This is a genomic window from Nonomuraea sp. NPDC050536, assembly GCF_044457685.1.
In the GTDB taxonomy this organism is placed as follows: domain Bacteria; phylum Actinomycetota; class Actinomycetes; order Streptosporangiales; family Streptosporangiaceae; genus Nonomuraea.
On the sequence record NZ_JBITHD010000003.1, the window covers coordinates 57,672 to 114,570 of the forward strand.

51 protein-coding genes are annotated in these 56,899 nt (G+C 70.7%); 20 read left to right on the forward strand and 31 right to left on the reverse strand.

Annotated features, from left to right (window positions below; translation table 11 throughout):
- Window positions 1-5: 5 nt before the first annotated feature.
- Both ACIBHX_RS10300 and ACIBHX_RS10305 read right to left on the reverse strand, forming a co-directional pair.
- Window positions 6-3,035 (reverse strand): SCO7613 C-terminal domain-containing membrane protein, encoded by a 3,030-nt coding sequence (locus ACIBHX_RS10300; protein ID WP_397066154.1) that lies wholly within the window; start codon window positions 3,033-3,035, stop codon window positions 6-8.
- 160 nt (window positions 3,036-3,195) lie between these two features.
- A complete protein-coding gene (locus ACIBHX_RS10305) occupies window positions 3,196-4,176 on the reverse strand; it encodes a winged helix-turn-helix domain-containing protein (protein WP_397066156.1) in 981 nt (326 codons plus the stop codon).
- Between the two features lie 57 nt (window positions 4,177-4,233).
- Between ACIBHX_RS10305 and ACIBHX_RS10310 the strand changes: the two genes are divergently transcribed.
- The 5 genes from ACIBHX_RS10310 to ACIBHX_RS10330 all read left to right on the forward strand — a co-directional run bounded on the left by ACIBHX_RS10310 (window position 4,234) and on the right by ACIBHX_RS10330 (window position 9,444).
- Entirely contained in the window at window positions 4,234-5,433 is a 1,200-nt protein-coding gene (locus ACIBHX_RS10310; RefSeq protein ID WP_397066158.1) for an MFS transporter, read from the forward strand.
- Between the two features lie 49 nt (window positions 5,434-5,482).
- Window positions 5,483-7,000, forward strand: a complete 1,518-nt coding sequence (locus tag ACIBHX_RS10315) for an FAD-dependent monooxygenase (protein WP_397066160.1) — start codon at window positions 5,483-5,485, stop codon at window positions 6,998-7,000.
- Entirely contained in the window at window positions 6,970-7,566 is a 597-nt protein-coding gene (locus tag ACIBHX_RS10320; RefSeq protein WP_397066162.1) for a TetR/AcrR family transcriptional regulator, read from the forward strand. The genes ACIBHX_RS10315 and ACIBHX_RS10320 overlap by 31 nt, the downstream gene beginning before the upstream one ends.
- Before the next feature lie 105 nt (window positions 7,567-7,671).
- On the forward strand, window positions 7,672-8,958 hold the full coding sequence (locus ACIBHX_RS10325) for a glucose-1-phosphate adenylyltransferase (protein WP_397066163.1): 1,287 nt from the start codon (window positions 7,672-7,674) through the stop codon (window positions 8,956-8,958).
- A 135-nt stretch (window positions 8,959-9,093) separates the two neighbouring features.
- Window positions 9,094-9,444 carry an isoamylase early set domain-containing protein gene (locus ACIBHX_RS10330; protein ID WP_397066165.1) on the forward strand — a complete coding sequence of 117 codons (351 nt, stop codon included), beginning with the start codon at window positions 9,094-9,096 and terminating at the stop codon, window positions 9,442-9,444.
- Between the two features lie 67 nt (window positions 9,445-9,511).
- Here the strand turns inward: ACIBHX_RS10330 and ACIBHX_RS10335 are convergent, their stop codons facing one another.
- A complete protein-coding gene (locus tag ACIBHX_RS10335) occupies window positions 9,512-10,222 on the reverse strand; it encodes an SDR family NAD(P)-dependent oxidoreductase (RefSeq protein WP_397066167.1) in 711 nt (236 codons plus the stop codon).
- A 70-nt stretch (window positions 10,223-10,292) separates the two neighbouring features.
- Here ACIBHX_RS10335 and ACIBHX_RS10340 point away from each other — a divergent pair, with 70 nt between their 5' ends.
- The 3 genes from ACIBHX_RS10340 to dapD are packed head-to-tail and all read left to right on the forward strand — an operon-like array spanning window position 10,293 to window position 12,520.
- The gene (locus ACIBHX_RS10340; protein WP_397066169.1) at window positions 10,293-11,144 is read left to right on the forward strand and encodes a LysR family transcriptional regulator; all 852 of its coding nucleotides are present in this window, start codon (window positions 10,293-10,295) and stop codon (window positions 11,142-11,144) included.
- Window positions 11,135-11,554, forward strand: coding sequence for a pyridoxamine 5'-phosphate oxidase family protein (locus ACIBHX_RS10345; RefSeq protein ID WP_397066170.1), 420 nt, complete (start codon window positions 11,135-11,137; stop codon window positions 11,552-11,554). The genes ACIBHX_RS10340 and ACIBHX_RS10345 overlap by 10 nt, the downstream gene beginning before the upstream one ends.
- 18 nt (window positions 11,555-11,572) lie before the next feature.
- Window positions 11,573-12,520 carry a 2,3,4,5-tetrahydropyridine-2,6-dicarboxylate N-succinyltransferase gene (gene dapD, locus ACIBHX_RS10350; RefSeq protein WP_397066172.1) on the forward strand — a complete coding sequence of 316 codons (948 nt, stop codon included), beginning with the start codon at window positions 11,573-11,575 and terminating at the stop codon, window positions 12,518-12,520.
- A gap of 101 nt (window positions 12,521-12,621) precedes the next feature.
- Here dapD and ACIBHX_RS10355 read toward each other — a convergent pair whose 3' ends face one another.
- Both ACIBHX_RS10355 and ACIBHX_RS10360 read right to left on the reverse strand, forming a co-directional pair.
- The gene (locus tag ACIBHX_RS10355) at window positions 12,622-12,879 is read right to left on the reverse strand and encodes a hypothetical protein (RefSeq protein WP_397066174.1); all 258 of its coding nucleotides are present in this window, start codon (window positions 12,877-12,879) and stop codon (window positions 12,622-12,624) included.
- Window positions 12,846-13,166, reverse strand: coding sequence for a hypothetical protein (locus tag ACIBHX_RS10360; protein WP_397066176.1), 321 nt, complete (start codon window positions 13,164-13,166; stop codon window positions 12,846-12,848). Before ACIBHX_RS10360 ends, ACIBHX_RS10355 begins: the two co-directional genes overlap by 34 nt.
- 70 nt (window positions 13,167-13,236) lie before the next feature.
- On the opposite strand from ACIBHX_RS10360, the gene ACIBHX_RS10365 reads away from it, so the two are divergent.
- The 9 genes from ACIBHX_RS10365 to ACIBHX_RS10405 all read left to right on the forward strand — a co-directional run bounded on the left by ACIBHX_RS10365 (window position 13,237) and on the right by ACIBHX_RS10405 (window position 21,596).
- The gene (locus ACIBHX_RS10365; protein WP_397066178.1) at window positions 13,237-14,091 is read left to right on the forward strand and encodes an NAD(P)H-binding protein; all 855 of its coding nucleotides are present in this window, start codon (window positions 13,237-13,239) and stop codon (window positions 14,089-14,091) included.
- A 139-nt stretch (window positions 14,092-14,230) separates the two neighbouring features.
- A complete protein-coding gene (locus tag ACIBHX_RS10370; RefSeq protein WP_397067044.1) occupies window positions 14,231-14,560 on the forward strand; it encodes a YciI family protein in 330 nt (109 codons plus the stop codon).
- Window positions 14,553-15,791 (forward strand): RNA polymerase sigma factor, encoded by a 1,239-nt coding sequence (locus ACIBHX_RS10375; protein ID WP_397066180.1) that lies wholly within the window; start codon window positions 14,553-14,555, stop codon window positions 15,789-15,791. The genes ACIBHX_RS10370 and ACIBHX_RS10375 overlap by 8 nt, the downstream gene beginning before the upstream one ends.
- 64 nt (window positions 15,792-15,855) lie before the next feature.
- Entirely contained in the window at window positions 15,856-16,488 is a 633-nt protein-coding gene (locus ACIBHX_RS10380) for a DUF998 domain-containing protein (protein ID WP_397066181.1), read from the forward strand.
- A gap of 77 nt (window positions 16,489-16,565) precedes the next feature.
- On the forward strand, window positions 16,566-16,757 hold the full coding sequence (locus tag ACIBHX_RS10385; RefSeq protein WP_397066183.1) for a hypothetical protein: 192 nt from the start codon (window positions 16,566-16,568) through the stop codon (window positions 16,755-16,757).
- A 164-nt stretch (window positions 16,758-16,921) separates the two neighbouring features.
- Entirely contained in the window at window positions 16,922-17,704 is a 783-nt protein-coding gene (locus ACIBHX_RS10390; RefSeq protein ID WP_397066185.1) for a class I SAM-dependent methyltransferase, read from the forward strand.
- 404 nt (window positions 17,705-18,108) lie between these two features.
- A complete protein-coding gene (locus ACIBHX_RS10395) occupies window positions 18,109-18,684 on the forward strand; it encodes an ArsR/SmtB family transcription factor (protein ID WP_397066187.1) in 576 nt (191 codons plus the stop codon).
- Window positions 18,681-19,934, forward strand: coding sequence for an MFS transporter (locus ACIBHX_RS10400; protein WP_397066189.1), 1,254 nt, complete (start codon window positions 18,681-18,683; stop codon window positions 19,932-19,934). Before ACIBHX_RS10395 ends, ACIBHX_RS10400 begins: the two co-directional genes overlap by 4 nt.
- Before the next feature lie 843 nt (window positions 19,935-20,777).
- Window positions 20,778-21,596 (forward strand): SDR family oxidoreductase, encoded by an 819-nt coding sequence (locus tag ACIBHX_RS10405; RefSeq protein WP_397066191.1) that lies wholly within the window; start codon window positions 20,778-20,780, stop codon window positions 21,594-21,596.
- A gap of 453 nt (window positions 21,597-22,049) precedes the next feature.
- Here the strand turns inward: ACIBHX_RS10405 and pyk are convergent, their stop codons facing one another.
- The 7 genes from pyk to ACIBHX_RS10440 all read right to left on the reverse strand — a co-directional run bounded on the left by pyk (window position 22,050) and on the right by ACIBHX_RS10440 (window position 29,415).
- The gene (gene pyk / locus ACIBHX_RS10410; protein WP_397066193.1) at window positions 22,050-23,480 is read right to left on the reverse strand and encodes a pyruvate kinase; all 1,431 of its coding nucleotides are present in this window, start codon (window positions 23,478-23,480) and stop codon (window positions 22,050-22,052) included.
- Between the two features lie 35 nt (window positions 23,481-23,515).
- On the reverse strand, window positions 23,516-23,866 hold the full coding sequence (locus tag ACIBHX_RS10415; protein ID WP_397066195.1) for a DUF2784 domain-containing protein: 351 nt from the start codon (window positions 23,864-23,866) through the stop codon (window positions 23,516-23,518).
- Window positions 23,863-25,488: a S8 family serine peptidase gene (locus ACIBHX_RS10420; protein WP_397066196.1), complete on the reverse strand. Its 1,626-nt coding sequence runs from the start codon at window positions 25,486-25,488 to the stop codon at window positions 23,863-23,865. The genes ACIBHX_RS10415 and ACIBHX_RS10420 overlap by 4 nt, the downstream gene beginning before the upstream one ends.
- 72 nt (window positions 25,489-25,560) lie before the next feature.
- Window positions 25,561-27,030 (reverse strand): MDR family MFS transporter, encoded by a 1,470-nt coding sequence (locus ACIBHX_RS10425; RefSeq protein ID WP_397066197.1) that lies wholly within the window; start codon window positions 27,028-27,030, stop codon window positions 25,561-25,563.
- Between the two features lie 76 nt (window positions 27,031-27,106).
- Entirely contained in the window at window positions 27,107-27,700 is a 594-nt protein-coding gene (locus tag ACIBHX_RS10430; protein ID WP_397066198.1) for a TetR/AcrR family transcriptional regulator, read from the reverse strand.
- Between the two features lie 74 nt (window positions 27,701-27,774).
- Entirely contained in the window at window positions 27,775-28,836 is a 1,062-nt protein-coding gene (locus tag ACIBHX_RS10435) for an aldo/keto reductase (RefSeq protein WP_397066200.1), read from the reverse strand.
- Window positions 28,837-28,908: 72 nt separating this feature from the next.
- Window positions 28,909-29,415 (reverse strand): glycerophosphodiester phosphodiesterase family protein, encoded by a 507-nt coding sequence (locus ACIBHX_RS10440; RefSeq protein ID WP_397066202.1) that lies wholly within the window; start codon window positions 29,413-29,415, stop codon window positions 28,909-28,911.
- A 51-nt stretch (window positions 29,416-29,466) separates the two neighbouring features.
- Between ACIBHX_RS10440 and ACIBHX_RS10445 the strand changes: the two genes are divergently transcribed.
- A complete protein-coding gene (locus ACIBHX_RS10445) occupies window positions 29,467-30,306 on the forward strand; it encodes a helix-turn-helix transcriptional regulator (protein WP_397066204.1) in 840 nt (279 codons plus the stop codon).
- A gap of 126 nt (window positions 30,307-30,432) precedes the next feature.
- On the opposite strand, the gene ACIBHX_RS10450 is transcribed toward ACIBHX_RS10445, so the two are convergent.
- From ACIBHX_RS10450 to ACIBHX_RS10460, 3 genes are all read right to left on the reverse strand, one after another.
- Complete coding sequence (locus tag ACIBHX_RS10450) at window positions 30,433-31,905, reverse strand: glutamate synthase subunit beta (RefSeq protein WP_397066205.1); 1,473 nt, start codon at window positions 31,903-31,905, stop codon at window positions 30,433-30,435.
- A 44-nt stretch (window positions 31,906-31,949) separates the two neighbouring features.
- A complete protein-coding gene (gene gltB, locus ACIBHX_RS10455) occupies window positions 31,950-36,467 on the reverse strand; it encodes a glutamate synthase large subunit (protein ID WP_397066206.1) in 4,518 nt (1,505 codons plus the stop codon).
- A 476-nt stretch (window positions 36,468-36,943) separates the two neighbouring features.
- The gene (locus ACIBHX_RS10460; RefSeq protein ID WP_397066208.1) at window positions 36,944-38,449 is read right to left on the reverse strand and encodes a bis-aminopropyl spermidine synthase family protein; all 1,506 of its coding nucleotides are present in this window, start codon (window positions 38,447-38,449) and stop codon (window positions 36,944-36,946) included.
- Window positions 38,450-38,819: 370 nt separating this feature from the next.
- Here ACIBHX_RS10460 and ACIBHX_RS10465 point away from each other — a divergent pair, with 370 nt between their 5' ends.
- Entirely contained in the window at window positions 38,820-39,188 is a 369-nt protein-coding gene (locus ACIBHX_RS10465; RefSeq protein ID WP_397066210.1) for a hypothetical protein, read from the forward strand.
- 327 nt (window positions 39,189-39,515) lie between these two features.
- On the opposite strand, the gene ACIBHX_RS10470 is transcribed toward ACIBHX_RS10465, so the two are convergent.
- From ACIBHX_RS10470 to ACIBHX_RS10505, 8 genes are all read right to left on the reverse strand, one after another.
- Complete coding sequence (locus ACIBHX_RS10470; protein WP_397066212.1) at window positions 39,516-40,112, reverse strand: hypothetical protein; 597 nt, start codon at window positions 40,110-40,112, stop codon at window positions 39,516-39,518.
- Between the two features lie 82 nt (window positions 40,113-40,194).
- The gene (locus tag ACIBHX_RS10475) at window positions 40,195-40,995 is read right to left on the reverse strand and encodes a hypothetical protein (protein ID WP_397066214.1); all 801 of its coding nucleotides are present in this window, start codon (window positions 40,993-40,995) and stop codon (window positions 40,195-40,197) included.
- The gene (locus ACIBHX_RS10480; protein ID WP_397066216.1) at window positions 40,992-41,696 is read right to left on the reverse strand and encodes a VIT1/CCC1 transporter family protein; all 705 of its coding nucleotides are present in this window, start codon (window positions 41,694-41,696) and stop codon (window positions 40,992-40,994) included. The genes ACIBHX_RS10475 and ACIBHX_RS10480 overlap by 4 nt, the downstream gene beginning before the upstream one ends.
- On the reverse strand, window positions 41,693-42,748 hold the full coding sequence (lgt, locus tag ACIBHX_RS10485; RefSeq protein WP_397066218.1) for a prolipoprotein diacylglyceryl transferase: 1,056 nt from the start codon (window positions 42,746-42,748) through the stop codon (window positions 41,693-41,695). Before lgt ends, ACIBHX_RS10480 begins: the two co-directional genes overlap by 4 nt.
- 26 nt (window positions 42,749-42,774) lie before the next feature.
- Window positions 42,775-43,524 carry a DsbA family protein gene (locus tag ACIBHX_RS10490; RefSeq protein WP_397066220.1) on the reverse strand — a complete coding sequence of 250 codons (750 nt, stop codon included), beginning with the start codon at window positions 43,522-43,524 and terminating at the stop codon, window positions 42,775-42,777.
- Entirely contained in the window at window positions 43,524-44,003 is a 480-nt protein-coding gene (locus ACIBHX_RS10495) for a MauE/DoxX family redox-associated membrane protein (RefSeq protein ID WP_397066221.1), read from the reverse strand. The genes ACIBHX_RS10490 and ACIBHX_RS10495 overlap by 1 nt, the downstream gene beginning before the upstream one ends.
- A gap of 145 nt (window positions 44,004-44,148) precedes the next feature.
- On the reverse strand, window positions 44,149-48,114 hold the full coding sequence (locus ACIBHX_RS10500; RefSeq protein ID WP_397066223.1) for an endo-alpha-N-acetylgalactosaminidase family protein: 3,966 nt from the start codon (window positions 48,112-48,114) through the stop codon (window positions 44,149-44,151).
- 147 nt (window positions 48,115-48,261) lie between these two features.
- A complete protein-coding gene (locus ACIBHX_RS10505; RefSeq protein ID WP_397066225.1) occupies window positions 48,262-49,116 on the reverse strand; it encodes a helix-turn-helix domain-containing protein in 855 nt (284 codons plus the stop codon).
- Window positions 49,117-49,191: 75 nt separating this feature from the next.
- On the opposite strand from ACIBHX_RS10505, the gene ACIBHX_RS10510 reads away from it, so the two are divergent.
- Window positions 49,192-50,916, forward strand: coding sequence for a beta-galactosidase family protein (locus ACIBHX_RS10510; RefSeq protein WP_397066226.1), 1,725 nt, complete (start codon window positions 49,192-49,194; stop codon window positions 50,914-50,916).
- On the opposite strand, the gene trpA is transcribed toward ACIBHX_RS10510, so the two are convergent.
- The 8 genes from trpA to hisI all read right to left on the reverse strand — a co-directional run bounded on the left by trpA (window position 50,913) and on the right by hisI (window position 56,838).
- A complete protein-coding gene (trpA, locus tag ACIBHX_RS10515) occupies window positions 50,913-51,713 on the reverse strand; it encodes a tryptophan synthase subunit alpha (protein ID WP_397066228.1) in 801 nt (266 codons plus the stop codon). The genes ACIBHX_RS10510 and trpA overlap by 4 nt on opposite strands.
- 1 nt (window position 51,714) lies before the next feature.
- Window positions 51,715-52,938: a tryptophan synthase subunit beta gene (trpB, locus tag ACIBHX_RS10520; protein ID WP_397067046.1), complete on the reverse strand. Its 1,224-nt coding sequence runs from the start codon at window positions 52,936-52,938 to the stop codon at window positions 51,715-51,717.
- Window positions 52,939-52,950: 12 nt separating this feature from the next.
- Window positions 52,951-53,790 carry an indole-3-glycerol phosphate synthase TrpC gene (gene trpC / locus ACIBHX_RS10525; RefSeq protein ID WP_397066230.1) on the reverse strand — a complete coding sequence of 280 codons (840 nt, stop codon included), beginning with the start codon at window positions 53,788-53,790 and terminating at the stop codon, window positions 52,951-52,953.
- Window positions 53,791-53,911: 121 nt separating this feature from the next.
- Window positions 53,912-54,361 (reverse strand): DUF2752 domain-containing protein, encoded by a 450-nt coding sequence (locus ACIBHX_RS10530; RefSeq protein WP_214317913.1) that lies wholly within the window; start codon window positions 54,359-54,361, stop codon window positions 53,912-53,914.
- A gap of 14 nt (window positions 54,362-54,375) precedes the next feature.
- Complete coding sequence (locus ACIBHX_RS10535; RefSeq protein ID WP_397066232.1) at window positions 54,376-54,975, reverse strand: CD225/dispanin family protein; 600 nt, start codon at window positions 54,973-54,975, stop codon at window positions 54,376-54,378.
- Between the two features lie 126 nt (window positions 54,976-55,101).
- Window positions 55,102-55,776: a DUF4190 domain-containing protein gene (locus ACIBHX_RS10540; RefSeq protein ID WP_397066234.1), complete on the reverse strand. Its 675-nt coding sequence runs from the start codon at window positions 55,774-55,776 to the stop codon at window positions 55,102-55,104.
- 118 nt (window positions 55,777-55,894) lie between these two features.
- Window positions 55,895-56,500: a Trp biosynthesis-associated membrane protein gene (locus ACIBHX_RS10545; protein ID WP_397066236.1), complete on the reverse strand. Its 606-nt coding sequence runs from the start codon at window positions 56,498-56,500 to the stop codon at window positions 55,895-55,897.
- Entirely contained in the window at window positions 56,497-56,838 is a 342-nt protein-coding gene (hisI, locus tag ACIBHX_RS10550) for a phosphoribosyl-AMP cyclohydrolase (RefSeq protein WP_397066238.1), read from the reverse strand. Before hisI ends, ACIBHX_RS10545 begins: the two co-directional genes overlap by 4 nt.
- Between the last annotated feature and the right edge of the window lie 61 nt (window positions 56,839-56,899).

Here is a 56,899-nt window from a genome sequence, read left to right on the forward strand (position 1 = left end):
ATAGTTCAGCGGAGTTTGGTGACGGCGTTTCTGAGGCGGAGCATGTCGCGCTTGCGGGACTCGTAGGTGGCGCCGATCACCAGGAGGAGCAGGCCGCCCACGGCGATGGGGATCCACCGGGGCATGGCGCTGACCAGTTCGGCGATCGGGGGCGCCAGTTCGCGGACCGCCACCACGGCCAGTGTCAGCCCGCCGAGCACCACCGGCGCCTGCAGCCGGGCGCGAGCCCCGGCGACCGTGACTCCAAGCGCCACCGCCCCCAGCAGCACCGAACGCCACGACGTCGGCTCCGCCAGCAGGCTGGGGCCGAAGCTGAAGAGCAGCCCCGTGCCGTACGCCCGCCAGGACGACACCTCCTCCCCTCTCGTCCGCCACCACCCGATCCCGAGCAGCGCCACAGAGAACGGCACCGTGTAGGCCTCGATCACCTCCACGTGCTCGGCCCACAACCGCACCCACGACGCGACCAGCAGGAACCCGATCCCCAGGTAGCCGATCCGCCGCTGCTTCTTCCACGCGCCCGCCGCCACCGCGATCACCCCTGCCGTCGCGCTGACCAGGCTCGCCGCGCGCAGCCCCGACGCCTGCGCCACGGCCGCCACCTCACCAGCCGCCAGCATCGCGGCCAGCGTCACCCCCAGCGCCCGCCCCCTGCCGAACGCCGATGTCGCACCCGCGATCAGGGCCAGCGCGGGCAACACGGCCAAGGTAGCCCAGCGCTCCGACAATCCGGCCCCCACAGCGAGCACCCCGAGCCAGCCACCCACGACCCCGGCGACCATCCGCACCCCAGGCCCATCCAAACCCACACCGATCGGCCCCCGACGCTCCTGCCCTCGGACCTCCGCCCCCGAACCCATCGGCCCTGGAACGACCGCTCCCCGACCATCAACTCCCTCACCGACCAAACCCTCGCCCACCGGAGACTCACCGACCGGAGCCTCGCCCACCGGAGACTGACCCACCGGAGCCTGACCGGACGGAGTCTGATCGGTCGAGGGCCGGCTGGACGCCACTCCGGCTGCCGCTGCGGCCCCGACGACGAGCAGGACCAAGATCACCGGGTACGGCAGGCCGATCGCCGCAGGGACCACCGCCACCAGCAACCCCAAAGCCCCCACCAAGACAGCGACCCGCGGCAGAGCCACGAGCACCAGAGCAGCGACCCCCAACGCCACCAGCACCAACGGCCGCTGCACCGCAAGGACCCGCGCACCCCGCCACGGCTGGAACGCGGGCTCCACAGCGGTCAACGCCCGGGCGACGACATCGACCACCGGCAACACGGCAGCCCCCGCGAGCCACGCGGACAAAACCCGGCCAAACGATCCGGCACCCCAAGCAGCCGAGCCACCCGCCCGCGAAGCGCCAACCGGGGTCCGAAGGCGCAGGCCGTACGCCCCGATCAAGGCAAGCGCCCCGGCGACGGCGAGCCCGACCGAACAGGAGTCCAGCACCCGCAGCCCGAACCCCCCGAGCACCGCCCAAACCAGCCCGCCACCGCTCAGAGCGGCCCCGGCGAGCGCAGCAGGCCGCCGGTACAGAACACCCCACGTCACCAGGAACACGGCCAACGTCGCGTAGGTAGCCCACGGGAAGGCCAGCGCCCACGCGACCCCCACCACGGCAACCGCCCCCGCCGCCCAAGCGGCGTCCGTGTGCCGAGTGGCAGCCACGCTGAGCAGTACGGCCAGCAGGACGATGACCGCGACCACCCCGCCGTACCCAAGCCCGAACGCGGAGGGCCCCACGACCAGCGCCAGCGACCCGAAGCCCAGCACCCCCGCCAGCCCCCACCGCCGATACGGCCGCGCCAACCCGGCGAACACCCCGCAGACCACCGCGAACACCATGAGCACCACCGAGCCGGGTCGCAGCGCAGCGAGCCCCACAGGAACCCAGGGCGCCCTGTCCCACACCCCCGCGAGATTGGTGAAAGGCCCATAAACGGCAATCACCACAGGCCCCGCGTACGGCAGCGCCCCCAGGAACGCCACCCCCGCCCCGGAGGCCATCCAGGCGTTCCGCAACCGCTCGGCCAGCAGCAACCCGCCGACCCCCACGACCAGGGCGGCGATCGGGTACGGCAGGTCCTGCCAGACGTACGGCAGAGCTGGACGAACCGGCGATCCCACCGCGAACGTCAGCGCCACCACCGCCACCCCAACCGGCACCACCCGAGCCGCGTTCGGCACCCGGAGAGCGACGAAGACCCCCAACCCGGCGAGCACTCCCAGCAGCCCGGACATGGCGAGAACCGTGTCTCCCACCACCGAGTCGACAACCCCCACGAACAGCGCGGCAGCCGACGACAGAGCCAGACAGCAGGTGGCGGTGATCCGCAGCTCCCGCCGCTTCACCCACACCCAGACCGCCACGTCGAGCGCCACGGTCCCGGTGAAGGCGGCCATGATCTGCAGTGCCGTGTCGTTGAACGCCAGCGGCAACGGCACCTGCGCCAGCACGATCGCGACAGGCGGCGGCACCCGCAGCGGCAGCACTCTGCCCTGTCCCGCCGCGGCCAGCGCGACGACCGCTATCACTCCGGCGGCGTACAGATCCCCGGCCACGCCGCCGAACAGCCCGACCCGCTGCGCGGCATAGCCGTCCAGCGCTATCAGCGCCAGCCCCAGCACCGCGACTGTCTCAGCGGTCGCCGTCAGGTTGCGCCTGAGCAGGAGTGCGGGTACGGCGAGCGCGACCGCGGTGATCCCGCCCAGGATCGCCGCCCGGCCGCCGATGCCCAGGTGCCCCCAGCTCACCACCGTGAACACGATCGCCGCCACGGTCAGCAGCAGGCCACCGAGCACGAGCAGCACGTTCTGCACGACCCAGCGCGACACCTCCGTGGCGGCCCCCGCGGACACTGCGGGGCTCGGCACGGGAGCGCCTGTCCGCACGAGCTGGGCGGCCCGCTCCGCTCGAAGCAACCCCAGCAGCTGTGTACGGCGTGCCTCCAGGCTCGCCAGCTGGCTCCGAACCCCGGCGAGCGCCTGATCCACCTGCCAGAGCTCCGCCGCCAGGGGCCCGGTCAACGGCAACCCGCACCTGGGGCAGGCGGCAACCGGCCCACCCAGCCCGAGCCCACACTCGGGACACACGGGCCCAGCCGGAAATGTCGCGCTATCGAAGTGCATAGGGAGAAGAATGCCGCCTCGGCGATCGCCTCGCCTGTGTTCACCTACTCAGCCATACCTAGGCCCGACGACTCATCCCCGATGGATCGGCCTCGGTGAGGGCGTCGCCCAGCGGAGTGCGGCGGTAGAGGACCCATCGGCCGGCACGGGCGCGCCGCACCAGCCCCGCATCCCGCAGCACCGCCAGATGATCCCCCACCCCGCCCACGCTGAGCCCCAGCGTGGCGGCCAGGTGGCTGGGACCCGCGGGGGCCGACAGTTCGCGCAGCAGCGCCGCCCTGGTTCGCCCGAGCAACCGGTCCAGGGCGCCGCCGTCGCGCCGTTCCGGAGCGGCCGACCACAACCTGCCGCTGCCTCTGGCCGGGTAGACGAGTGCGTAGGAAGGCGGATCCAGCGACAGCCACTGCGCACCGTAGGCGATGGGCGTCAGGCACAGCCCCGTGCCCGCCAACCGGATCGGCGGCCCCTCCATGTCGCGGAGCTCGATCCAGCCCTGGTCATCCCAGCGCAGGTCGGGACCTATGTCCTGGAGCGCGTGCGACCAGCCGTAGGCGGCCAGCTGTCCGGCCCGGTGGATCACGTCGGCCTCCAGGACCACACGGGCGGCCGGCCAGTCCGGCCCGATCAGCTCGTCCCAGATCACTCGCAGCGCCCGCGCCACCCTGGCGCCCACCTCGGGCCCCGGCAGCGCCTCCGCGGCGCCGTAGCGGTCGAGCTGCTCGCGCGCGAGCTCGTCCGGCGTGGCCCGCACGGCGGCCAGTTCGTCGTCGATCGCGGTGTCCATGCCCGACTGCGGCGGCGCGAGAAAGTCCGGCACGCCCCGGCAGCCGCGTACGGCCCGCGCCACCTCCCGGAGTGAAGGGTCGGCCCGCAGCAGCCCCAGGTACCGCTCGCGCACCCGCCCGGCCCACGGCGCCACTCCGTAGGCCGATGTCCCGCGCTCCAGCGCCAGGAGCGCCCCCACCGTGTTGGCCACGGGCGACATGACGAACCTGCTGGCAGCGAAGTCACCCGGGCTCACGATGATCCTGACGGCCACGGTTCGCCTCCTGACGAAAAGCTACCCCGCCGCGCCGGATTCGCCGACCCTGCCATCATGACCATCACCTATCGGGACGTGTTCAGAGTGACGGAGTTCCGCGCCGTCTTCGCCGATCACGCGCTCGGGGTCGCGGCGAACACGATGCAGATGCTCGGCTTGTCGGCCCTCGTCTACGCGCATACGGGATCACCGCTGTTATCGGCCATCGCCTATCTCGCGGGTTTCCTCCCCCACGCGGTCGGCGGGCTCAGCCTGCTCTCGTTCGCCGACCGGCTGCCGCCACGCGCGCTGCTCATCGGCTGGCACCTGGCCGGTGTCGCGGTGGCCTGCGCCATCGCGCCCGGCCGGCTGCCCGTCTGGGCGGCACTGGCGCTGGTCGTGGCCGTCGGCGTCACGACCCCTGTCGCCGAGGCGGCCAAGCTCGCCCTCCTCGTCGACGTGCTCGCCGAGCCCGCCTACGTGCTGGCCCGCTCCACCCTGAACGCCGCGGTCGGCGTCACGCAGATCGTCGGCTTCGCGGTGGGCGGCTCGCTGCTCGCCCTCATCTCGCCGTCGGGCGCGCTCTGGTGCACGGCCCTGTTGTACGCCGCCGGGGCGCTGGTGCTCCGCTTCAGGCTGGCAGCCCGCCCCGCCCGTGCGGCCGGTCGCGCCTCGGTGGCCACCACCTGGCGAGGCACCCGCGAGTTGGTCGCCATCCCCGCCGTCAGGGTGCTGCTGCTCGCGCAGTGGCTGCCCAGCGGGCTCATCGTGGGCGCCGAGGCGCTCTTCGTCTCCTACGCGGGCTCGTCGGCAGGCGCGCTGCTGATGGCCGCGGCGGCCGGGATGCTGGCGGGCGACATCGTCGTCGGCCGTGTCCTCACGCCGCGTGGCCGGGCAGTGGCCATGGTGCCGCTGATGGTGCTGCTGGCGGCGCCGTACCTGATCTTCGCGTTGACGCCCGCGGTGGCACTCGCGTCCGCGCTCGCCTGCGTGGCCTCCTTCGGGTACGGTCACCATCTCGCCCTGCAGGAGCGCTACCTGGCGGCCGTGCCTGAGGAGGCGCGCGGACAGGCGTTCGGCTTGGCCAACAGCGGCATGATGACCACCCAGGGCCTGGCCGCCGCCGCCCTGGGCACGATCGCCCAGCTGTCCACCCCGGGCGGCGCCATCGCGCTGGGAGGAGCCCTGGCCCTGGCGACCAGCCTTGTCCTGGCCCCCTTCCTGTGGCGGCTGCGGGTGCGCCGGACGCATCCTGGACTTCCTGCCGCGTCCTGAGAGGGGGTCCCGCGGTCTATTTAGTAATCGGTACGGTACCGTTTATTAAATGACGGACACCGTACTCATCGCGGGCGCCGGTCCCACCGGCCTTGCCCTGGCCATCCACCTGGCACTGCACGACATCCCCGTGCGCCTCATCGACGCCGCCCCTACCCCCGCCACCACCTCGCGCGCCCTGGGCCTGCAGCCGCGCGGCGCCGAGGTGCTCGAGCGGATCGGCGCCCTCGGCGACCTGCGGGAACGCTCGCAGACGTCGCTCACCATGTCCTACAACGAGGGGTCGAAGACCGTACTGCGCTTCCAGGTCGGCGACGCCGTGGCCGACCAGCCCAAACAGACGCTGCTGATCTCGCAGGCCGAGATCGAGGGCACCCTCCGCGAACGGCTGGCCGGCCTGGGCGGAGACGTCGAGTGGGACACCCGGCTGGTCACCGCCGAGCAGGACGGCACCGGCGTCACCGCCACCGTCCGCTCGGCCGACGGAGCCGAGCGCGAACTGCGGGCCGGCTGGCTGATCGGCTGCGACGGCGCCCACAGCATGGTCCGCAAGCTGGCCGGCATCGCCTTCCCCGGGCGCAGCCTCATCGAGCGCCTGCTGATGGTCGACGTGCGGGCGGCCTGGCCCTTCGACAGGAACGGCAGCACGACCTGGATGGAGGCCGGCCACATGCTGTCGGTGACCGCGCTGCCCGGCGACACCTGGCGGGTGTTCACCGAGCCGCCGCCCGGCCTGCCGGAGCACCTGACGGAGGACGAGATCACCGACCGGGTGCTGAAGGAGTTCTCCCACCGCAGCGGCGTCGGCCTCGACACGGTCACCGAGGTGCGGTGGGCCTCGGAGTTCCGCATCCACCGGCGGCTCGCGGAGGCGTACCGCCGCGGCCGGATGCTGCTGGCGGGAGACGCCGCGCACATCCAGAGCCCCACCGGCGGCCAGGGCCAGAACACCGGGCTCGGCGACGCGGAGAACCTGGCGTGGAAGCTGGTGCTGGTCGTCCGCGGCCGCGCCGACCAGCGCCTGCTCGACACCTACGAGGGCGAGCGCCGCCCGCTGGCCCGCAACGTGCTACGGGCCACCAGCACGGCCGTGGACATCATGCTCCCCCACACCGCGTGGAAGCGGCTGCTCCGCGACAGGGTGGTGCTGCCGGTCTTCCGCCTGCCCGCGGTGCAGCGCAGGCTGTGGCTGGCCGCCTCGCAGCTGGGCATCAGCTACCGCGGCGGCCCGCTGGCTCCCGCCTCGCATCGCTGGTCACCGGGTCCGCGGCCGGGCGACCGCATGCCCGACATCAGGTGCACCGAGCTCGACGGCGAACCGGTCACCCTGCACGCCGCGCTGTCCGGCCGCTGGGCGGTGGTCGCGGGAGATCGCCGGCAGGCCGTACGGCATGCCGAGGCGGCGGCCGCCCAGCTGGGCGCCGATCTGGTCGTCCCGCTGGTGCGCGCGCAGGGGACGTCGGACGAGGTGGTGCTGGTCCGGCCCGACGGTCACGTCGGTTGGCGCGGCGGCCCGGCACCGGACAGACTGACCGCATGGCTGAACCAGGTGCTGTGGCCGGCGTAGAGCGCGGCCGTCCCCGCGACCCCGGCAACGACGCCGCCATCCTGGACGCCGCGCTCGACCTGTTCATCGAGCGCGGTGCCCGGGGCACCAGCATCGAGGCGGTCGCCCAGCGCGCGGGCGTGGCCAAGCTCACCGTCTACCGGCGCTGGCGGTCCAAGGAGGACCTGCTGATGGCCGCGCTCGAGCACGCCCGCAACCCCGACCTGGACACCGAGGCCGCGGAGCGGAGCGTCGAGGACGCGGTCGCCTTCATCGCCGGACTGCTGAGCAGGCCGCGCTTCCGCGCGCTGATGGCGCGGGTGATCGGCGCCTCGGTCGACCATCCGCAGCTGGTGACCGCCTACACCGAGCGCTACCTGCGCCCCCGGCTCGAAACCCTGCCGGAGATCGCGGAGCGGGCCGTCGACAGCGGCCACCTCCCGCCCGGCACCGACCCGGCCGTGCTCCAGGACGTCCTGTCGAGCTCGATCGCGTTCGTGCTGCTGAGCGCCGAGGCGGAGGTGACCGCCGGGCAGATCGAGCACCGGCTGCGGAGCCTGCTGCACCACATCGGATACCGCGCCTGAGAAAACAGCTGGCCGCGCGGCGCGGAACCAGTTTTGCCCATCAATGGCCGGGACCAAGAATTTTCTTGCGATGGGCCTGTGAAAAGCCGGGATAATGTCGGCACCATGACCTCGCTCAGAGTCCTGGCAGTTGTGCTGGCCGGAGGAGTGGGCAGACGGCTGATGCCGCTCACGCTGGCCAGAGCCAAGCCGGAGGTACCTTTCGGCGGAATGTACAGATTGATTGACTTTGTCCTTTCCAATCTGACCAACGCCGGATATTTCAAGATCGCTGTGCTGACGCAGTACAAGAGCCGCAGCCTTGACAGGTACATCTCCCGCAGCTGGCAGCTGTCCCCGTTCCTGGGCCACCACATCACCCCGGTCGCCGCCCAGCAGCAGCTGGGACCGCAGTGGTTCTCCGGCTCGGCCGACGCGCTGTTCCAGAACCTGCACCTGCTCCAGGAGGAGATGCCGGAGCACGTGCTGGTGTTCGGCGCCGACCACGTCTACCGCATGGACCCGCGGCAGATGCTGGCCCAGCACGCCGAGTCGGGCGCGGACGTGACCGTCGCGGCCATCCGGCAGCCCCTGGCGCTGGCACACCAGTTCGGCGTCATCGAGATCGCCGGCTGCAGCAGACGGATCGCCAACTTCGCCGAGAAGCCGCAGAACGCGGTCGGGCTGACCGATTCGCCGGACGAGATCTACGCCTCGATGGGCAACTACGTCTTCAGGACCGAGGCCTTGATCGACGCGGTCTGCTCGGACGCGCTCGACGTCACCAGCACGCACGACATCGGCGGCAACATCATCCCGATGCTCGCCAGATCAGGCAGGGCGGACGTCTACGATTTCGCGCGCAACGTGGTGCCCGGCGGGCGGGAGCGCGAGCGCGGCTACTGGCGGGACGTGGGCACGCTGGACGCCTACTACGACGCGCACATGGACCTCCTCCATCCCGATCCGTCCTTCACCCTGCACAACGACGGCTGGCCGATCCGCACGTGGCACGACGTCGTGGCGCCGACCGCGTTCCTGCGCGGCATCGAGGACCGGGCGGGCAGGGCCGTCGACGCGCTGGTCTCCCCCGGGGTCACCGTCGGGGGCGGCGCCACGATCGAACGGTCGGTGCTGTCGCCCCGGGTGACCCTGCAGGCGCGGGCCCGGGTCGAGGACTGCGTGCTGATGGAGAACGTGCACGTGGGCAGGGACGCCATGGTCAGGCGCGCCATCGTCGACAAGGACGCCGTCATCCCCGACGGCGCCCGCATCGGATTCGACCTCGACGAGGACCGCGCCAGATACACCGTCACCGAGAACGGGATCGTCGTCATCGGCGGCGACGAGGGCAGTTTTCCCGACAACGGAATCGAAAGCATCGTCAACGTTCCGGCGACGTCGCCCGGCTGATTCCATGCGGGAGTTCAGACACCGGAAACGTCTTTCAAGGCGTTTCTAAAGATTCGGAGATCGACCATTCGAGGGCGAGCACCCGGGTATGACTGAGCGCGGCGAGGCCCATTTAGCACCATTCGGGGGAGAGTAATGATCACGCATGGAAAATCCACCAAAAAGGGGCATGTCGAGATTCTCTTCTCGCTGCCCGCTCATGTCGGCCCGGTCTCCGTCGTCGGCGACTTCAACGGCTGGGACCCCTACGCCCACCCGATGAGGCTCGACTCCGACGGACAGTACAGCGTCGCGGTCGCGGTCCCGAAGGGCCAGGCCTACGCCTTCCGCTACCTCGGCGACGGCGGTAACTGGTTCGACGAGGAGGCGGCCGGGGAGTTCGACGATCGCGGCGCGATCCTGCGTACCCCTACCCCTCAGCGGCGCGCGGCCATGGCCAAGGCCGCGTCCGCCAAGCCCGCGCGCGCCAAGGCGCGGCTCGGCTAGGCCGGCCGCTCGAGCCGCCGTTTCCCTGACGGGGCGGCGGCTCGAGCATGTTCCTGGGCGCCCGGATCTACCAGGGGACCCGCCCGTTCTCGTCGAAGAAGCCGCCGGTGGGCCCGTCGGGCCCGGCCATATCTGACCCACTGGCCAGGTCGACGACGACCCTGGCGCCGTCCTCCGCCGTGCGGCCGAGGTCGAACCCCAGCCCCTGGGTGAAGTCGGTGTCGCAGGGGCCCGGTGTGGCGGCGTTGACCTGGATCCCCTCGCCCGCCAGCTCCCTGGCGTACTGGACGGTCAGGGCGTTCAGCGCCGCCTTCGACGCCGGGTAGGCGGCCTGGGGCGGCAGGCCGTACATGTAGTGATCGGGATCGGTCTGGTAGGTCAGCGATCCGACGCCGCTGGAGACGTTCACGATGCGCGCGGCCGGGGAGCGGCGCAGCAGCGGGAGCATCGCGTTGGTGACCGCGACCACGCCGAGGACGTTGGTCTCGAACACCTCCCGAACCGACTCCACGGGCGTCGCGCCCGGGGGGCGGCCCGGCGTGTACCCGGAGATCCCGGCGTTGTTCACCAGGACGTCCAGGCGGCCGAACCGCTCCTCGATCCAGCCGGCCGCGGCCGTGATCGTCTCCTGATCGGTCACGTCCAGGCGTACCGAGAGCTCCCCCGACGGGGTGCGCATCCCGGAGATCACCGTCATCCCGCGTGCGGAAAGTCCTGCCGCGACCGCTTTGCCGACGCCCCTGCTTGCCCCGGTGACCAGGGCGATCCTCTCGCTCACCCGTCCATTCCAGCAGGGCCGCCCGAAGCGGGGCCAACACCGGCTGGGTCACGCGCAATACCCTGCGGGTATGGAGACGCGCGAGCTTTCGTACTTCCTCGCCGTGGCCGAGGAGCTGCACTTCGGCAGGGCGGCCCGACGGCTGGGTATCGCGCAGCCGCCGCTGTCGCGGGCGATACAGAAGCTGGAGCGGCGTCTCGGTGTGCGGCTGTTCGAGCGGGCCGGCGGCAGGGTCACGCTCACCGCGCCCGGCCGGGTGCTGGCCAGGGAGGCCGTCACGGCGCTCGAGGCGGTCGCGGCGGCCGAGCGGCGCACCCGCAGGGCGGGCGCCGCCACGCCCGGGCTGGTGGTGGCGATGAAGCCGGGCGGTGACGGCGGGCTGCTGCCCGCGATCCTGGCCGCCTACGCCGGGCTGCCGGAGGCGGTGGAGGTGGAGGTCGTGCTGTGCGCGATGGGCGAGCGGGCCCGGCTGCTGCGGGACGGTACGGCCGACGTGGCGTTCCTGCACACGCCGTACGAGGACCTGACCGGGTTCGACAGCGAGCCGCTGGTCCAGGAGGGCGGCGTCGCCGTCCTGCCGCTCGGCCACCGGCTCGCGGGCCGCGACCACGTGCTCCTGGCCGACCTGCGCGGCGAGCCCCTCGCGCGCTGGTCGGATGAGTCGGGCGGCGGGCCGATGGTGCGGGACGCGGCTCAGCTGATGCAGCTGATCGCGCTCGGCAGGGCCGTGGCCGTGGTCCCCGAGTCGGTGCGCGGGCAGCTGCGCGACGACCTGACCTGCGTGCCCGTGCTCGACGCCGCGCCCACCACGGTGGTGCTCGCCTGGCCCGAGCACGCCCGCTCCGCCGCGCTGGCCGCCTTCGTCCGCGCCGCCTCGGGTGTCTCCCAGGCCGCACAGGGAATAGCCCCGGTATGCCACTGACCAGGACAGAGCGGCAGCGGTTCCTCGCCGAGCCGCACATGGCCGCCATGGCCATCGACGCCGAACCAGGACGCGCCCCGTTGACGGTCCCCATCTGGTACACCTACGAGCCGGGCGGCGACGTGGAGTTCCTGACCGGCGGCACCTCGCGCAAGGCCACGCTGCTGGCCAAGGCGGGACGCCTGTCACTGCTGGTCCAGCGTGACACGCCCACCTACAGGTACGTCTCGGTGGAGGGCCCCGTGATCAGCTCGGAGCCGACGACCGAGGAGTTCATGACGCGCCTGGCCGCCCGCTACATGCCGCCCGAGGCGGTGCCCGGTTACGTGGAGAACTCCGACCTGGCCGCGCTCGTGACCTACCGCATGCGGCCCGAGCGGTGGCTCTCGGCGGACCTCGGTGCCATCTGACCCGGTATTTTGTGGCACGTGACTGCAAACGTGACCGGCGCCCACGGTCTGGGCCTCGCCACCATCGCCGCTGACGGCACCGTCCTCGACACCTGGTTCCCGAGCCCCGAGCTGGGCGACCCGCCCGCCGCGGGCACCACCCGCCTGGCCGACCCCGGAGAGTTCGCCGCGCTGGCCGGGCCCGACCCGGTCAGGGACGTGGAGGTGGTGGCGGTCCAGACCGGCATGGCCAAGCTGTCGGAGCCGCCGGTGGACGCCCACGACGCCTACCTGCGGCTGCATCTGCTGTCCGCCCGCCTGGTCAGGCCGCACGGGGTGAACCTGGACGGCCTGTTCGGCCTGCTGGCGAACGTGGTGTGGACCAGCCTCGGCCCGTGCGCCGTCGAGGGCTTCGAGCGGACGCGGGTGCGGCTGCGCGCCAGGGGCCCGGTGACCGTGTACGGGGTGGACAAGTTCCCGCGCATGGTCGACTACGTGCTGCCCTCCGGCGTGCGCATCGCCGACGCCGACCGGGTACGCCTGGGCGCCCACCTGGCCCCCGGCACGACCGTCATGCACGAGGGCTTCGTCAACTTCAACGCCGGCACGCTGGGCGCCTCCATGGTCGAGGGCCGCATCTCGGCCGGCGTGGTGGTCGGCGACGGCTCGGACGTGGGCGGCGGCGCCTCGATCATGGGCACGCTGTCGGGCGGCGGCAAGGAGGTCATCTCGATCGGCGAGCGCTGCCTGCTGGGCGCCAACTCCGGCGTCGGCATCTCGCTGGGCGACGACTGCGTGGTCGAGGCCGGTCTCTACGTCACGGCCGGCACCAAGATCGCCCTGCCTGACGGGCGGGTCGTCAAGGGCAAGGACCTGTCGGGCTCCAGCGGCCTGCTCCTGCGCCGCAACTCCCAGACCGGCGCCGTCGAGGCCACGCCTCGCCAGGGCGCCACAGTGGAGCTCAACGCGGCGCTCCACGCCAACTGACGCGTCGCTTTCCAGTACGGCGCGCACCGGAATCTCCCGGGGCGCGCCCACAACCCGAGCCCAGGTGACCGGATCCCGTGCGCCGTGACGGCGGGCCGCTGTCACCGACTCGCCGCGAGCGCCGGTCGCGGGCCCTCAGCCGAAGTGCGGGCGGCGGCCGGTGGGGCGGCTCGCCGTACATCCGGCTGGGGCGCGTCCTTGCTGCACTTGAGCGGGTCGTCGATCCGGGCGAGCGTCATCGCCGCACCGAACTTGCTCGTGGACTCCGGCAGGTGGTCGGGCGTCCTGATGCCGACGACCATGGGCATCCTCGACGGCGTGATGGTCATGATCTGCCTGCCATGTTCGTCGGGCTCCATGACCACGACCTGCTCCAGCCCGGCGTGTCCGCCATGGGCTCGCAGAACTCGTTGACCGTGACGCGCGCGGGAATGCCGGCATCGGCCAGTGTCCGCTGCAGCACGACGGGATCGAGCGACTCCTCCTTGGTCACCTTGACGGTGACCGTGCCGTCGGCGTTGGTGTCGACCGAGAACGCGGCCGGCCGCGCGTCCCCGGTGGCCGCCGGCACGGCCCGAAGGCACGCGTCGCGGCTCCCCGCGTAGAACTCCTCGAACTCCAGCTGCTCCACACCCCCTACACGCACGGGCCGCACCGCCCGCTTACCTACGAGATGATATGGTTTTCGTATTATATGGATTCCGTAGGAGATAACCATGATCCTCGTAACCGGAGCCACCGGACTCGTCGGACGTCCCCTGATCGAGCGGCTGGTCGAAGCGGGCGCCAAGGTCCGTGCCGTCACCCGCGACCCCTCGGCCGCCGACCTCCCCGCGGGCGTGGAGGTCGTCCCCGGCGACCCCAGACAGCCGGAGAGCATCGCGCTCGACGGCGTCACCAGCGTCCTGCTCAACCCCCGCGCCGTCGGCACCGCCGCGCCCGAGCTGCTGCGCCGGGCCAGGGAGCACGGCGCACGCCGGGTGGTCGCCATGGCGGCGCTCAACGTCGACTTCCCACTCGAACGGCAGCCGTCGCGGCTGCGCGGCGACTTCAACAAGGAGGTCGAGCAGGCGGCCGTGGAGTCGGGCCTGGAGTGGGTGAGCCTGCGCTCGGGCTGCTACGCCTTCAACACGCTGGGCTCATGGGGCGCGCAGATCCGCGCCGGCGACGTGGTTCGCGGCGCCTACCCGGAGGCGCGCTGGGCTCCCCTCCACGAGCTCGACCTCGCGGCGGTCGCCGCCCAGGCCCTCCTCACGGATGCGCTCCTGTCCCGCAAACCTGTGCTCACCGGCCCCGAAGCCCTCACAGCCCCGCAGATGGTCGCCCACATCGCCGAGGCGACCGGCCGCCCCCTCCGCTACGAGCAGGTCACCCACGACGAGGCCGTCGACCACCTGGAGTCCGCGGGCATCCCCCGCCCCGCGGCGGCCGGCTTCCTCGCCCTGGAAGCGGACTCCTACGGCCAGCGGGACCTGGTGACAGCCGAAGTGGAAGGCGCCCTCGGCCGTCCCGCCCTGCCCTTCTCCCACTGGGCAGCCCTGCACGCGCCGGCCTTCACCAGCCAGCCCTAACCCCCGCCGAGGCTCGGATGTGGCCTGGGAGAGAATTCCTGGGGAGGCCGTGTCCATCTGGCCGGGGTCCGTTCGTGGTGATGGTGTACGGCGGGCCTGCCGTACACCATCACCACGAGAGGAACGAGCCGTGAAGTACATGCTGCTGATCAACGCGGGCACCGATCAGGACGACCAGTGCACCGTCGAGGACTGGATGGCCTACGACAAGGCCGTCAAGGACGAGGGCATCATGGTGGCCGGCGAGTCCCTGGCCGACCTGGTGACCGCCACGACCGTCCGCGTCGCCAGGGACGGCACGCCGACCGTGACCGACGGGCCGTACGCCGAGACCCGTGAGGTCCTGGGCGGCTTCTATGTGATCGACGTGCCCGACCTGGACGTGGCGCTCGACTGGGCCGCCCGCTGCCCGGGCGCGCGTGGCGGCGGTTCCGTGGTGGTGCGCCCCGTCGCCGACTTCGATGCGTGACGTTGAGGCGGTCTTCCGCGAGGAGCGCGGCAGGCTGCTGGCCGCGCTGGTGCGCCGGTTCGGCGATCTCGACCTGGCAGAGGAGGTGACCTCCGACGCCATCGAGGCGGCGCTGAAGCACTGGCCGGTCGACGGCGTGCCGCCCAAGCCGGGCGCCTGGCTGATGACGACGGCGCGGCGCAAGGCGGTCGACCGGCTCCGGCGCGACCAGGCCTACGCCGCGCGGCTGGCGATCCTGCAGGTGGAGGCGGAGCGGGCCGCGCACGTGCCGCCCGCCGACGCGCACGACGACCTGCCGGACGAGCGGCTGCAGCTGTTCTTCACCTGTGCGCACCCGGCGCTGCCCGCCGAGGACCGCGGGGCGCTGACGCTGCGCTGCCTGGCCGGGCTGACCACGCCGGAGGTGGCACGGGCCTACCTGGTGCCGGTCCAGACGATGGCCAAGAGGATCGTCCGGGCGAAGAAGAAGATCCGCGAGGCGCGCATCCCGTTCCGCGTGCCCGGCGCGGACGAGCTGCCTGAGCGGCTGTCCGGCGTGCTCCAGGTGATCTACTCGATCTTCACCGAGGGGTACGCGGCCAGCTCGGGCCCCGACCTGCAGCGGCTCGACCTCGCCGAGGAGGCGATCCGGCTGGCCCGGATCCTGCGCCGGCTGCTGCCCGCCGAGCGGGAGGTCGCCGGGCTGCTCGCGCTGATGCTGCTGGTCCACGCCCGCCGCGACGCCCGTACCGGGCCTGACGGCGAGCTGGTACTGCTGGACGAGCAGGATCGCGGCCGCTGGGACCGCGCCATGATCGAGGAGGGCGAGGGGCTGGTCGTCGCCGCGTTGACGGGCGGCGCTCCCGGCCGGTACGGCGTGCAGGCCGCGATCGCCGCGCTCCACGACGAGGCGGCATCCGTCGAGACGACCGACTGGCCGCAGGTCGTGGACCTCTACGACGTGCTGCTCGCGCTCGACCCGTCCCCGGTCGTGGCCCTCAACCGGGCGGCGGCCGTCGCCATGCGCGACGGGCCCGAGGCGGGCCTGTCTCTGCTCGACGAGCTGGCCGGCGAGCCGCGGCTGCGCGACTACCACCCCTACCTGCTCGCCCGCGCCGACCTGCTGCACCGGCTCGGCCGCCTCCCCGAGGCCGCCGTGGCCTACCGCGCGGCGCTCGAGGCGGCAGGCAGCGAGCCCGAGCGCGCCCACCTCCGCCGCCGACTGGCCATCGTCGAAGAACCTCGCGGGTGACTGTCCATCTGGCCACGTCCCATTCGTCGCAATGCAGTACGGCATCGCACGAAAGGACCCACCGATGACCTCCACCCACACCAGGCCCGTCCCCACAGTCGCGAAGCTGCTGAATTGCGGGGTACTCGCCGGGTTTCTCTTCCCCGTCGCGTCGTTCGCGCAGGCGTTCACGCGGACCGGATTCGATCTGCGACGGCACGCGCTGAGCTCCCTCGACCTGGGCGACCTCGGCTGGCTGCAGGTCGCCAACTTCGCTCTCACCGGCGTGCTGGCCTGCGCCTTCGCGATCGGCGTACGGCGGGCCTCCCTGCCCGGTCTGGCGGGCAAGGTGGGACCGATCCTGATCGGCGTGTACGGCGTGGCCATGGTCGGCGGCGGGGTGTTCACCCCCGATCCGGCGCTCGGCTGGCCGGCCGGAGCGCCGGCCGGGCTCCCGGAGCACGCCAGCACCCACGCCGTCCTGCACACGATCGTCGGAGCCTCGGCGTTCCTGTCGCTGATCGTGGCCGGGCTGGTGTTCGCCCGGGCCTTGCCGAGCCGTGTCTGGACGGTCCACAGCCTGGCGAGCAGCCTGGCCACCTTCGTGATCACCGTGCCGCCGTGGAGTCAGGACAGCGCCAGCCTGCGCTTCGCCGCCGGCGCGATCCTCATCTCGAGCTGGCTGGCCACCCTCGCCTGGCGCCTCAGGACCCGCTGAGGCCTGCCCGCGGAGAAGAGATTCGACATGCGATGTGACGAGACACTCGCCTGGGTGAAGGCCGAGCGGCTGAGCCGGTGACGGCGGCGCTCGACCACGTGCTGGCCAGCAGGTTCTACGGCGCCAGGAAGCGCCTGCGCGACACCCGGCTGATCGCCACGGACGTCGACTGGTCGGCGGGCCAGGGCCCAAAGGAGGTCCGCAGCCCCGCCACCGACCTTCTCCTGCTCGCCACCGGCCGCCCACGCCCCGTGCTGTCCGCCGGGTAGCCGGCTTTGGACGCGCTAGCCGTCTCGCGTCGTCACCCGCACTGACTGTAACCGGGCTGTGGATCTGACCCGATCGCGCAGGGTCTCATCGCCTCCTTCAGGGGTCTCGGGGCGGGTCACCGTACCGTGGCAGATCATCGACGAGACGAACCGGGGAGCACACCGTGACGGAACAGGCCGAGCGGCTCACCAGCATCGCCCGCGGCTGGGACGAGGCCGCGGACGGGTACGAGGCGTACTACGTGCCGCGCTTCGCCCCGTGGGTGGAGGTGGCGGTCCGGGCGATCGCGGGGGCGTTGCCCGACGGGCCGGTGCTGGTGCCGTGTTGCGGGACGTTCCCCGAGCTCGACGTGCTGGTCGAGTACGCCGGAGACCGCGAGATCGTGGGGATCGACCTGTCCTCGGGGATGGTCCGCCTCGCCGGGCAACGCGCCGCCCGGCATCCGCGGGTGAACGTGATCCAGGGTGACGCCTCGACGCTCGATCCCGCCTGGACGGGCAGATGCGCGGCCGTGGTCTCGGTGTTCGGTCTCCAGCAACTGCCCGAGCCGGAGCACGCGATCGCGTCGTGGGCGGCCGCCCTGCGCCCCGGCGGGCGGCTGTCGGTCGTCTACTGGCCGGGCACGACCGAACACGACGGCCCCTTCGCCCGCCTCGCCGCGCTCCTCGACCCCCACGACGACTCCTGGGAATCCCGCCTCATCCCCGCCCTCACAGCCCAGGGCGCCCTGCTCGACAGGGACGACCACCCGTCGTTCCCCATGACCCACCCGGACGCCGCTACCTTCTTCGACGCCCACACCCGGTCGGGCCCCTTACGCCCCTTCGCCACATCCCGCGGCGAGGACTTCATCACCCACCTCCGCACAACCTTCCTCCACCACTCCCCCACCGGCGCATGGCACCACCACCCCCGAGCCCGCCACCTCCTCGCCCACAAACCATGATCCCCTGGCAAGGACACGGCCCTCGCTTTGCCGGTGCGCGGATCAGCTTCGGGCCGGCATCACTGGGGCCGAGCCCCCACTCGTCCTGGCAGGGGCGCCGTCGCCTCCGGCCCGGGCTGTGTTTCTTGAGGGTTCGCGCGTACGGCGCGCAAAAGTGTTTCCTGAAGGCCCCACCCGAAATCCACCTGAACCGCGACCGCCCGACACCCGCCAGGAGACGGCAACCGTGGCCACGCATCGGGGACGATATGCGCCGGGGAGGGAAGCCCGCCCTCGAACCCACCTGAACCGCGACCTCCCCGGCCCTCGAAACTTGGCCCTTACAAGTGCGGGTGTGTAGCTCCCCGTAGTTCTCCCGGCTCGACACGGTTGAGAAGAAGTCTTTGCATTGATATCTTCTCATCATGCCTGAATCGCGACCGCGCGTCCTGTCCGACGTAGACGCGCTCAAGGCCCTCGCTCACCCACTGCGGCAACAGTTACTGACCTGGCTCCAACGCCATGGCCCGGCCACCTCTGCCGACCTGGCCGCCACGTTCAGCGAGGACCGCGGCGCGACCAGCTATCACCTGCGGTATCTGGCCCGGTTCGGGTTCATCGAAGAGGACGCGGAACGCTCGTCCGGGCGCCGCAAGTATTGGCGGGCCATCCCGCAGGACGTACGGCTGCCGCGACGCCCAGTGGACCCCGAGATCGCCCTTGCCGCGCAGGAGATCGGCCGACAGTGGATGGAGCGCGCTGATCGCGACCTGACCGCGTACCTCTCCAACAGAGAGGGGTTCGGCGAGTTCGCCACAGCCGCCATGCACTCCTTCGGCGGCACCATGCTCACCCCTGAGGAACTGGCTCAGTTCGGCGAAGAGTACATCGCCTTCCTCTCCAGCTGGCACCGAGAACCCGACCAGGCGTCCCCCGGCAGCAGACACGTCTCCGTGGTCTTCCACGCCTTCCCCACCCCCGAGCGAGACGACGCGTCATGACTGCCTCGACTACACAGGGAACCGCCCCACGACCCTCGTTATGGCGTAATCGCGAGTTCGTCACCCTGTGGAGTAGTCAGGTCTTCGCGACCTTGGGCGCCCAGATCAGCGGGACAGCGATGCCGCTGCTGGTGCTGGCGACCACCGGGTCGCCCTCCGACGCCGGAATCGTCGGCGCCGCCGCAACGCTGCCTCTCCTCATCGCCCACCTGCCGGCCGGGCCGTTGGTGGACCGGTGGAACCGCCGCAAGATCCTTCTCATCAGCGAACTCGTCGCAGGCCTGGCGCTCTCCACCCTCCCGATCGCCATGTGGCTGGACATACTCACGGTTGCGCACCTCGCCGTGGTCGCCTTCGTACAGGGAATGTGTTTCGTCTTCTTCGGACTGGCCGAGCGCGCCGCTCTCCCCACGATCGTTCCGGCCGCGCTCCTGGCCACCGCAATAGCCCACAACGAGGCCAGGAGCCGCGCCGCGGCTCTGACCGGTCCTCCTCTGGGCGGCTTGCTCTTCGGCATCGGCCGCGCTGTGCCGTTCCTGGCCGACGCGCTCACCTATGCCATCGCCTCGATCGGACTGCTGTTCATCCGAAGCGACCTGCAGAACCAGACGAAGCCACCAGCTGAACCACTATGGCGGGCGACGACGACAGGCTTGCGCTGGATCTGGCGCCACCCCCTCGTCCGCGCCGCCATCTTGCTCATCGCGGTCAGCAACCTGGTCTTCGAGGCCCTCATCTTGATCCTTGTGGTCCTTGCCCAACGGCACGGCGCCACATCCACCGCCGTCGGCATGATGCTCGGCATCTACAGCGGTGGCGGTCTGCTCGGAGCACTCGCGGCGAGCAGGTTTCACCGCCGCTTCTCCCCCAAGACCGTCATCATCGGGATCAACTGGATCTGGGCTGCGCTCCTGCCCCTGTTCACACTCACGTCCAACCCCATGTTGATCGGCTTCATCGGTGCCGCCTGTGCGTTCATCGGCCCGTTGTGGAACGTCGTCATCGTCACCTACGCCACCGCCCTCGTTCCCAACGAACTGCTGGGGCGCGTCACCAGCGCGGCCATGACTCTGTCCTGGGGGGTCATGCCCTTGGCCTCGCTCGGCGCGGGCTACCTCATCACCACCGCCGGACCAACCGGCTCCGTATTCGTGCTGACCGCAGTGATGCTCGTGACCGCCCTCATCGCCACTGCCAGCCCGGCCGTTCGGCAAGCCCCGCCACTCCCCGTCCACGACGCGTCAGTCTGACACCCGACCGCCGATGTCCGCGCCGCGGCGATGAGCAGTATCTCCAGGAGATGCCGTACGGCGAAGCTGATGACGACCCGTGGGATCCGACCACCAGACCTCACGTGGCTCGACGTCGACGACAACCACAGGCGAGTTTCAGCCAGTCCTCGGTGGTCATCTGGTAACGGTGGACCGGATTCCACCACCCGTTCTCGGGTTCGTAGCGGTAGACAGCCTCGCCCAGGAAGAGTTCACGAGGCACCGTCTCCAGTGCTTCTCTCCAGGCCGGAGAGCCGATCGCCTTGACCAGGCTGTGTCGTAGCTCCGCTGCAAGGTTCACGTGAACCGCCCTTCCAACAGCGTCTCGGCTCGGCAAGATCATCAGCTATCGCATCGGAATCGGGCTGCCCGTTTGGAATGCACTTGAGTCGTCGCTCTGGTCCTCCAGCTTCGCCAACTGAGAGTGAACGATTGCCACCGGTCCGTCAAGGGCTGATGGTCAGGGGGTGGATTCAGAGGAGCCTTTCCGAAACAGCCCTGCGATGCGGGTCAATGCCATGGGTGACGGCCACGGCATGGTTTGCACGGCGCTGGACAGGTACACAAGGACGACACAGCGCTGTTCGTCTCCCAGTTCGCCGTCCCGCAGGCCCAGCATGCGTGGGCGGGCGACATCCTGACCGTGGTGGACGTCACACCGGTCAGGGTTCGGGCTGACGGTGACCAGGGAAAGACAGCGCGTCTGACTAGGCGACCCTGACGGTCCCTCCTGGAGCCTGCCCGCCTAGTAAGTCCGCGTATTGAAGCGTCGTGCCCTTGGTGCGACCGCTCAGAGCGACTGATCAACTATCGTGACCGGCCATGAGATTCCTCATCGTCGGGGGCAGTGGTTTTCTCGGCAGCGAACTCGCTCGGCAGTGTTCGGTGGTCAAGCATGAGGTGACTGCGACCTACCTGACCCGATCAGGGGAGACCGCAAATGTTGAGTGGTTGCCGCTCGATGTGCGCCGACGAGAGGACGTCGACGCACTGATCGGCGCATTTCGGCCAGAGGTGGTCATCAACGCTGCGTACCGGCAGACAGATTGGGCGACCACCGCGATTGGAGCCGTGAACGTAGCTCTCGCTGCCTCCGGAGCAGGCGGCCGCCTGGTCCATGTGTCCAGCGACGCGGTCTTCTCTGGTGCCGCGATTCTCTATGACGAGACGTGCGTCCCTGACCCGATCACCCCGTATGGTGCGGCCAAAGCCGCTGCCGAGACAGCAGTGAACGCGATCGCGCCAACCGCGGTGATAGCCCGTACATCCCTGATCATCGGTGACGGTGATTCTCCGCACGAGGCGCTGGTGCATTCACTGGCCACCGGCAGGGTGAGAGGAACGCTCTTCACCGACGACGTGCGATGTCCCGTGCATGTCGCCGATCTCGCCGCGGCGCTCCTCGAGCTTGCCGTATCCGGGTATCACGGCATCCACCATGCCGCTGGAGCCGATGCGGTAAGCCGATACGAACTGGGGCTGCTCATCGCCCGGCGTGATGGACTCGACGCGGACCATTTGCCTTCAGGCCGGCGAGCAGACACCAACGTGCCCGGCCCGATAGATGTGCGCTTGGAGTGCGGCATGACTCAGCGGCGGCTTCGGACCAGGCTGCGTGGTGCGCGGCAGTTTCTGGGGTGAGGTTCACTGATGATCGCGACCTGCTCCTGATGAAGATCGCCCACGTGCAGGTTGCCTACTGTTGTTCCGATCGGGCTCGAGTTTGAGATAGGCGGATGGAGCCCAGGTGGGTCGATCCGGAAGGCTTGCCGCCAAGCGTCCCGATGCGTGGCCACGTTCCCGCCTCCGGGCGGGTGTCAGGAGGATGGTGCTCCAGGTGGGCTTCGGGTGGGCCTTCAAGTAAGCACCGTCCGAGCTTCAGCTCGGCCCTTTGCGGGGGTGCGGGGGCAGCGCCCCCGCCTCCCAAAAGACAGCCCGAGCCGGAGGCGAGGACGGCGCGGGTGCAGGGGCGCGCCCCTGCCAGGGGGCGTGGGGGGCTTGGCCCCCCACTGAGGCCGGCCCGAAGCTGATCCGCGCAGCGGCAAAAGCGAGGACCGTGCCCCAACCAGGCCGACCTGAAGCTGGCTCAGGTTGTTAGGCTCCGTGGGAGACGGCGGAGCCGATGGTGTGGACGCGGAGGGCGTTGGTGGAGCCGGGCGTGCCGGGAGGCGAGCCGGCCACGATGACGACCTTGTCGCCCTTCTCCAGGCGGCCGAGCGACAGCAGCGACGCCTCCACCTGCCTGACCATGTCGTCCGTGTGGTGTACGAAGGGCACCTGGAAGGTCTCCACGCCCCAGGTGAGCGAGAGCTGACCGCGCACGTGCGGGGCCGAGGTGAAGGCCAGCAGGGGGATCGGCGAGCGGTAGCGGGCCAGGCGGCGGGCCGTCTCGCCGGACATGGTGAACGCGCACAGCGCCTTGGCGCCGACGATGGCGCCGACCTCGGCGGCCGCGCGGGCGATGGCGCCACCGGTGGTCTCGGGCATGCGCTCCAGCGTGTGGGTGGCGTGCAGCGAGGTGGCCTCGGCGGCGCAGGCGATGCGGTCCATGGTGGAGACGGACTCGATCGGGTAGGTGCCGACCGACGTCTCACCCGAGAGCATGACGGCGTCGGCACCGTCCATGACCGCGTAGGCCACGTCGGAGGCCTCGGCGCGGGTGGGGCGGGGGGCGTTCATCATCGAGTCGAGCATCTGGGTGGCGACGATGACCGGGCGGGCCTTCTCGCGGCACAGCGAGATGATGCGCCTCTGCACGATCGGCACCTGCTCCAGCGGGAGCTCGACGCCGAGGTCGCCGCGGGCGACCATGATGCCGTCGAAGGCCTCCACGATGTCGGGGAGCCGGTCGACGGCCTGCGGCTTCTCGATCTTGGCGAGCAGCGGCAGCCGTACGGCCTCCTGCTCCATGATGTTGCGGACCACGTCGGCGTCGGAGGGGCGGCGCACGAACGACAGTGCGATCATGTCGCAGCCGGTGCGCAGCGCCCAGCGCAGGTCGGCCTCGTCCTTGTCGGTGAGGGCGGGGGCCGAGACGTTGACGCCGGGCAGGTTGAGGCCCTTGTTGTCGGAGATCATGCCGCCGATGACGACCCGGGTGATGACCCGGTCGCCGTCGACGCGGGTGGCCTCGAGCACGAGGCGGCCGTCGTCGACGAGGATCGTGTCGCCTGGCCGGACGTCGTTGGGCAGGCCCTTGTAGGTGGTGGACACCTGCTCGCGGTCGCCGGGCACGTCCTCGGTGGTGATGGCGAACACGTCGCCGAAGCCGAGCCGGACGGGCCCCTCCTCGAAACGGCCCACCCGGATCTTGGGGCCTTGCAGGTCGGCGAGGATGCCTACGCCGCGGCCGAGGTCGGCCGCAACCTCCCGTACCCGGTCGTACACCTCTTTGTGGATGTCATGGTCGCCATGACTGAGGTTGAAGCGGGCGACGTCCATCCCGGCGGCGATCAGATCGCGCAGTTTTTCCGGTGATGACGTGGCGGGTCCGAGAGTGCAGACGATTTTAGCGCGACGAGTCACGACTCCTACCTTAATTGGTACAGACCACTTGGCTGTCAACGACGGCGTGAAAGGTAGCCCACGTAGGAGAACACCACGAGAACGGTCACCCCTAGGCGGACCAAGTTCGTGTACTTCTCCGGGTAGATCACGCCCTCGATGTAGTAGTCGATGAAGCCGGAGGCGGGCAGCCCCTGCATCCCGGCGTGACGGCGTCCCCAGTCCTCGACGACCGTCAGAGGACACTCGATGCCGGTGGCCACAGACAGCAAAGCCCACCCAACAACCGCTATATGGGCATAAATGGTACGCCGCCACCGCCATGCGATGAACCCGCCCACGGCCACGTAGGCCAGGAACAGGAAGTGCACCACCATCGCGGCCTCGGCGACGAGGCGATACATCATGGTTTGACGGTAACCGCTCCAAGCGCCGACACGATGCCGTGCCCGTAGAAACCGTTCCTGGCCTTCCCGCCCTCGCAGACGTGGGCCTCGGAGCCGTAGGAGAACTTGCGAGGCGACGGGCAGGCGTGCTTGGTGGCGCTCTCGTACAGCAGCTTCTCGACCTTGTCCGGCCCGATCTTGCCGAAGCGGCTGACGATCAGCGCCGCGACCCCGGTGGCGTGCGGCGCCGCCATGGAGGTGCCCTCCATGTACTGGTAGTACGAGCAGGCTCCCTTGACGCAGCTGCGCACGACCTCGTCGGTCTTCGGCTTGCCCGCCCGGTCGAGCTTGCCCTGGGCCCGCAGCGCCCCCTCGGGCGCGGCGGCCAGGATGGTGCGCGCCGGCGAGAGGCCGTTGCCGTCGAGTTCGTCGCCGCCGGGTGCCGACACGTCGGTCTGCTCGAGGCCGTAGTCGCTGTAGAGCGCCTTGCGCCCCGACGGTCCCAGCGACGACACCGAGATCACGCCCTTGGACTCGGCCGGGACGTTGAGGCAGGAGTTGTCGATCTTCCTGGTCTTCTCGTCGCCGCGCGGGTAGCCGGGGCTTGAGCTGTCCACCTTGGGGTGGCCGAGGTCGCTCGAGCCGTTGCCGAGCGCCGAGATGACCGTGACGCCCTTCTTGCGGGCGTAGTCGATGGCCCGCTGCATCCCGGTGATGATCGCCCGCTGCTCCAGCTGCTGCTTCTTGCTGTCCGCGGGGTTGTCGCGGCAGTTGAACAGCCACGGGTCGACGTAGTAGCTCATGTTCACCACGTCGACGCCTATGTCGCCGGCGTAGGTGAGCGCGTCCAGGCTGGCCTTGAGGAAGAAGAACCCGGAGTCCTGCCCCGCCCGGATGTTGACGAGCTGGACGTCCGGCGCGACGCCGGCGATGCCGATGCCGTTGATCGGGGAGGCGATCGTGCTGGCCACGTGGGTGCCGTGGCCGTCGTCGTCCTCGTCGACCGGGTCCTTGCAGCTGACGACCTCGCACGGGCCGTCGAGCCGATCGCCGTTGGAGTCCTTCGGCTTGTCGGTGACGAAGTTGCGGCTCAGCTCGCGGTTGAAGTTGGGCGCGATGTCCGGGTGGTTGCCGTCGATGCCGGTGTCGATGACGCCGACCAGCACCTTCCTGCTGCCGGGCTGCTTGGCGTGCGCCCGGTCGGCCCCGATCATCCGCATGTCCCACTGCCGCGGCGCCAGCGGCTCCCCCTTCGGCGAGGTCAGCGCGGACGCGTCAGGAAATCCCGTACGGCGGGCCGCCCCACCCGCGTCATCGAGCGCCGAGGCGTAGCCGATCTGCCGATCGGCAGACACCCCCACCACGGACGAGTCCGCCCCCACCCGGTTCACGAAGGCGTCTCCCGACCCCTGGGCGAGCACGTACCCGAGCTTGGCCTCCGTGCTCTCCGCAGTCCCCCCGGCCCGTCTGATGGCCTCCAGCGCCTGGGCCTGCTGCCCGTCGGCGTAGAAGACCAGGAACTGCGACGAAGGTCCGGAACGCGGGGAGGGCGCCCCCGAGGCGGAGCTGCAGGCGGTCATCGCGCCCACCAGGGCCAGCGCCGTCAACCCGCGGGCAACCCGCCGCATGCTTCCCCAATCCACCGTCGCGATGATGCGAGAACCTGCATCATCGCGACAGTTCCCCGGTGAAGCAACTTTGTCACGAAATATCCGTCACACGGAAGCGCCGACCTCCTGCGGCGCCGGCTCGGCGGCGCCCAGCCGTACGTCGGGCAGGAAGGCCAGCAGCACCGCCCCCAGCACCAGCAGCGGCGTGAGGACCGTGAACACCCCGGTCACCGCGTCGGCGAAGGCCAGCTGCAGCCCGTGCCTGGCGGCCTGGGACAGGTGGCCGAGCGCGGCGGGCGTGATGGAGCCCACGTTGCCCAGCCTGCTGCTGAAGACGGCCCCGAGGATGGACACGCCGACGGCCCCGCCGATCCCCCGGGCGAAGGTGATAGCAGAGGTGGCCGTGCCTCTGTCACGCGGCGGCGCGGTGGACTGGACGCCGAGCAGCAGGTTCTGCATGACCATGCCGAGCCCGGCGCCGAAGATCAGCATGTAGACGCCGCAGGTGAACGCGCCGGTCGTGGCCGACATGGTGGTGAACAGGAACGCCGACAGCGCGGTCAGCAGCACACCTGCCACCACGAACCACTTGTAGCGCCCGGCCTTGGCCACGAACTGCCCGCTGATCATCGAGGTGAGCACCATGCCCGCCATCATCGGGATGGTCAGCAGCCCCGAGTTCGACACACTCACGCCGACGACCAGCTGCAGGAACGTCGCCAGGAACGTGGCCGCGCCGAGCATCCCGGTGGCCAGCAGCACGATCGCGGCCGCGCCGAGGCTGAGCGTCCGGTCGGCGAACAGCCGCAGCGGCACGATCGGCTCGGCCACGCTCCGCTCCACCAGGACGAACAGCCCGAGCAGCACGGCGGCGCCGAGCCCGAGCCCGATGGTGACGGGCGAGGACCAGGCGTAGGTGACGCCGCCCCAGGCGGCCAGCAGCGTCAGGCAGGTCAGCACGCCGGAGATGAGCGCGAACCCGAGCCAGTCGATCCGGTGGGGAGAGGTACGGCGCGGCAGTTTGAGCACCGCGAAGGCCACGGCCAGCGCGACGACCCCGAGCGGCAGGTTGATGTAGAAGATCCACCGCCACGAGATGTGCTCGGTGAGCAGTCCCCCGACCAGCGGCCCGCTGATCGAGGCGACGCCCATGACGCCGCCGAACAGGCCCTGGAACCTGGCCCGCTGGGCGGGCGTGGCGATGTCCGCCATGATCGTCATGGTCAGCACCATGAGGCCGCCCGCCCCTATGCCCTGGAAGGCGCGGAAGGCGATGAGCTGGACCATCGACGTGGCGATGCCGCACAGGGCGGACCCGGCCAGGAAGAGCACGATGGCCGACAGGTAGAGGCGGCGCCGGCCGTACATGTCGCTGAGCTTGCCGTACAGCGGGGTGGAGATGCCCGACGTCAGCGCGAACGCGGTGATCAGCCAGGACAGGCTGTCAACGCCGTGCAGCTCGCCGGCGATGGTGGGCAGGGCGGTGGCCACGACGGTCTGGTCGAGTGCGGCCAGGAACATGGTGAGCATGAGCGAGCCCATGCTCACCCAGAGGTCTCGACGTGCGGATAGCATGCGAAGACTCCTCGCTTCTTTTCGCAGAGGGCAGGAGGAACCGCGGCGATCGGGGGTGCCACCCCGGTCGCCGCCCTTACGCGGAGAGTCCGCCTTCGAGCAGGTCGAAGGCGCGGTCGAGGAGCTCGTCGATCGAGCCTTCCGTGGTGCCCGCGAGAAACTCGAGCACCGCCGAGAACGTCGCGCCGAACGTGCCGATCATCACCAGCCGGGCCCGCAGCCTGTCGCCGTCGCCGAGCCGTCGCTCGATGACGTCGACCACGCGCTCCATGACCTTCTGCTGGTTGGTCACCGCGGTCCTGGAGGCGAGCTCGGGGTGACGGCGCAGCAGTTCCTGGAACTGCTCCATGCCCGCGAAGACCGGCATGAAGATCTCGGCGCGTGCCTTGGCGATGATCCGCAGCGACCGCAGGACCGGCTCGTCGAGGGGCCGTTGCTCCAGCGCCTCGATCATCTCGTCCGGCGAGACGGGTGACTGCATGACGAGCGCGTCGTCCTTGGAGGCGAAGTAGTTGAAGAAGGTACGCGGCGAGATGTCGGCCGCCGCGCTGATCGCCTCCACGGTCGCGGCCTCGAGCCCCTGGTCGAGCGCGATCCGCACCGCCGCCATCCGGATGGCGTGGCGCTTTGCGGCCCTGCGGCGCTCACGCCGCTCCTTCGGACTCTCCATACCCTGCACACTACGCACAAATTGCAGTGCCTGCAAGACTTGCAGGCACTGCAATTTCTATCCGTACAGCGAGCTCAGCCGCGCGCCAGCGTGGTGCTGCCGAAGACGACCCCCCGGGTCATCGGCCGCTGCAGGAACTCGTGCGGGAAGCCGAGGTCCACCTCGCTGGCCTTGTTCAGGGTCTCCAGCTGACTGTCGGTGAACGTGACGTCCAGGGCGCCGAGGTTGCTCTCCAGCTGCCCCAGGGTCCTGGCGCCGATGATGGGGGCGGTGACGGCCGGGTTGGTCAGCGTCCAGGCCAGGGCGACCTGGGCCGGGGCGACGCCGATCTCGGCGGCCACGTCCTTGACCACGTCGGCGATGTCCAGGGCGCGCTCGTGCAGGGAGCCGTTGGCCGCGGCCACGTTCTTGCGGCTGCCCTCGGGGTTGGCCTCGGAGCTGTGGTCCAGGTCGGCGCGGGTGTACTTGCCGGTGAGCACGCCGCTGGCCAGCGGCGACCACGGGATGACGCCCAGGCCCAGCTCGGCCGCCATCGGGATCAGGTCGCGCTCCACGGTCCGCTCGACCAGGCTGTACTCGATCTGCAGCGCGATCAGCGGGGACCAGCCGCGCAGGTCGGCGATGGTCTGCATGCGCGCCACCTGCCAGGCGGGGGCGTCGGAGATGCCCACGTAGAGCACCTTGCCCGCGCGCACCAGGTCGTCCATGGCCCGCATGATCTCCTCCACCGGGGTGGTGAAGTCCCAGGCGTGCAGGTACAGCACGTCGATGTAGTCGGTGTTCAGGTTGCGCAGGCTGGCCTCCACCGACTGCACCATGCTCTTGCGGTGGTTGCCGCCGGCGTTCGGGTCGTCGGGGCGGCGGTTCATCGTGTACTTGGTCGCGATCACCAGGCGCTCACGGCGGCCCTCGGCGAACTCGCCGATGAACCTCTCCGAGGTGCCGTTGGTGTACATGCTGGCGGTGTCGATGAAGTTGCCGCCGCGCTCGAGGTAGGTGTCGAAGATGCGGCGCGACTCCTCCTTGTCCGAACCCCAGCCCCAATCCGTGCCGAAGGTCATCGTCCCCAGGGACATCGGCGAAACACGCAGGCCCGAGCGGCCCAGCAGGCGGTACTTGTCAAGTGCGTTCGTCATGCCCCCTAGGGTGCCCGCGCGCCACACCCCGGGGAAGGGAAGGTTCTTCCTGGGACTGACCGTCCTACCCAGTCAGGGTCTGCCGCAGATCACGGCGCGGGCCAGGCCGGGATCGTCGGCGAAGACGGCGTCGATGCCGGCCTCGGCCAGGCGCCGCAGCCAGCCCGCCACGTCGCCCGTCGCCCGGGCGAAGGCGGGGCCTGCCGGGTCGCCGAGGCGGTGGTCCAGCGGCAGGTGGGCGTTCTCGTTGCGCAGCGTCCAGACGTGGACCTGCAGCCCGGCCGCGTGCGCGTCCTCGACCAGCGAGGTGGGCGCGCCGGTCCGGCCGTCGGCGCCGAGCGGGATGACCCGGTGCAGGTCGACGCCGATGCCGTCGGCGTATCCGGCCACCTCGCGCAGCCCGCCGGGGGTGACGAGGTCGTCCCAGGTCCGGTCGATTCCCGCCACGGCCCAGTCGTACGGCGCGCCGAGCGGGGGTTCGATGAAGTCGGCGCCGAGCGCGATCGCGGTCTCGTAGGACAGCAGCGTGTGCTCGGGCCGCAGCGCGGAGGCGCCTCGATGCGCGATCACCAGGGGCACGGGAACACCCTATCCCCCGTGACCTTCGTGGCAGGCCGTAGGATCGAAACGATGAGCACTGTGGACCAGGCCCACGAGTTGGCCGCCTTCCTGCGGACCCGTCGCGAGCGTCTGGACCCCGACGACCTGGACCTGCCCGCGCGGCGGGGCCAGCGCCGCACGCCCGGGCTGCGCCGGGAGGAGGTGGCGGAGCTGGCCGGCGTCAGCGTCGACTACATCGTCCGGTTGGAGCAGGGCCGCGGGCTGCGCCCGTCGGTGAGCGTGCTGGAGTCCCTGGCCACGGCACTGCGGCTGACCCAGGACGAGCGGGCCTACCTCTTCGACCTGGCAGAGCAGCGCACAGTACGGGCGCCCTCGCCGGTGGACGAGGCGGGGCCCATCGCCCGGCTCATGCACGACCTGTCACCGCTGCCCGCCATGCTGGTCAACCACCGCTTCGACATCCTGGCGTGGAACCCGGAGATGGCGGGGCTCGTCGTGGACTTCGGGGCGCTGCCCGCCGAGCAGCGCAACATGATGTGGCTGTGCCTGCTCCACCCGGATCTGCAGGACTTCTACCTGGACCGGGAGCGGATCATCCGCGAGGGCATCGCCGACCTGCGCGCCGCCTGGGCGGCGCATCCCGACGACCCGTCGCTGACGGAGCTGATCGACGAGATCACCTCCAGCAGCGAGGAGTTCGCCCGGCTGTGGGCCGAGCGCGACGTCCGCGTCAACGGCCGCGGGCAGAAGCGCCTCCAGCACGCCGTGGTGGGGCCGCTGACCGTCGACTTCGAGGTGCTGGCGCCGCTGCAGGCGCCCGACCAGCGCCTCGTCATCTACCGGGCCGCCGACGCCGCCTCCCAGGTCGCCCTCGACGCCATCGTCAAAGGTGTGGCGGCACGGGTTTGACATGCCAGGGCCCACGGGTCGCGGGCGCTTGTCACGGCGCCCGGCCCCGTGGGCCTGGAGTGCCATCCCTCGACGGGGCCGAACCCCGGTCGGCGGGTGGCGGTGGTGTGGCTCGCCGTACAGAAGCTAGACGAGCGGACGAGCAGTGGGCAGGATCGGGTACGGCAGGGCCGTGTCACCCGTGAGGTAACGGTCGACGCTGGAGGCCGCCGCCCGGCCCTCGGCGATGGCCCACACGATCAGCGACTGACCGCGGCCCATGTCCCCGGCGACGAACACGCCGTCCACCGTGGTCATGTACGACCTGTCGCGCGCCACGTTGCTGCGGGCGTCGTAGAAGCCCTCGCCGGTCGACAGGTCCTCGAGCAGCGGGCCGTGCTCGGGCCCGAGGAAGCCCATCGACAGCGTGACCAGGTCGGCCGGGATCTCCCGCTCGCTGCCCGGGATCGGCTTGAACCCGGTCTGCGGGCCCTCGACGTCGACCAGCCGCAGCGCCCTGACGTTCCCGGCCTCGTCGCCGACGAACTCGGTGGTGGACACCGCGTACACCCGGTCGCCGTCGCCGCCGGCGAGCTCCTCGTGGGCGCTCTCCATCTTGAACAGCGTCGGGTACGTCGGCCACGGCTGCGCGCCCGACCGGCTCTCTGGCGGCTGCGGCATGATCTCCAGCTGCGTGACCGAGGCCGCGCCCTGCCGGATGGCCGTGCCGATGCAGTCGGCGCCGGTGTCGCCGCCGCCGATGACCACCACGTGCTTGCCCTTGGCCGAGATCGGCGACTCGGCGTGGTCGCCCTCCTGCACCCGGTTGGACGGCGGCAGGTACTCCATCGCCTGGTGGACGCCCTTCAGCGCGCGGCCGGCCACCGGCAGGTCACGCCAGTTCGTAGCCCCGCCGGCCAGCACCACCGCGTCGTACTGGGCGCGCAGCTCGGCCGCGGTGATGTCGACGCCGACGTTCACCCCGGTGCGGAACTCGGTGCCCTCGGCCCGCATCTGGGCCAGGCGGCGGTCGATGTGCCGCTTCTCCATCTTGAACTCGGGGATCCCGTAGCGCAGCAGCCCGCCGATCCGGTCGGCCCGCTCGTAGACCACCACGTCATGGCCGGCCCGCGTCAGCTGCTGCGCCGCCGCCAGCCCGGCGGGGCCGGAGCCCACGACCGCGACCTTCTTGCCGGTCCTGACCGCCGGAGGCTGCGGCGTGACCCAGCCCTCGGCGAAGGCCCGGTCGACGATCTCCACCTCGACCCGCTTGATCGCCACCGGGTCGGAGTTGATGCCGAGCACGCACGCCGCCTCGCACGGCGCGGGGCACAGTCTCCCGGTGAACTCCGGGAAGTTGTTGGTGGCGTGCAGCCGCTCGATCGCCTCCCGCCAGTTGTCGCGGTAGACCAGGTCGTTCCACTCGGGGATGAGGTTGCCCAGCGGGCAGCCGTTGTGGCAGAACGGGATGCCGCAGTCCATGCACCGCGCGGCCTGCTTGGTCAGCTTCGGCGCGGGGAAGGCCTCGTAGACCTCCCGCCAGTCCTGGATGCGGACGTCCACGGGGCGGCGCGCCGGCAGCTCCCGGTCGTGCGTGAGAAAACCCTTCGGGTCGGCCATCGGTTACGCCCCCTCTTCGATCTTGGTGTACGGCATGCGGGCGCTCATCCCTTGACCGCCGCGGCCATGACCGCCTCGTCCACGTCCCTGCCCTCGATGCGGGCGGCCTCGGCGGCCTCCATGACCCTCTTGTAGTCGGTCGGCATGATCTTGCCGAACCTGGGCAGCGCCGACTGCCAGTCGGCGAGCAGCTCCTTGGCCACCGGGGAGCCGGTCTCGGCGAAGTGCTTCTCCACGACCTCGAGCAGGAACTCGGTGTCCTGCTCGGAGAGCTCCTCGATGGCGACCATCTCCCTGTTGACCCGCTCGGGCTCGAGGTCGAGCAGGTAGGCGATGCCACCCGACATGCCCGCGGCGAAGTTGCGCCCGGTCGGGCCGAGCACAACGGCACGGCCGCCGGTCATGTACTCGCACCCGTGGTCACCGACGCCCTCCACGACCGCGGTGGCGCCGGAGTTGCGCACGCAGAACCGCTCGCCGACCACGCCGCGGATGAACACCTCGCCGGACGTGGCGCCGTAGAGGGCGACATTTCCGGAAATGATGTGACCGTCGAGCGGGGCCTCCGGATGCGGCTGGAGCGTGATGCGCCCGCCGGACAGGCCCTTGCCCAGGTAGTCGTTGGCGTCGCCGGTCAGGCGGAGGGTAACCCCCTTGGGCAGGAAGGCGCCGAAGGAGTTGCCCGCCGAGCCGGTGAAGCTGATGTCGATGGTGTTCTCCGGCAGGCCCACCCCGCCGTACCGCTTGGTCACCTCGTAGCCGAGCATGGTGCCGACCGTGCGGTTGACGTTGCGGATGGGCAGGTCGAGCCGGACCGGGGTGCGCTCGCGCAGCGCGCCCTCGGCGAGCTGGATGAGCGTGTTGTCCAGCGCGTGCTGCAGCCCGTGGTCCTGCACGGCGGTGCGGCGCAGCGGGGTGCCCGCGGGGAGCTCCGGCTGGTGCAGGATCGGCGACAGGTCGAGCCCGCCGGCCTTCCAGTGGTCCTCCGCGGCGCTGGTGTCGAGCAGCTCGACGTGGCCGATCGCCTCGTCCAGCGAGCGGAAGCCCAGCTCGGCCAGGTACTCGCGGATCTCCTGCGCGATGAACTCGAAGAAGTTCACCACGAACTCCGGCTTGCCGCTGAAGCGCTTGCGCAGCTCGGGGTTCTGCGTGGCCACGCCCACCGGGCAGGTGTCCAGGTGGCAGACCCGCATCATCACGCAGCCGCTGACCACGAGGGGCGCGGTGGCGAAGCCGAACTCCTCGGCGCCGAGCAGCGCTGCGATGACGACGTCACGGCCGGTCTTGAGCTGGCCGTCGACCTGGACCACGATCCTGTCGCGCAGGCCGTTGAGCAGCAGCGTCTGCTGGGTCTCGGCCAGGCCGAGCTCCCAGGGCGCGCCGGCGTGCTTGAGGCTGGTCAGCGGGGAGGCGCCGGTGCCGCCGTCGTGGCCGGAGATCAGCACCACGTCCGCGTGCGCCTTGGACACGCCCGCGGCGACCGTGCCGACGCCGACCTCCGCGACCAGCTTGACGTGCACCCGGGAGGCCGGGTTCGCGTTCTTGAGGTCGTGGATGAGCTGGGCCAGGTCCTCGATGGAGTAGATGTCGTGGTGCGGCGGCGGCGAGATGAGGCCGACGCCGGGCGTGGAGTGCCGGGTCTTGGCGATCCACGGGTACACCTTGTGGCCGGGCAGCTGGCCGCCCTCACCGGGCTTGGCACCCTGGGCCATCTTGATCTGCAGGTCCGCGGCGTTGACCAGGTACTCGGACGTCACGCCGAAGCGGCCGGAGGCCACCTGCTTGATCGCGGACCTGCGGGACTCGTCGTACAGGCGCTCGGGGTCCTCGCCGCCCTCGCCGGTGTTGGACTTGCCGCCCAGCCGGTTCATCGCGATGGCCAGCGTCTCGTGGGCCTCCATGGAGATGGAGCCGTAGGACATGGCGCCGGTGGAGAACCGCTTGACGATCTCGGAGACGGGCTCGACCTCGTCGATCGGCACAGGGGCCCTGTTTTCGGACTTAATCCGGAAAAGTCCCCTGAGCGTCATGAGCCGCTCGGCCTGGGAGTCGACGAGGTTCGTGTACTCCTTGAAGATCTCGTAGCGGCGCGTCCTGGTGGCGTGCTGCAGCTTGAAGACCGTCTCGGGGTTGAACAGGTGCGGCTCGCCCTCACGCCGCCACTGGTACTCGCCGCCCACCCGGAGCCCGCGGTGCGCGTTCTCCACGCGCGGGTAGGCCTCGCGGTGCCTGCGCGCCGTCTCCTCGGCCAGCACGTCGAAGCCGATGCCGCCCAGGCGGGAGGTCGTCCCGGTGAAGCAGGCGTCGATGACGTCCTGGCTGAGGCCGAGCGCCTCGAAGATCTGGGCGCCGGTGTAGGAGGCCACCGTGGACACGCCCATCTTGGACATGACCTTGATGACGCCCTTGCCGTACGCCTTGATCAGGTTCCGCACGCCCTTGGCCCCGAAGCCCATGTCCTCGGCCGTCTCGATCGCGAGGTACGGGTTGACCGCCCCGGCGCCGTAGCCGATGAGCAGCGCCATGTGGTGGCACTCGCGGGCCTCGCCGGTCTCGATGACCAGGCCGATCTTGGTGCGGGTCTTCTCCTGGATCAGGTGGTGGTGCACGGCACCGGTGAGCAGCAGCGACGGGATCGGCGCGAGCGCGTCGTTGGAGCCGCGGTCCGACAGCACGATGATGCGCGCGCCGTCGGCGATCGCGGACGACACCTCGGAGCAGATCTCCTCCAGCCGGTGCAGCAGCGCCTCGCCGCCACCCGCCACCTCGTACAGGCCGTGGACCACGTGCGGGTGGAAGCCGGGCAGGTCGCCCTCGTCGTTGATGTGGATGATCTTCGCGAGCTCGTCGTTGTCGATCACCGGGTAAGGCAGCACCAGCTGCCTGCAGCTGGTCGGTCCCGGGTCGAGCAGGTTGCCCTCGGGCCCGAGCACGCTGGCCAGGCTGGTGACCAGCTCCTCGCGGATGGCGTCCAGCGGCGGGTTGGTGACCTGCGCGAACAGCTGCGAGAAGTAGTCGAACAGCAGGCGCGGCTTCTCGCTCAGCACCGCGACGGGCGTGTCGGTGCCCATCGAGCCGATCGGCTCCTGCCCCGTCTTGGCCATCGGCGACAGGATGATCCGCAGCTCTTCCTCGGTGTAGCCGAACGTCTGCTGCCGCTTGACCAGCGCCTCGTGCGTGGGGATCTCCCGCTGGCGCGCGGGCAGCTCCTCGAAGCGGACCAGCCCCGCGTGCAGCCAGTCCTCGTACGGCAGGGCCGCGGCGAGCTCCGCCTTGATCTCGTCATCCTCGATGATCTTGCCGCGGGCGGTGTCGATGAGGAACATCCTGCCGGGCTGCAGGCGGCCCTTCCTGACCACCTGCTCGGCCGGGATGTCCAGCACGCCCGCCTCGGAGGCGAGCACCACCAGGCCGTCCTCGGTCACCCAGAACCGGCCAGGACGCAGGCCGTTCCTGTCGAGTACGGCTCCCGCCAGCGTGCCGTCGGTGAACGTGATCGAGGCCGGGCCGTCCCAGGCCTCCATCATCGAGGAGTGGAACTCGTAGAACGCGCGGCGCTGCGGATCCATCTCGGTGTGGTTCTCCCACGCCTCCGGGATCATCATCAGGACGGCGTGGGGCAGGCTTCGCCCGCCCATGTGCAGGAGCTCGAGCACCTCGTCGAAGGAGGCGGTGTCGCTCCCATCCGGGTCACAGATGGGGAAAAGTCTGTCGAGTCTATTTGTGCGCGTCTCCGACACGACATCGCCCGGGATGTGGGCCGATTCGAGCATCGCCTCGCGGGCGCGCATCCAGTTGCGGTTGCCCTTGACCGTGTTGATCTCGCCGTTGTGCGCGACGTACCGGTACGGGTGGGCCAGCGGCCAGCTCGGGAACGTGTTGGTCGAGAAGCGCGAGTGCACCAGCGCGATCGCGGTCTCGTAGCGCCCGTCGGACAGGTCGGGGAAGAACGGCTCGACCTGCTCGGGGGTCAGCATGCCCTTGTACACGATCGTGCGCGCGCTCAGGCTCGGGAAGTAGACGTCGACCTCGTGCTCGGCCCGCTTGCGCAGGCAGAACGCCAGCCGGTCCAGCTCCAGCCCCGCCTCGCCGTCCGGGCCCGCCACGAACAGCTGCATGAAGTGCGGCATGACGGCCCGGGCACTCGGACCCGGCAGCGTACGGTCGACCGGCACGTCCCGCCAGCCGAGCACGGTCAGCCCTTCCTCGGCCGCGACCTCCTCGATCATGCGCACGCCGATCTCGCGGGCCTCGGGGTCGCTCGCCAGGAACGCGATCCCGGTGGCGTACCGGCCCGCCTCGGGAAGCTCGAAGCCTACGACTTCGCGGTAGAAAGCGTCCGGGATCTGAGTCAGGATCCCGGCTCCGTCGCCGGTGTCCGGCTCGCTACCCTTGGCCCCCCGGTGATCCAGATTGAGCAGCGCCGTCAGCGCCTTCTCCACGATCCCGTGCCCGCGGCGACCCGCGACGTCGGCGACCATGGCGACCCCGCAGGCATCATGCTCGTTGGCGGGGTGGTAGAGGCCCTGCGGCTCGGGGAATCCGAGATGGGCAGCAGGCATTGAATCCCTCCCGTCGTCATCGTCTGTCTGAACTGCATACAGGCGGGGACGACGTTGGCCCTGCTGCGTGTTGTGGGTAGAGGTTACCCCACCCTGCCGGAATGGTGCCCAGCACGTCCACATTGCGAACATTGCCAACAATCCCGACATACGAAATCAACCATCCCAAACCCCGAACACATTCCCACCCCACCCCACCCACCCCACCCACCCCACCCACCCACCTCCTCGCGCCGGGTCGGCGAGACGTGGGACGGCGGTCGTCGGCGCGCTGTACGGCGCTCAGCCGAACACGCACTCTGGCCACGTCACACCCAGGAGGCACACCGCGCCTGGAGGCCACATGCACCTCCCGCGCCGCGTGGACGAGACGAGCGGGGCGGCGGCCGGGTGGAGGCTCAGCGATGGAGTCACGCCAGGTGGGGAACCGTGGGCGAGGTGGGAGACGCGAGAGGGTGGCGGGCCGTACTGGGGAATTAGGGGAGGGAGGCGTCGATGGCGGCGGGGAGGGTTGTGAGACGGTGGAGGGGAGCCTCGAGGGGGGTGAGGTCGTCCGCCCAGGGGGCCGCGTGGCGGATGAGGGCGCGGGCCTCGTTCTTGGTGAGTGCGCCCGCGGACTCGGCGATGAGCGCCTCCCGCCAGGCGTTGGCCATCTTGCCGTGCCCGCGCGACAGGATGCGGTGGGCGATGCGCCCCGCGGGGTCGTCCGGGGTACTCCGGGTGACGTCCACGACCGCGCCCCGAACGTCGATCTCGCAGAGCGGAGCCAGCGCCTCGAGGGGCCCGCGCGAATGGAGAGGTTCCGGAAGGTAGAGACGGACATGGGCGCTCTGCGCCGCGAGCACCAGCCGCGGCAGGGCGGCCTCCAGCCCGGCGGGTACGGCTATCGCCACAGCACCCTGCTTGCCGAGGTACGGCTTGGCCAGCCAGGTCCCCAGCTTGACCCGCGGCTGCGGCAGGGCCTTGGGCCACTCGCCCACGAGGAGGTCGGGCTCGAGGTCGCCCAGCTCGATCGCCTGGTGCCCGGTTTCGGCCTCGACCGACTGCGGGCCCTGGGTGTAGATCGCGGTGCCGACGGACTCCAGGCGGGCCGCCACCGCGGGGCCCGTCTTGGTGGTGGGACGCAGGATGTACAGGTCCGCGGCCGACCCGATGGCCTCCGCCCCGAAATATCGGTTGAAGTCGGGATATATGGCTTCGTAGGAGAGATTGAGGGACGACAGGGCGTTCTGCACCTTGAGCGCCAGCGCCGGCGTGCGCTCGCTGGCCCCGTACGCCAGCAGCACCCGCCCGTCCGCCTTCAGCCCCTCCAGCCCGCGCGCCACGAACAGCCCGATGCCCTCAGGCGTGTACGGCGGGTCGGTGATCGCCAGATCGTGCTCCCGCACGGATCCCGGCAGCCCCAGCCGCAGATCCGCCCACCGGGTCCGTACCCCGAGGTCCTGCTCGTCCAGGTAGGCCAGGATCCGGTCGTCGATGTCCACGACCGTCACCTCGACCTCCGGATGCACCATCCGTACGGCGAGCGACGTCAGATCGTGGTCCCCCACGCACAGCAACCGTGACCCCGGCAGCCAGAACCGGGCCCCCAGCAGCAACGCCCGCCGCAGCACGGTGTCCGGCGTGGCCGCCACGTGATCCAGCGTGTGCCGCCCGCGCGGCGCCTTGGCGATCAGCGCCTCCAGCCGCTCCAGCACCGTCCGGTAGTGCGGCACCAGATGCCCCACCGGATCCTCCGGCCCGGGCGCCATCGCAAGCAGGTCCTGGTATTCAGGGGTGTGCGCGAGCGGGATCCGGAACCGCTCGCCGTTCCGCTCGAGCTCGACGGCGCGCAGCAGCTCCTCGATGGTCCGCCGGGACGTGGCGGTCTCGCGGACCAGGTCGCCCAGCGTCCACCACCGCCCATCGCACAGCAGCGTCAGCACATGCCGCAACCGCCGCCCATCCACCCCCGCAGCCCCGACGAGCTCCCGCAACTCCACCCCCCGAGCCTATCGACCCCACCCACCCCTCGATCCCTTACGGCACTTCACACCAAAGCACACAGATGCGGGCATTTGCTAAATCGCCTTAGCGGAAATTGCTAAACTCACTATGCTAAATTCATGAGCGATGACCCATCCGCTTTCCTAGAGGTGCTCGGCCGCGCCAAGAAGATCATTCGAGAGGCTGGGTTCTTCCCAGACACTCACCCGACGGCGAACGGCTTCACCATCCGCGCGCGAAGGCTGACCGATGGCAAGATACTCCCGCCATCTGGCATCGTTCTCGCGCTTGACCGTGGTGGCGATCCACAGGAATGGGAGAGGTCCTCACCGCACTGGCCGAGCTGCTGTCGAGGGAGGGACGCTCGTGACCGTCACCTATACCGTCACCTACGAGCGGGGACGCTGGAAGGGACGTACGCCCGGTGTGCTGGGCTCGGTGGGGGCCTCCACGCTGCGAGGGTTGCACGCCGAGGCCCGCGACTCCGCTGCCTTCATCTGGGAAGGCGAGGAAGTCGACATCACCTTCGTCTACGACCTGCCGGAAGACATGGCACCATCGCTGGCGACCTATTGGCGGGAGGTAGAGCTGGCCGCCGAGCATGACCGCCTCCGGCTGGAGGCCGCCCGGTCGCTGGCACGCGAGCTGACGTCGGCGGGGCTCAGCGAGCGGGATGCCGCAGCGATCATGGGGATCACCGGACCACGCGTCCACCAGCTGAAGGTCGGCACCTGACGGCGACAGCAGTGGGCTTCGCGCGGATTCCGGAGAGCGATCCCGTCTCGCAAGGCGGATGAGAGTCCAGGCGTGGGATTCGTGCGGATCCCGGAGGGCGATCCCGTCTTGTGGGTGGGCGCTAGGCGGGTGGTGGTCCCGGTGGGGTTGGGGCGGGTGCGAAGGAGTCCAGCGCTCGCTTTGGTGAGGGGCTTTGCGCACCGGAGGCGCGGCCCCTTCCAGAAAGACTGCCCGAGCTGGAGGCGAGGACGGCGCGGGTGTGGGGGGCGTCCCTGCCAAGGGGTTCCCTCATCAAGCGAGGCCGAAGTCGATCCGCGGAGCTTGCTTCTAGGTGGCGGCTATGACGCGGGGTTGGATGGCGTGGCCGAGGGAGTCGAGGGCGATGAGGGGTGGGAGGAGGTCGGGGGTGGGGTCGCCGGCGCGGGAGGGGCCCACGCCCACCCAGGTGACCGTGACGTAGTGGCCCAGGGCTCGGGCCTGGGCGCGGCTGTGGGAGGCGTCGAAGGGGGTGGCCTGCCGTACGAAGCCGGAGCGGCCCAGGGCGGCGACGAGCGCGTCGGCGGCGTGGCCGTCCGGGAGGTTGAAGATGACGAACTCGCCCGCCACCTGGTCCGAGGCGAAGGTGGCGCGCAGGGCCTGGGTGCAGCCGGGGGCGTCGATGCCCCAGAGGGCGTCGGAGCAGTCCGTGAGCTGTTCGGAGGTGAGCTTGCGGAGGCCGCCCACCGCGGGGGCGGCGAAGAACTCGCCGAGGGACAAGGGGGCGGCGTCGCGCTGGCGGGAGTCGATGACCGCGTACATGGCCGAGGTGGGCTCACCGCTGTAGGAGGCCGGGCGGGGATCCGCGCGGTGGGTCAGGAACCAGGCGGTCACGCCGCACACCGCGACCACGGCGGCGGCCAGCGGGATCACTACGCGACGCGACATCTCGGCCCCCCGAGCGCGACAGAAAGGCAGCGGAGGACACGACAGGGGATCACGACCTGCGGCCCACGATCCGCCCGGGGCGTCATGAGGTGGGGCCCGCGATGGCGACGGCGCGGCGGTAGATGGCCTTCTCCGCGCCGCGGAGCGTGAGGGTGAGGGAGACGAAGTCGTCCTTGGGGGTGGTCTCCGCGCCGTCGGCGCGGCCGATCCAGACGAGGCCGACGTAGTGCCCCAGCGCGTAGGCGCCGCCCTCGCTGTAGCCGCCGGCGGGGAAAGGGGCCTCCGGCAGCGGGCGGGCCCAGCCGCCGCGGTAGAGCGTCTTGAGCGACTCGACGAGGTCGCCCGCGGCCTTGACGTCCTGCAGGTTCAGCAGCGTGTACTGGGCGACGTAGCGCCCGTCGGCGCTGGTGTAGGCGCCGCGCGCGGCCTGCGTGCAGCCGCCGAGCTCGTCGAGCAGGTCGGGGCCCCACACGGCGGCCTTGCAGTCGGTGTCGAGCTTGGTGGCGGCCAGCTTCAGCGTGAGCTTCTTGTCGCCGGTGAGCGTCTTCTGGGCGAAGACCTCCTTCTCCGTCAGCGGCTTGGCGTCCTTGGCCCGGTCGCCGAGGGGCTCGAGGCCCTTGGGTGAGGCCCACCCGTGGAAGACCTCCGGAAGCGTCGTGTCGGCGTCGAGCATGGCCGAGGTGGCCTGCCGTTCGGGGGCGTAGCCGCTGCCGAGCGAGGAGATCACGAGCGTCAGCCCGACGGCCGCGACCAGGACCCCGGCGATCGAGGCGATGATCACCAGGAGCTTCTGCTGCTTGGGCTGCAAACCCATGTCGGTCAGGACCGGCAGTTGCCAGTCGGAGGCCGGCGGCCTGCGCCGCTTGCGCGTCTTGGTCGTCACAGGCCTGATGCCCCGATCAGTTTGCCGAGCCCGAACGTCAGCCCGGCGGCCACCACGCCGACGACGAGCTGGCGCAGCCCCGAGTACCACCAGCTGCGCGCGGTCACGGTGGACACCAGCGCGCCGGCCCCGAACAGCGACACGCACGACAGCACGGCCGACAGCCACAGGCTGGTCACGCCGAGCAAGTACGGCAGGAGCGGCAGGAGGGCGCCGACGCTGAACGACAGGAAGGACGAGACGGCGGCCAGCCGGGGCGAGGGCAGGTCGTGCGGGTCGACGCCGAGCTCGTTCTGGGCGTGGACCTCCAGCGCCAGGTCGGGGTTCTCGGAGATCTGCCTGGCCACCTCGGCGGCCAGCTCCGGCGTGACGCCGCGGGCGACGAACGTCTGCGCCAGCTCGGCCTGCTCGGCGACCGGGTTGCGCTCGAGCTCGCGCTTCTCGATGGCGATCTCGGCCAGGGCGAGCTCGCGCTGGCTGGCGACCGAGACGTATTCGCCGCCGGCCATGGAGAACGCGCCCGCGGCCAGCCCGGCGATGCCGGCCAGCGAGATGACCTTGGTGTCGTCGGTGCCACCGGCGACTCCGGCGATGAGCGCGAAGTTCGACACCAGACCGTCCATCGCGCCGAACACCGACGGCCGCAGCCAACCGCCGGTCACGTCGCGGTGCTGGTGGTGGATCTCCGCGCGCTGGCTCATCGCGAGTTCTTCTCTTCCGCCTCGGGGACGGCCGCCGCCTCGGACTCATCGGCTTCCGCCGCGTCCTCGGCTTCCTTCGGATCGGAAGCGGACGCTTCAGGTGCGGTTTCAGCCACCGTATCCGATTTATCCGAATTATCCGATGCCTCAGGAAGGTCCGAGGCGTCCGCCTGATCCGACGGATGAGCGGGATCCACCGATTCCCCCGCCGAAGCGGGCACGATGATCTCCTCCGTCTGTTTGTTCCGCGTCAGGAAGATGTAGACCAGCGCCCCGATGAACAGCACGATCGACGTCCACTGGTTGAGCCGCAACCCGAGGAACGTCACCGCGTGGTCCACCCCGCCGACGGGGTCGATCCGCAGCCCCTCGATCCAGAACCGCCCCAGCGTGTATCCGGCCACGTAGAGCGCGAACAGCCGCCCGTGCCGCAGCGTGAACTGCTTGCCCGCCCACAGCAGGAACAGCCCGAGCAGCACGTCCCAGATCGACTCGTACAGGAATGTCGGGTGGTAGGTGGCCACGGTCTCGTACCCGGGCAGCCGGTGCTGGGGATCGATCTCCAGCGCCCACGGCAGCGTGCTCGGCCCGCCGTACAGCTCCTGGTTGAACCAGTTGCCCCAGCGCCCGATGGCCTGCGCGAAGGCGATGCCGGGCGCGACGGTGTCGGCCACCGCGGAGATCGAGATCCCGCGCCGCCGGCACGCCCACCAGACGCCGACGCCGCCGAGGGCGATCGCGCCCCAGATGCCGAGGCCGCCCTCCCAGATGAACAGCGCCTGGTACGGCTGCTTGATCGCGCGCGGGCCGAAGTAGGTCTGCCAGTCGGTGATGACGTGGTAGAGCCGGCCGCCGATCAGGCCGAAGATCACCGCGGGCACGGCGATGTCGACGATCGTGCCCTTCTGGCCGCCGCGGGCCTGCCAGCGGCGCTCGCTCAGCCAGACGGCGAAGACGACGCCGAGCACGATGCACAGGGCGTAGGCCCGGATCGGGATGAATCCGAGATACCAGACCCCCTGGGAAGGGCTGGGAATGAAGGCAAGGGGCATGTCAGGTGAGGGTAGCGGACGCGGGGCTACTTGGCGGCCTTCGTGACCGCATCGCGTAGCTGAGTGGGCTTGGAGACCACGCCGAGGTCCATGTCCTTGCCGTTCAGCTTGACCGTCGGGGTGCCCTGGATCTTCTGGGCCTTGATGGTCTTGTCGCTGAAGGCGGTCTGCGCGGCGGCCTTCTGCTGCTGGGTGACGCAGGTGTCGAAGCCTGGCGCGGTCACCCCGGCGTCCTTGCCCCAGCCGACCAGCTGGTCGATCTTGAAGCCCTCGGTGCCCTCGGTGGGCTGGTTCTTGTAGAGCAGGTCGTGGTAGGCCAGCCACTGCTTGCCGTCGGCCACGCACCGGGCGGCCGAGGCGGCACGCACGGAGTTGCCCTTCATCGGGTCGTCACCGAAGATCGTGATCGGGTGGTAGACGACCTTGGCCTTGCCCTCGGCGGCCAGGTTCCTGAAGGTGGAGCCGCTGATCTCCTCCAGTTGCTTGCACACCGGGCACTGGAAGTCCTCGTAGATGTCCACCACGGGCGCCACGACGCCCTCCTTGGCCATCGCGACGGACCCGTCCGCCTGCACGGTCGTCGGCGCCGTGTCGCCGGCCGCCTCGGAGGCGGACTGGCTGGCGGTGTACCACCAGCCCAGGCCGACCGCCGCGACCGCGACGACGCCCACGCTCACGTAGGTCAGAACCTTCCTGCGCTGCTCCCGCGCACGGTCGGCGGCCTGCTGCTCCCTGATCTTCTCGCGCGCCGACTTCTCGCGGTCGCCCTTGCCCATCAGTAGCTCTCCCCCTCTTCCACCTGATATGTACGGCCGGTCAGCCCCAGCGCCGAGTCGAGCGCGAACCGCCCGGACGGGAACCTGGCGGCCCAGAGGCCGCACAGCATCAGCCCGAAGTCCCGCAGGATCTCCAGCAGGTACTGCGGCTCCTGCCCGCCGGGCAGCTGTCCCCCACCCCCGAAGCAGCCGCAGTCGATGCGCAGCCCGTGTGCCCACGCCCAGGCTATGCCGAAGACGAAGGCGAACATGAGCAACGCGCCGACGACCGCGGCGACCCTGGTCAGCAGGCCGATGACCAGCAGCACCCCGACGACGATCTCCAGGATCGGCAGGCCGTAGCCCACCATCGTGGCCACCGAGTCGGGCAGCAGCTGGTACGCCTTGACCGCCACCACCGATTCGGCGGGGCTGCCGATCTTCAGCCCGCCGGCCACGATCAGCGTCACGCCGAGTATCAGCCGGGCGACGGTCGTCACCCAGGGTATCGCCACTCTGGCACTGCGTGGCTGTTGCGACGCGGTCACGGGTGCTCTCCTCTATCTCTGCGCCGGGATGCGCACAGTACCGGCACCACATCCGATCACGCCCAGGATAAGGCTCAGCTAAACCGAAATTTCCTGGTCAGGCGCAACTGAAGCGGGCGCCGCCCCAGTCGGCGTGATCGTTTCCGTTGCCGTCGCCACCGTCGGTGACCACGAGCTCGACGTGGCGGGCGCCGGTCAGGTCGGCCTTGAGTTCGTAGGCCGGGTCGGGCCCCTTGAGCACCGGGCTCTGCGCCTTGGTCACCCCGTCGGCCACGACGCTGTACTGGACGGACCCGCGCACGCCCTGGCTGTCGTCCACGCCGACGAAGGCCGCGAAAGCCGTACATCTGCCCGCCAGGAAGTAGCGGATCCTGGCCGGCGCGTGCGTGCCGAGGCCCTTGGGGTAGACCTGGCCGCCGATGGTGATCGGGGTGCCGTCGCCCTGGGCCTTGTCGCCGTTCTCCTCGTCGCGCTCGGCGGGTCCCCAGCCGTTGTCGGCGCTGACCCACTCCAGGTCGCTGGCGTATGCGTCCTTGGTGGGCGGGGGCGGCAGGGTCCGCACGACCGCGGAGGCGTCCACGGTGCGGTCCGCGTAGGCGGCCACGGCCTTCAGCTCATAGGTCTGGTAGGCGGCGTCGGCGGGCGGCGTGACCTTCCAGACGGTCACCAGCTTGCCGCCGGGCTCCACGCGGCCGTTCCCGTCCCCGGTGGCGGTCCAGCCGTCCGGTACGGCGAGCGTCACCTTGACGTCCTGGGCGGTGTCCTCGAGGTTCTGGAACGTGGTGGTCACGTCGTTGGCCGTGCCCTGCTCCAGGGACGGCGAGGCGGGAACCACGGTCAACGAGGCGCACGCGGGCGCGTCGGGCGCGGGCCCGAGGTCCTTCACGGCGAAGTCGTCGAGGATGAAGTCCGCCCCGGCCTGCTCGGGCTTGAGCGAGCGCAGCCCGACCCACACGTCGCCGCAGGCGCCGACGACGCGCTCGGCGAAGCGGGCGGTGGTGGTCTGCGCGGGCAGCGGCGTCCGGCGGGACTCCACGCTCGCGGTCCCCTTGTCGTAGCCGGTCACCCAGCTGTAGGTCCCCGCCTGGGCGCTCTGGTAGGCGAAGGACACCTCGTAGGCGTGCCCCGGCTCGAAGCGGGCGGTCCACGGCACCGTCCGGTAGACCAGCCCCTCGCGCTCCTCGTGCGACTTCAGCGACCAGTCGCCGTCGAGCACGTCGTCGAGGGTCTTGCCGTTCCATCCCTGCTGCGTGTACGGCTCGTGCCGCTCGGAAAGGTGGGTGCGGGCGTCGAACGAGCCGCCCGCGTCGCCCTTGACGAACGGGCCCCAGCCCTGGTCGACGGACTCGAATCCCTCGCTGTCGCCCGGCGGGTCGCTCGCCACGAGCCGGACGTCGTCGACCCTGACCTCGCCGGCGCCGTCCGCGGCCTCGATCCGCAGGTCCGCGCTGTCGGCCTGGGCGGTGAAGTGCAGCTTGACCCGCTGAAAGTAGGTGTCGTGCTTCTCGTCGGAGGCGATGTAGTTGCGGGCGGTGGACCGGTTGAGCCCGATGGAGGCGTCGCCGACCGCCAGCGTCGTCTGGCGGGTCCTGCCGGGTTCGATCTCGATCTCGGCGGAGGCGGTGTAGGCCTGGCCGGGTTTGAGGCCGGTGAGGCGCTGCTGGAGCCGGGCGGGGGCGCCGCCGCCGAGCACGGCGACGCGGTGGCCGAGCGGGGTGGTACTGACGCTGACCGGCCCCGTGGTCTGCCAGGTGTTCACGCCGTTGAAGCCGGGGTCCTCGACGCCGCTGCCCTGACCCCAGCCGGGGTCGCGCGTCGCGGGGGGCTTGCCGACCGGGTAGAGCACGTACGGCTGGGCTTTGTCCGCTTTTATCGTAATTTTGCCGTGGACCGGGGCGAGAACCCCCATCGCGACGCGACCTTGGTCGGTGAGCTTGTAGAGGCGCAGAGGCCCGGAGGCGTCCCAGGTGGTCGTGCCGCCGACCGGGTTGTAGTGGTAGTACCTGCCCTCCCACGGCAGCAGGTACGTGCCACCGGCGTAGACCTTGTGCGGGCCCGCGAACAGCTCGCGCGTGCCGTTCGTGAACGTCCCTCTGACGCCGCCGGTGAAGTCGATCTCGTCGGCCTTCCAGCGCATGATCTTGTAGTGCTGGAGGAACTTGGCCGGCAGGTTGTGCTCCCAGATGTTGCGGTAGAAGGCGGTGAAGTCGTTCTCCGCGGTCCAGCCCTCGAACTCGACGATGCGGGCGTTGTCCAGGATGGGGTGGGCGTTCCAGACGTCCTTCTCGCTGTTGCGGATGAAGCGGATGATCTGCGAGTTGAGCCCCTTGTTGGTGGCTCCGCCGTAGTTGAGGTCGTTGGCCCAGTGCGACCACAGCGAGCCGCGCTCCAGCTTGTCGGCCCACTCGGTGCCGACCTGCCAGCCCTGGGCGCGCAGCTCGGCCAGCAGCCGGTCGGCCACCCAGCCGAACGGGCGGTAGACGTCCACGTAGAGGAAGGCCAGGTTGGGATCGGTCTCGTCGCGCAGCTGCCGGAACCGCCTGGCCAGGGTGCCGTTGGTCAGGTCGGCCCGCTGGTCGATCTGGTAGGACTGGTCGAGCCAGTTCCAGCCCTTGGCCTTGACGTTGACCAGCGACTCGCTGAAGGTCCTGGCCTCCGGGTAGGACTCGGTGGCGTTGACGTGCACGCCGAAGGTGGCGTTCCAGTCCTTGCCCGCCTTGAGCAGCGTGTTGAGGTCGGTCAGCCCGCCGGCGCGGCGGTTGTAGTTGCCGCCGTAGTCGGGGTGCGCCGAGTCGTGGCCCTCCGATTGGTAGCCCTTGAGTATCGCCAGCTGCCCGAGCCCGTCGGTGGCCAGCGAGATGCGCTTGACGTCGTCGAGCGTGCGCAGGAACGGATGGGTGGCCTGGCTGGAGAAGTTGAACGGGATGTGCGCGACCACCCGCTCCTTGGTCTGGTCGGCGCCCAGCGGCTTGATCTCGATGCCGCGGAAGGCGACCGCTCCGTCCTGCCAGTCGACCGTGTGGTCGCCGTTGGCGTCGGGGGTGACGACCACCCTGGCCCAGGGCGGGTCCTCGGTGAAGGGCGAGCCGGTGCCGCGGTAGGTCCACTGGCCGCTCCACACGCCGACCCTGACCGTGCCGTCGGCGTCCTTCCTGGCCTGGTGCCACAGGCGGGCGGCGTCCTTGTCGGTGGGGCCGCTGGGCTTGTCGTAGGTGGAGTTCGTCTCGACGGCCGCGGCCAGCTTGGCGGTGTTGACGATGGCGTAGCCGGCGCCCACCGGGTTGGCCTCTGGCGCCGTCTGCGGCGTCACCTGGGCGAAGACGTCGGCCGTGCGGGTGGAGTTGGGGTCGAGCCTGGTGAAGGCGGTGGCGGCGCCCTGCTGGCTGCTCGCCACGGACACCAGGTCGTGTCCCGGCAGGTCGAGGGTGTTGATCCGGAAGGCGTCGGTGTCCCTGACCGCGTCCACCCGGAACGTGGTCACCCGCCCCTTCACCCCGATCGACACATCCAGCCCGACACCCTCCAGGTCCGGAAATTTCAGGTTGTAGCGGGCGGTACTGCCGTCGTTCCCCGCCAGGGCGCTGGTCACGTTGTACGGCCGGCCGTTCAGGACCACCGACGGCACCGCCGTACTGCCGTCGAGCGTGGCGCCGCCGGCACGGTCGGTGTAATGCAGCACGCGCGGGAAGGCGGGATCCAGCGAGACCGTCAGCTGGGGCGAGGAGATGGTGGCGGGCGCGGCCACCGCGGCCTGCGGTTTCGGCTTGATGTTCTGGACGGTCGGCGGGGGCGGCGTGGGCCCGGTGGGCGAGATCTCCGGCGAGGGCAGCGGGTTCCTGGGGGTCGGCACCGGCGAGGGCGGCGTCCCTGCCGCTTCCCGGCGGGCGGCCTGGGTTCCGTGCGACGCGGTGACGGCCCTGGGCCCCCCGGACGGCGGCGCGGCCTGGGCGCCGGCGGGTAAGGCCGTGCGTTCGGTGGGAGAGGCGTGCGCGGCCAGCGGCACGATCACGGCGGCGCAGACGAGGGCGGGCAGGGCCAGGAGGGCTGCGGAGCTCGGGCGCATGCGGGTCCTTCCGTGCGCGACGTGGCCGGGTGCGGCGGGCCGCGAGGACGAGGGTCGCGGCGATGGCCGCATGAATACTCGCATTCGCGCGCCGATTTCGCCGCGATTACCCACGAATGCGCAAGACGGGTTAGGCACCCGTGGCGGTCAGGCCAGCCGGGACTCCTGGGCACGGAACTCGCTGGGCGGCAGCCCGACCCGGCGGGTGAAGATCCGGGTGAAGTAGGCGGGATCGTGGTATCCCACCCGGCGGGCGATCGCGGCCACGGGCAGCCGGGAGCCCGCCAGCAGGTCCTTGGCCCGGTTGAGCCGCACCGACACCAGGTAGTCCTTCGGGCTGGAACCCGTCAGGCGCCTGACCACGGCCCGCAGGTCGGCGACCGGCATGCCGAGGCGGCGGGCGTGCTCGGCCACCGAGACCGGCAGGCACGCGTCCCTGGCCAGCGACTGCAGCACCGGCTCGCCCGCCGGGTCCTCGTCGGCGCGGGCCTGCCGCAGCGCGACCAGCACCTCGTGCACGATCGCCGACGTCTCGACCTCCAGGTACGGCCCGCCCCTGCGGCAGGCCTGCGCGATGCGGCCGATGGCGTGCACGGCCGCGTCGGCGGCGGTCAGCGGGATGACGGGCCTGGCCGGGTCGAGGAAGCCGAGCTCCTGGTAGGCGGCCACGGCGGATCCGGTGAAGTCGACGAACCACTCGGTCCAGCCCTGCCCGTGCGGCGCGTAGTGGTGCTCGACGCCGGGGAACAGCCACAGCACGGCGGGCGCCACGACCTCGGTCACCGGCTCGCCACCCTGGCGGAACCAGCCCTCGCCCTCGGTCACGACGACGGCCACGTGCTTGTGCAGGGTGCGCGGGCCGACCGTGGGCAGCCGGCCCTCCTGGTGGCCCACGCCGAGGCAGAGCAGGCCCAGCCCGCGGTGGGCGTCGCTCGGCGTGAGGAAGTGCATCCACTGCCGGAACCGGCCTGGCACCGCCGCCCTCTCGATTCGTCCAACCATCCGGCGCGCTTTGTCCATGGCCCGCGCCCGCGGATCCGCACCATCCTGGGGGGAGATCTACCGGTAAGGATACCGATGCGAACCTTTGCGATTCAGGACGGCGCCTTCCACCTCGACGGACAGGAGTTCCGGATCCTGTCCGGGGCGCTGCACTACTTCCGCGTGCTGCCCGAGCAGTGGCCGCACCGGCTGCGCATGCTGCGCGCGATGGGGCTCAACACCGTCGAGACGTACGTGCCGTGGAACCTGCACGAGCCGCGCCCCGGCGAGTTCACCCGGCTGGAGGAGGTCGGGGCGTTCCTGGACGCCGCGGCGGCCGAGGGTCTGCTGGCGATCGTGCGGCCGGGTCCCTACATCTGCGCGGAGTGGGACAACGGCGGCCTGCCGTACTGGCTCAGCGGGCGGATCAGAACCAGCGACCCCGAGTACCTGCGCCAGGTCGAGCGCTACTTCGCGGCGCTGATCCCGGCGATCGCCGAGCGGCAGGTCACCAGGGGCGGCAACGTGATCATGGTGCAGGTGGAGAACGAGTACGGCTCCTACGGCGACGACCAGGACTACCTGCGCCACCTGGCGGACACGCTGGTGGGGCACGGCGTGCGGGTGCCGCTGTTCACCTCCGACGGCTCCGCCGACTGGCACCTGACCGGCGGCACGCTGCCCGGCGTGCTGGCCACGGTGAACTTCGGCTCCGAGCCCGAGCGGCACTTCGCCGCGCTGCGCGCGCACCGGCCGGGCGATCCGCTGATGTGCATGGAGTTCTGGTGCGGCTGGTTCGACCACTGGGGGCAGCCGCACGTCACGCGGGACGCGGAAAGCGCGGCCGGCACGCTGGAGCGGATCCTGGCCGCGGGGGCCTCGGTGAACGTCTACATGGCCCACGGCGGCACGTCCTTCGGCACGCGGGCGGGCGCCAACCAGGTGGGCGAGCTCGCGACCGGCTCCTACCGGCCGACGGTCACCTCCTACGACTACGACGCGCCGATCTCCGAGAACGGCGCGCCGACGGAGAAGTTCTGGCGCTTCCGCGAGATCCTGTCCCGCTACAACCCGGACATCCCGGATGTCCCGCCGGTGCCCGCGACTCTCCCGCCGGCGCGGGTGCGGCTCACGCACTCGGCGCGGCTGCGCGACGCGCTGGCCAAGCTGGCCCTGCCCGAGGTCGTGGGTCCGGTGCCGGCCACGTTCGAGGAGCTCGGGCTGGAGCACGGGCTCGCGCTCTACCGCACCACGGTCCCTGGGCCGCGGCAGCCGTACCCGCTGACCGTGCGGGGGCTGCACGACCGGGCGCACGTGTTCGTGAACGGCGAGCAGGTGGGCATCCTCGAGCGGGACGTGCCCGGCGGCGTCGACGTGCCCGGCGGGGTGACCGTCGAGCTGCTGGTGGAGTCGATGGGGCGGACCAACTTCGGGCCCGCCGTGGGCGAGACCAAGGGCATCACCGGCGGGATCCTGCACGGCCAGCAGTACCTCAACGGCGTCACGGCCGTGCCGATCCCGCTGGACGAGGTGTCGGGCGTGCCCTTCGAGCCCGGTCCGTCCGGGGAGCCGATGGCCTTCCACCGGGGCACGCTGGAGGTGGCCGAACCCGCCGACGGTTTCCTGGCGCTGCCCGGCTGGGGCAAGGGCTATGTCTGGGTCAACGGCTTCTGCCTGGGCCGCTACTGGGAGCGCGGGCCGCAGCGCACGTTGTACGTGCCCGCGCCGCTGCTGCGGGCGGGCACGAACGAGGTCGTCCTGCTGGAACTGGACAGGGTGGGCGCGGACCCGGAGATCCGCACCGAGCCCGAGCTGGGCTAGCCCCTGCTGCGGACGCCCTGGGCCATCTCGCGGGCCAGCTCTCCGATCGAGGCGTGGCCGGCGGCCTCGTCCGGGGCGTCCAGCATGCGGCGGATGAAGGCCGAGCCCACGATGACGCCGTCGGCGTAGGCCGCCACCTCGGCGGCCTGCCGGCCGGTGCCGACGCCCAGGCCCACGCACACCGGCAGGTCCGTGTGCTGGCGGGTGCGCCGGACCAGGTCCTCGGCGGCCACGTTGACCGTCTCCCTGGCGCCCGTGACGCCCATCAGCGACGCCGCGTACACGAACCCGGTGCAGCAGTCGACCACGGCCTTGATGCGCGCCTCCGTCGAGCTGGGGGCCACCAGGAACACGGTGTCGATGCCCGCCGCGGCCGAGGCGGCGCGCCACGGCTCCGACTCCTCGGGCGTCAGGTCGGGCGTGATCGTGCCCGTGCCGCCGGCGTTGGCCAGGTCACGGGCGAAGCGCTCGGCGCCGTAGCGGTCGATCGGGTTCCAGTACGTCATGACCAGCGTCGCCGCGCCCGTCTTGGCGACGCCCTCGACCGTGCGCATCACGTCGGCGATGCGGGTGCCGTTGAGCAGCGAGCGGTGCACGGCGTCCTGGATCGTGGGCCCGTCCATGAGCGGGTCCGAGTACGGCAGGCCGATCTCGATGACGTCGCAGCCGGCCTCGACCAGGGCGGCCGCCGCCGTGATCGCGCCCTCCTTGGAGGGGAAGCCGGCCGGCAGGTAACCCACGAGCGCGGCCCGGTTGTCCGCCTTGGCCTTGGCGAACACCGTCTGAAGAGTGGTCATCTCACAACCCGAAGTACTTCATGGCGGTGCCCATGTCCTTGTCACCGCGGCCGGACAGATTCACCAAGATCGTAGCCTCGGGGCCGAGCTCCCGGCCCAGCTTGAGCACTCCGGCCAGGGCGTGTGACGACTCGATGGCCGGGATGATGCCCTCGGTGCGGGCCAGCAGCGAGAAGGCGTCCATGGCCTCCGCGTCGGTGATGCCGTGGTAGGTCGCCCGGCCGGAGTCCTTCAGCCAGGCGTGCTCGGGGCCGACGCCCGGGTAGTCGAGCCCGGCCGAGATCGAGTGCGAATCGATCGTCTGGCCCTCCTCGTCCTGCAGCACGTAGGTGCGCGAGCCGTGCAGCACGCCGACCGAGCCGGCGGTGAGCGTGAGCGCGTGCTCGCCCGACTCCAGGCCGCGCCCGGCCGCCTCGTAGCCGTGCAGCTGGACGCCCTGGTCGCCGAGGAAGGCGTGGAAGATGCCGATCGCGTTGCTGCCGCCGCCGACCGCCGCGCACACCGCGTCGGGCAGCCTGCCGGTCAGCTCCAGCATCTGGCGGCGCGCCTCGACGCCGATGATGCGGGCGAAGTCGCGCACGATCTCGGGGAACGGGTGCGGGCCCGCGACGGTGCCGAACAGGTAGTGGGTGGTGTCGACGTTGGTGACCCAGTCGCGGAACGCCTCGTTGATGGCGTCCTTGAGCGTCTGGCTGCCGTTGTGCACCGGGACGACCTTGGCGCCGAGCAGCTTCATCCGGGCCACGTTGAGCGCCTGGCGCTCGCAGTCGACCGCGCCCATGTAGATGACGCACTCCAGGCCGAGCAGCGCCGCCGCGGTGGCCGTGGCCACGCCGTGCTGGCCCGCGCCGGTCTCGGCGATCACCCGGGTCTTGCCCAGCCGCTTGGTCAGCAGCGCCTGGCCCAGCACATTGTTGATCTTGTGGGCGCCGGTGTGGGTCAGGTCCTCGCGCTTGAGGATGACCCGGGCGCCGCCCGCCTGCTCGCTGAAGCGCGGCACGTCGGTCAGCGTCGTCGGCCGGCCCGCGTACGTGCGCAGCAGGTGGTCGAACTCGCGGATGAACTGCGCGTCGTTCTTGGCCTTCTCGTAGACCGCGGCGACCTCGTCGAGCGCCGGGATGAGCGCCTCAGGAACGTAGCGGCCGCCGAAGATGCCGAACTTGCCGTGCAGGTCGGGGTCGTCGCCGTGGGCGCCGTTACCCGCCAGGTCGGCGGCGGTGAGGATCTCGCTCACTGTCTATCCCTCTGATCCATGGTCGGGACGAGTCGCCGGGTGGGCGCCGGCCGTCACCAGCGCCTCCACGGCCCTGCGCGGGTCCTTGCCGGTGACCAGGCTCTCGCCCACCAGCACGGCGTCGGCCCCCGCGCGGGCGTAGGCGAGCAGGTCATGGGGCCCGCGCACGCCCGACTCGGCGATCTTGAGCACATTATCGGGGATCTTCGGCGCCAGCTTGGCGAAGACGTCGCGGTCGACCTCGAGTGTCTTCAGGTTGCGGGCGTTGATCCCGACGACCCTGGCCCCGGCGGCGACCGCCCGGTCGAGCTCCTCCTCGGTGTGCACCTCGACCAGCGGGGTGAGCCCGATCGACTCGGCCCGCTCGATGAGTGACACCAGCGCCTCCTGCTCCAGGCAGACGACCATGAGCAGCGCCAGGTCGGCGCCGTGGGCGCGGGCCTCCCACAGCTGGTAGGAGGTCAGGATGAAATCTTTACGCAGGATCGGGATGTCGACCCGGGCGCGGACCGCGGACAGGTCGTCCAGGCTGCCGCCGAACTTGCGCCGCTCGGTCAGCACGCTGATGACGTGGGCGCCGCCCGCCTCGTAGTCGGCGGCCAGCGCGGCGGGGTCGGCGATGGCGGCGAGCGCGCCCTTGGACGGGCTGGAACGCTTCACCTCGGCGATCACCGAGACCCTGGCGCCGCCGAGCGCCGCGTAGGCGTCCTTGGGCGTGGGAGCCCGCTCGGCGCGCTGCTTGAGCTCGTCAAGCGAGACAGCCTGCTGGCGTGCGGCGAGGTCGGCGCGCACCCCGTCGAGGATGTCGTCGAGGACACTCGGCCCTTCGGTCGGCTCACTCACGCGCTTGGGGTCCCTCCGGTCGACAGTAGGGGGTGGCAGGGAGTTCGCGTCGGCGTCCGCTCCCGGCCTTGTCTTGCGATGGTATCGGCCCCGCCGAGGTCACCTCGCCACTGGGCCCCATCTACGGCGCGAGGAAGGCCCCGAAGGGCAGATTTCGGACCACCCAGTACACGAGCACGACGCCGAGGAAGGCCCACACGTACGCCGGATGGGCGAGTGTGGTCTTGCGAGGTCTGCCCTGGAGGGCGCGGATCATCCAGCGTCCCCACCAGAACAGCAGGAACGGGAGCATCACCACCATGAGCGGGTTCATGTCCAGCGCGCCCACCGGGTCGAGGTGGGCCAGCGCGTGGATGGCGCGCAGCGTGCCGCACCCCGGGCAGTAGAGCCCGCCCGGGATCCACAGGCTCGTCACCCAGAGGAACGGGCAGGTCGGGTAGTGGCCCGGCTGGTTCGGGTCGACGATGCCGACCAAGGTGGTGACGGCCGCGGCCGCCCCGGCCACGCCGAGCGGCGCGAGCACCGATCTGAGCCGATCGGTGCCGCGCCGCTCGATGTTGGCGATGCCCATGCTGTTTCCGACACCTAGTACGTGCTGCTCGGGACGGTCGACGCGAGGACCACGAACAGGATGATGTACAGGATGATGATGACGACCTCGGCGATGATGCCGAAGATCAGCGCCCTCTTCCACCAGGTCTTGGCCTCTTCCGAGGCCTGGATGGCGCCCTGGTAGTCACCGGCCTGCCACTTCGAGTTCACCTGCGACGACTTGACAATCGACACGATACCGAAGGGGAGGCAGCAGAACAGGGTGGTGAGGATCGCGGCGACCAGATGGTTGTCCGGCGGCGTCTGGGGCGCGCCGTACTCGCCGTATCCACCGCCGGGGGGCGGGCCGTAACCGCCGCCGGGGGGCTGGCCGTAGCCGCCGCCGCTCGGGGGCTGCTGGCCGTAACCGCCGCCGTAGCCGCCTCCGCTCGGGGGCTGCTGGCCGTAACCGCCGCCACCGCTGGGCGGCTGCTGGCCGTAACCGCCACCGCCGCTGGGCGGCTGCTGGCCGTAGCCACCACCGCTCGGGGGCTGCTGACCGTAACCACCACCGCTGGGCGGCTGCTGACCATAACCGCCGCCGGGCGGCTGGGCGCCGTAACCGCCGCCGTCCCCCTGGTTTCCGTAGCTCATGCTCGTGTACTCCTCATTGGTCATGCTGGCGAGTTGCGCGCGCCACCTTAGCGACAAACCGCGATCTACATGGATTAACGCCCATCATGCAGACGATTTGTGATCTGACTGCAAGCCCGGCGGCGCTCAGTAGCCCGAGGTCGCCGCGGCACCGCCGAACCCGATGATGGCCAGGAGGGCGCCGCCGAAGATCAGCCAGCCCAGGACCCAGAGCACGATCGTGACGTACGAGGTGACCAGGCCTGCCATCGCCAGGCCCTGGCCCTGGCCGCCGTACTTCTTGGCCCTGCTCATCGCCAGGTGGCCGAGGATGGCGCCGGGGATGCTGGTCAGGCCGCAGAACAGCAGGCCGACGATGCCGCAGATGAGCGAGCCGATGGCCAGGCCGTTGGCCGGCTGCGCGCCGTACTGCGGCTGGCCGTAGGGGGCCTGCTGGTAATTCGGCTGGCTGTACGGCTGGCCGTACTGCAACGGCCGGCCGAATCCGTCGCTCGCAGGCTGCTGCCCGTACCCACCACTTCCCGGCTGCTGCGCGTATCCGCCGCTACCCGGCTGCTCACCGTACGCGGGCTGCTGGCCGTACCCGCCGCTGCCCGACTGCTGGCCGTAGCCTCCGCTTCCCGGCTGCTGCCCGTACCCGCCGCTGCCCGGCTGCTCGCCGTAGGCGGGCTGCTGGCCGTGGCCGGGTGGCTGGCCGTACCCGCCGCCGCTCGGAGGCTGCTGGCCGTAGCCGGGTTGCTGGCCGTAGCCGCCGCCAGGAGGCTGAGCGCCGTAACCGCCGCCCTGGTCTCCGTAGCTCATCCTGTGTGGCTCCTCATGTGATCGTGGCGAGTTGCAGAGGCAGCTTATTGAGAAAACGCCGGCCGCACCGGGGGCGGTTCACACCGAGGAAGATTTGTGACCAGACCAGAGCGGGTGATCAGCGAGAATCGGTCGGGTCGTCGCCCCGGTCGAGGGCGTCCCACATCGAGCGGTCGTCGGCCTTGGGCGCCGCGCCGTCCGGGCGCTGGTAGCGGGCCGACATGCCCACCCACCTGCCGCCGCGCACGACCGCCACGATCCCGCCCACGGCCATGAGCACCCCGCCGGCCACGGCCACGACGGGCCAGAACGTCACCGGCTCCCAGTCGATCCCCGACGCGGCCTGCACGGCATTGTGTCCTCGCAGCCACTCCAGTACGGTGACCCGCCCGGCGGCCGTCCACGCGCTCGCTGCCGCGCCCACGCCGCACAGCGCCAGCAGAGCGCCGACGATCCGCCGGCCGACGCCCCTGGTCGCCAGCACGGCCACCACGCCCGCCAGCCCCGCCAGCCCGATCGGTGTCAGCGCCGGGCTCAGGTCCCCACCGGTCGGCGCCACGACCCCGGCCCCCTTCACGGTCACCCAGGTACGGCCGGCAGCCAACAACACCAACAGGCACCCAACCCCGGTACCCGCCACCCAAACCCACAACTCCCGAGCCCCCGCTCCCGCCCCTCTTGGGGGGTCGGGGGGTGGGTTTGGCGTGCCGTGGGGAGGGGTCATGGGAGGGCGAGCCAGTCGGCGTCGAAGCAGGTGCGGTCGCCGGTGTGGCAGGCGGCGCCGACCTGGTCGACCTTGACGAGGAGCGTGTCGCCGTCGCAGTCGAGGGCCACACCCTTGACGTGCTGCACGTGCCCGGAGGTGTCGCCCTTGACCCAGTACTCGCCGCGGCTGCGCGACCAGTAGGTGCCCCGGCCCGTCGTCAGGGTGCGATGCAGCGCCTCGTCGTCCATCCAGGCGAGCATGAGGACCTCGCCGGTGTCGTACTGCTGGACGATCGCGGGTACCAACCCGCCGCCGTCGCGCTTCAGCCTCGCGGCGATCTTGGGGTCAAGGGGCATGTCCCCATTCAACCAGCCCATAGGTCCGGCCATTGAACCGGTAGTGGTAGCAGGGAGCGAC

Bases quoted from the DNA above. Each gene is read 5' to 3' on its own strand.
- ACIBHX_RS10310 (WP_397066158.1), top strand. From the start codon at position 4,234: ATGACCATCACCTATCGGGACGTGTTCAGAGTGACGGAGTTCCGCGCC.
- ACIBHX_RS10315 (WP_397066160.1), top strand. From the start codon at position 5,483: ATGACGGACACCGTACTCATCGCGGGCGCCGGTCCCACCGGCCTTGCC.
- ACIBHX_RS10320 (WP_397066162.1), top strand. From the start codon at position 6,970: ATGGCTGAACCAGGTGCTGTGGCCGGCGTAGAGCGCGGCCGTCCCCGC.
- ACIBHX_RS10325 (WP_397066163.1), top strand. From the start codon at position 7,672: ATGACCTCGCTCAGAGTCCTGGCAGTTGTGCTGGCCGGAGGAGTGGGC.
- ACIBHX_RS10330 (WP_397066165.1), top strand. From the start codon at position 9,094: ATGATCACGCATGGAAAATCCACCAAAAAGGGGCATGTCGAGATTCTC.
- ACIBHX_RS10340 (WP_397066169.1), top strand. From the start codon at position 10,293: ATGGAGACGCGCGAGCTTTCGTACTTCCTCGCCGTGGCCGAGGAGCTG.
- ACIBHX_RS10345 (WP_397066170.1), top strand. From the start codon at position 11,135: ATGCCACTGACCAGGACAGAGCGGCAGCGGTTCCTCGCCGAGCCGCAC.
- ACIBHX_RS10355 (WP_397066174.1), bottom strand. From the start codon at position 12,879: ATGGAGCCCGACGAACATGGCAGGCAGATCATGACCATCACGCCGTCG.
- ACIBHX_RS10365 (WP_397066178.1), top strand. From the start codon at position 13,237: ATGATCCTCGTAACCGGAGCCACCGGACTCGTCGGACGTCCCCTGATC.
- ACIBHX_RS10370 (WP_397067044.1), top strand. From the start codon at position 14,231: ATGCTGCTGATCAACGCGGGCACCGATCAGGACGACCAGTGCACCGTC.
- ACIBHX_RS10375 (WP_397066180.1), top strand. From the start codon at position 14,553: ATGCGTGACGTTGAGGCGGTCTTCCGCGAGGAGCGCGGCAGGCTGCTG.
- ACIBHX_RS10380 (WP_397066181.1), top strand. From the start codon at position 15,856: ATGACCTCCACCCACACCAGGCCCGTCCCCACAGTCGCGAAGCTGCTG.
- ACIBHX_RS10395 (WP_397066187.1), top strand. From the start codon at position 18,109: ATGCCTGAATCGCGACCGCGCGTCCTGTCCGACGTAGACGCGCTCAAG.
- ACIBHX_RS10400 (WP_397066189.1), top strand. From the start codon at position 18,681: ATGACTGCCTCGACTACACAGGGAACCGCCCCACGACCCTCGTTATGG.
- ACIBHX_RS10405 (WP_397066191.1), top strand. From the start codon at position 20,778: ATGAGATTCCTCATCGTCGGGGGCAGTGGTTTTCTCGGCAGCGAACTC.
- ACIBHX_RS10415 (WP_397066195.1), bottom strand. From the start codon at position 23,866: ATGATGTATCGCCTCGTCGCCGAGGCCGCGATGGTGGTGCACTTCCTG.
- ACIBHX_RS10425 (WP_397066197.1), bottom strand. From the start codon at position 27,030: ATGCTATCCGCACGTCGAGACCTCTGGGTGAGCATGGGCTCGCTCATG.
- ACIBHX_RS10430 (WP_397066198.1), bottom strand. From the start codon at position 27,700: ATGGAGAGTCCGAAGGAGCGGCGTGAGCGCCGCAGGGCCGCAAAGCGC.
- ACIBHX_RS10435 (WP_397066200.1), bottom strand. From the start codon at position 28,836: ATGACGAACGCACTTGACAAGTACCGCCTGCTGGGCCGCTCGGGCCTG.
- ACIBHX_RS10445 (WP_397066204.1), top strand. From the start codon at position 29,467: ATGAGCACTGTGGACCAGGCCCACGAGTTGGCCGCCTTCCTGCGGACC.
- ACIBHX_RS10450 (WP_397066205.1), bottom strand. From the start codon at position 31,905: ATGGCCGACCCGAAGGGTTTTCTCACGCACGACCGGGAGCTGCCGGCG.
- gltB (WP_397066206.1), bottom strand. From the start codon at position 36,467: ATGCCTGCTGCCCATCTCGGATTCCCCGAGCCGCAGGGCCTCTACCAC.
- ACIBHX_RS10470 (WP_397066212.1), bottom strand. From the start codon at position 40,112: ATGTCGCGTCGCGTAGTGATCCCGCTGGCCGCCGCCGTGGTCGCGGTG.
- ACIBHX_RS10480 (WP_397066216.1), bottom strand. From the start codon at position 41,696: ATGAGCCAGCGCGCGGAGATCCACCACCAGCACCGCGACGTGACCGGC.
- lgt (WP_397066218.1), bottom strand. From the start codon at position 42,748: ATGCCCCTTGCCTTCATTCCCAGCCCTTCCCAGGGGGTCTGGTATCTC.
- ACIBHX_RS10490 (WP_397066220.1), bottom strand. From the start codon at position 43,524: ATGGGCAAGGGCGACCGCGAGAAGTCGGCGCGCGAGAAGATCAGGGAG.
- ACIBHX_RS10500 (WP_397066223.1), bottom strand. From the start codon at position 48,114: ATGCGCCCGAGCTCCGCAGCCCTCCTGGCCCTGCCCGCCCTCGTCTGC.
- ACIBHX_RS10505 (WP_397066225.1), bottom strand. From the start codon at position 49,116: ATGGTTGGACGAATCGAGAGGGCGGCGGTGCCAGGCCGGTTCCGGCAG.
- ACIBHX_RS10510 (WP_397066226.1), top strand. From the start codon at position 49,192: ATGCGAACCTTTGCGATTCAGGACGGCGCCTTCCACCTCGACGGACAG.
- trpA (WP_397066228.1), bottom strand. From the start codon at position 51,713: ATGACCACTCTTCAGACGGTGTTCGCCAAGGCCAAGGCGGACAACCGG.
- ACIBHX_RS10530 (WP_214317913.1), bottom strand. From the start codon at position 54,361: ATGGGCATCGCCAACATCGAGCGGCGCGGCACCGATCGGCTCAGATCG.
- ACIBHX_RS10535 (WP_397066232.1), bottom strand. From the start codon at position 54,975: ATGAGCTACGGAAACCAGGGGGACGGCGGCGGTTACGGCGCCCAGCCG.
- ACIBHX_RS10540 (WP_397066234.1), bottom strand. From the start codon at position 55,776: ATGAGCTACGGAGACCAGGGCGGCGGTTACGGCGCTCAGCCTCCTGGC.
- ACIBHX_RS10545 (WP_397066236.1), bottom strand. From the start codon at position 56,500: ATGACCCCTCCCCACGGCACGCCAAACCCACCCCCCGACCCCCCAAGA.
- hisI (WP_397066238.1), bottom strand. From the start codon at position 56,838: ATGCCCCTTGACCCCAAGATCGCCGCGAGGCTGAAGCGCGACGGCGGC.